The organism is uncultured Albimonas sp. (assembly GCF_963977235.1).
In the GTDB taxonomy this organism is placed as follows: domain Bacteria; phylum Pseudomonadota; class Alphaproteobacteria; order Rhodobacterales; family Rhodobacteraceae; genus Albimonas.
Genome location: NZ_CAXBOD010000012.1, coordinates 55,881 through 98,661 on the forward strand (window position 1 = coordinate 55,881; position 42,781 = coordinate 98,661).

At 73.0% G+C, this 42,781-nt stretch carries 40 protein-coding genes; 19 read left to right on the plus strand and 21 right to left on the minus strand.

Annotated elements, in window-relative coordinates; genetic code table 11:
- Positions 1–215: 215 nt before the first annotated feature.
- From proS to AAC134_RS08715, 3 genes are all read left to right on the plus strand, one after another.
- Positions 216–1,553, plus strand: a complete 1,338-nt coding sequence (proS, locus tag AAC134_RS08705) for a proline--tRNA ligase (RefSeq protein ID WP_339948689.1) — start codon at positions 216–218, stop codon at positions 1,551–1,553.
- A 103-nt stretch (positions 1,554–1,656) separates the two neighbouring features.
- Positions 1,657–2,991, plus strand: coding sequence for an FtsX-like permease family protein (locus tag AAC134_RS08710; protein ID WP_339948690.1), 1,335 nt, complete (start codon positions 1,657–1,659; stop codon positions 2,989–2,991).
- On the plus strand, positions 2,984–3,667 hold the full coding sequence (locus AAC134_RS08715; RefSeq protein WP_339948691.1) for an ABC transporter ATP-binding protein: 684 nt from the start codon (positions 2,984–2,986) through the stop codon (positions 3,665–3,667). Before AAC134_RS08710 ends, AAC134_RS08715 begins: the two co-directional genes overlap by 8 nt.
- A 94-nt stretch (positions 3,668–3,761) precedes the next feature.
- Here AAC134_RS08715 and AAC134_RS08720 read toward each other — a convergent pair whose 3' ends face one another.
- Complete coding sequence (locus tag AAC134_RS08720) at positions 3,762–4,364, minus strand: DUF177 domain-containing protein (RefSeq protein WP_339948692.1); 603 nt, start codon at positions 4,362–4,364, stop codon at positions 3,762–3,764.
- A 356-nt stretch (positions 4,365–4,720) separates the two neighbouring features.
- Here AAC134_RS08720 and bamE point away from each other — a divergent pair, with 356 nt between their 5' ends.
- Positions 4,721–5,308 (plus strand): outer membrane protein assembly factor BamE, encoded by a 588-nt coding sequence (bamE, locus tag AAC134_RS08725; RefSeq protein ID WP_339948693.1) that lies wholly within the window; start codon positions 4,721–4,723, stop codon positions 5,306–5,308.
- A gap of 107 nt (positions 5,309–5,415) precedes the next feature.
- Here the strand turns inward: bamE and AAC134_RS08730 are convergent, their stop codons facing one another.
- From AAC134_RS08730 to AAC134_RS08755, 6 genes are all read right to left on the minus strand, one after another.
- The gene (locus AAC134_RS08730) at positions 5,416–6,648 is read right to left on the minus strand and encodes an MFS transporter (RefSeq protein ID WP_339948694.1); all 1,233 of its coding nucleotides are present in this window, start codon (positions 6,646–6,648) and stop codon (positions 5,416–5,418) included.
- 61 nt (positions 6,649–6,709) lie between these two features.
- Complete coding sequence (locus tag AAC134_RS08735) at positions 6,710–7,108, minus strand: DUF2147 domain-containing protein (RefSeq protein ID WP_339948695.1); 399 nt, start codon at positions 7,106–7,108, stop codon at positions 6,710–6,712.
- A 90-nt stretch (positions 7,109–7,198) separates the two neighbouring features.
- Complete coding sequence (locus tag AAC134_RS08740) at positions 7,199–8,509, minus strand: hypothetical protein (protein WP_339948696.1); 1,311 nt, start codon at positions 8,507–8,509, stop codon at positions 7,199–7,201.
- 127 nt (positions 8,510–8,636) lie between these two features.
- Positions 8,637–9,590 (minus strand): methyltetrahydrofolate cobalamin methyltransferase, encoded by a 954-nt coding sequence (locus tag AAC134_RS08745; protein ID WP_339948697.1) that lies wholly within the window; start codon positions 9,588–9,590, stop codon positions 8,637–8,639.
- A 132-nt stretch (positions 9,591–9,722) separates the two neighbouring features.
- Entirely contained in the window at positions 9,723–10,664 is a 942-nt protein-coding gene (locus AAC134_RS08750; protein ID WP_339948698.1) for a methylenetetrahydrofolate reductase, read from the minus strand.
- 94 nt (positions 10,665–10,758) lie between these two features.
- Positions 10,759–11,070 (minus strand): virulence factor, encoded by a 312-nt coding sequence (locus AAC134_RS08755; RefSeq protein WP_339948699.1) that lies wholly within the window; start codon positions 11,068–11,070, stop codon positions 10,759–10,761.
- Between the two features lie 468 nt (positions 11,071–11,538).
- Here AAC134_RS08755 and metF point away from each other — a divergent pair, with 468 nt between their 5' ends.
- Positions 11,539–12,429 carry a methylenetetrahydrofolate reductase [NAD(P)H] gene (metF, locus tag AAC134_RS08760; protein ID WP_339948700.1) on the plus strand — a complete coding sequence of 297 codons (891 nt, stop codon included), beginning with the start codon at positions 11,539–11,541 and terminating at the stop codon, positions 12,427–12,429.
- A 125-nt stretch (positions 12,430–12,554) separates the two neighbouring features.
- Here the strand turns inward: metF and AAC134_RS08765 are convergent, their stop codons facing one another.
- Entirely contained in the window at positions 12,555–13,262 is a 708-nt protein-coding gene (locus tag AAC134_RS08765) for a TetR/AcrR family transcriptional regulator (protein WP_339948701.1), read from the minus strand.
- 160 nt (positions 13,263–13,422) lie between these two features.
- Here AAC134_RS08765 and AAC134_RS08770 point away from each other — a divergent pair, with 160 nt between their 5' ends.
- From AAC134_RS08770 to AAC134_RS08795, 6 genes are all read left to right on the plus strand, one after another.
- Entirely contained in the window at positions 13,423–14,343 is a 921-nt protein-coding gene (locus tag AAC134_RS08770) for a shikimate dehydrogenase (protein WP_339948702.1), read from the plus strand.
- Between the two features lie 11 nt (positions 14,344–14,354).
- Positions 14,355–16,298 carry a TIM barrel protein gene (locus AAC134_RS08775; protein WP_339948728.1) on the plus strand — a complete coding sequence of 648 codons (1,944 nt, stop codon included), beginning with the start codon at positions 14,355–14,357 and terminating at the stop codon, positions 16,296–16,298.
- A complete protein-coding gene (gene dctP, locus AAC134_RS08780; RefSeq protein ID WP_339948703.1) occupies positions 16,295–17,278 on the plus strand; it encodes a TRAP transporter substrate-binding protein DctP in 984 nt (327 codons plus the stop codon). The genes AAC134_RS08775 and dctP overlap by 4 nt, the downstream gene beginning before the upstream one ends.
- Positions 17,279–17,341: 63 nt before the next feature.
- Positions 17,342–17,854, plus strand: a complete 513-nt coding sequence (locus tag AAC134_RS08785) for a TRAP transporter small permease subunit (protein ID WP_339948704.1) — start codon at positions 17,342–17,344, stop codon at positions 17,852–17,854.
- Positions 17,851–19,155, plus strand: a complete 1,305-nt coding sequence (locus AAC134_RS08790) for a TRAP transporter large permease (RefSeq protein WP_339948705.1) — start codon at positions 17,851–17,853, stop codon at positions 19,153–19,155. Before AAC134_RS08785 ends, AAC134_RS08790 begins: the two co-directional genes overlap by 4 nt.
- Before the next feature lie 2 nt (positions 19,156–19,157).
- Complete coding sequence (locus AAC134_RS08795) at positions 19,158–19,595, plus strand: type II 3-dehydroquinate dehydratase (RefSeq protein WP_339948706.1); 438 nt, start codon at positions 19,158–19,160, stop codon at positions 19,593–19,595.
- A 33-nt stretch (positions 19,596–19,628) separates the two neighbouring features.
- Here the strand turns inward: AAC134_RS08795 and AAC134_RS08800 are convergent, their stop codons facing one another.
- The 7 genes from AAC134_RS08800 to lptF form a co-directional block, all read right to left on the minus strand.
- On the minus strand, positions 19,629–20,552 hold the full coding sequence (locus AAC134_RS08800; protein WP_339948707.1) for an aminotransferase class IV: 924 nt from the start codon (positions 20,550–20,552) through the stop codon (positions 19,629–19,631).
- A 252-nt stretch (positions 20,553–20,804) separates the two neighbouring features.
- Positions 20,805–21,659, minus strand: a complete 855-nt coding sequence (gene rsmA, locus AAC134_RS08805) for a 16S rRNA (adenine(1518)-N(6)/adenine(1519)-N(6))-dimethyltransferase RsmA (RefSeq protein WP_339948708.1) — start codon at positions 21,657–21,659, stop codon at positions 20,805–20,807.
- Positions 21,656–22,666 carry a 4-hydroxythreonine-4-phosphate dehydrogenase PdxA gene (pdxA, locus tag AAC134_RS08810; RefSeq protein WP_339948709.1) on the minus strand — a complete coding sequence of 337 codons (1,011 nt, stop codon included), beginning with the start codon at positions 22,664–22,666 and terminating at the stop codon, positions 21,656–21,658. Before pdxA ends, rsmA begins: the two co-directional genes overlap by 4 nt.
- The gene (locus AAC134_RS08815) at positions 22,650–23,681 is read right to left on the minus strand and encodes a peptidylprolyl isomerase (RefSeq protein ID WP_339948710.1); all 1,032 of its coding nucleotides are present in this window, start codon (positions 23,679–23,681) and stop codon (positions 22,650–22,652) included. Before AAC134_RS08815 ends, pdxA begins: the two co-directional genes overlap by 17 nt.
- A gap of 203 nt (positions 23,682–23,884) precedes the next feature.
- Positions 23,885–26,143: an LPS assembly protein LptD gene (gene lptD, locus AAC134_RS08820; protein ID WP_339948711.1), complete on the minus strand. Its 2,259-nt coding sequence runs from the start codon at positions 26,141–26,143 to the stop codon at positions 23,885–23,887.
- 51 nt (positions 26,144–26,194) lie between these two features.
- A complete protein-coding gene (locus AAC134_RS08825) occupies positions 26,195–27,385 on the minus strand; it encodes an LptF/LptG family permease (RefSeq protein WP_339948712.1) in 1,191 nt (396 codons plus the stop codon).
- Positions 27,382–28,539 carry an LPS export ABC transporter permease LptF gene (lptF, locus tag AAC134_RS08830; RefSeq protein WP_339948713.1) on the minus strand — a complete coding sequence of 386 codons (1,158 nt, stop codon included), beginning with the start codon at positions 28,537–28,539 and terminating at the stop codon, positions 27,382–27,384. The genes AAC134_RS08825 and lptF overlap by 4 nt, the downstream gene beginning before the upstream one ends.
- Positions 28,540–28,960: 421 nt before the next feature.
- On the opposite strand from lptF, the gene AAC134_RS08835 reads away from it, so the two are divergent.
- The 4 genes from AAC134_RS08835 to AAC134_RS08850 all read left to right on the plus strand — a co-directional run bounded on the left by AAC134_RS08835 (position 28,961) and on the right by AAC134_RS08850 (position 33,877).
- Complete coding sequence (locus tag AAC134_RS08835; protein WP_339948714.1) at positions 28,961–30,451, plus strand: leucyl aminopeptidase; 1,491 nt, start codon at positions 28,961–28,963, stop codon at positions 30,449–30,451.
- A 247-nt stretch (positions 30,452–30,698) separates the two neighbouring features.
- On the plus strand, positions 30,699–31,166 hold the full coding sequence (locus tag AAC134_RS08840) for a DNA polymerase III subunit chi (protein ID WP_339948715.1): 468 nt from the start codon (positions 30,699–30,701) through the stop codon (positions 31,164–31,166).
- Between the two features lie 329 nt (positions 31,167–31,495).
- Positions 31,496–32,305, plus strand: a complete 810-nt coding sequence (locus AAC134_RS08845) for a sugar phosphate isomerase/epimerase family protein (RefSeq protein WP_339948716.1) — start codon at positions 31,496–31,498, stop codon at positions 32,303–32,305.
- A gap of 357 nt (positions 32,306–32,662) precedes the next feature.
- Complete coding sequence (locus AAC134_RS08850; RefSeq protein ID WP_339948717.1) at positions 32,663–33,877, plus strand: amidohydrolase family protein; 1,215 nt, start codon at positions 32,663–32,665, stop codon at positions 33,875–33,877.
- Between the two features lie 6 nt (positions 33,878–33,883).
- Here the strand turns inward: AAC134_RS08850 and AAC134_RS08855 are convergent, their stop codons facing one another.
- Entirely contained in the window at positions 33,884–34,474 is a 591-nt protein-coding gene (locus AAC134_RS08855) for a TIGR02281 family clan AA aspartic protease (protein ID WP_339948718.1), read from the minus strand.
- A gap of 250 nt (positions 34,475–34,724) precedes the next feature.
- Here AAC134_RS08855 and AAC134_RS08860 point away from each other — a divergent pair, with 250 nt between their 5' ends.
- Positions 34,725–35,081, plus strand: coding sequence for a cupin domain-containing protein (locus AAC134_RS08860; protein WP_339948719.1), 357 nt, complete (start codon positions 34,725–34,727; stop codon positions 35,079–35,081).
- Positions 35,082–35,372: 291 nt separating this feature from the next.
- On the opposite strand, the gene AAC134_RS08865 is transcribed toward AAC134_RS08860, so the two are convergent.
- A complete protein-coding gene (locus AAC134_RS08865) occupies positions 35,373–35,624 on the minus strand; it encodes a Rho termination factor N-terminal domain-containing protein (RefSeq protein WP_339948720.1) in 252 nt (83 codons plus the stop codon).
- Positions 35,625–35,659: 35 nt separating this feature from the next.
- On the minus strand, positions 35,660–37,582 hold the full coding sequence (locus tag AAC134_RS08870) for an ABC-F family ATP-binding cassette domain-containing protein (protein WP_339948721.1): 1,923 nt from the start codon (positions 37,580–37,582) through the stop codon (positions 35,660–35,662).
- A gap of 339 nt (positions 37,583–37,921) precedes the next feature.
- Here AAC134_RS08870 and AAC134_RS08875 point away from each other — a divergent pair, with 339 nt between their 5' ends.
- Positions 37,922–38,398, plus strand: a complete 477-nt coding sequence (locus AAC134_RS08875; RefSeq protein ID WP_339948722.1) for a hypothetical protein — start codon at positions 37,922–37,924, stop codon at positions 38,396–38,398.
- Here the strand turns inward: AAC134_RS08875 and AAC134_RS08880 are convergent.
- Positions 38,356–38,838: a MaoC family dehydratase gene (locus AAC134_RS08880; protein WP_339948723.1), complete on the minus strand. Its 483-nt coding sequence runs from the start codon at positions 38,836–38,838 to the stop codon at positions 38,356–38,358. The genes AAC134_RS08875 and AAC134_RS08880 overlap by 43 nt on opposite strands.
- Entirely contained in the window at positions 38,835–39,344 is a 510-nt protein-coding gene (locus tag AAC134_RS08885) for a DinB family protein (RefSeq protein WP_339948724.1), read from the minus strand. Before AAC134_RS08885 ends, AAC134_RS08880 begins: the two co-directional genes overlap by 4 nt.
- 98 nt (positions 39,345–39,442) lie before the next feature.
- Between AAC134_RS08885 and ndk the strand changes: the two genes are divergently transcribed.
- Together ndk and AAC134_RS08895 are read left to right on the plus strand one after the other, a co-directional pair.
- Entirely contained in the window at positions 39,443–39,865 is a 423-nt protein-coding gene (gene ndk / locus AAC134_RS08890) for a nucleoside-diphosphate kinase (RefSeq protein WP_339948725.1), read from the plus strand.
- A 147-nt stretch (positions 39,866–40,012) separates the two neighbouring features.
- Entirely contained in the window at positions 40,013–41,161 is a 1,149-nt protein-coding gene (locus AAC134_RS08895) for a hypothetical protein (protein ID WP_339948726.1), read from the plus strand.
- 181 nt (positions 41,162–41,342) lie between these two features.
- Here the strand turns inward: AAC134_RS08895 and bmt are convergent, their stop codons facing one another.
- Complete coding sequence (gene bmt / locus AAC134_RS08900; protein ID WP_339948727.1) at positions 41,343–42,377, minus strand: betaine--homocysteine S-methyltransferase; 1,035 nt, start codon at positions 42,375–42,377, stop codon at positions 41,343–41,345.
- Positions 42,378–42,781: the final 404 nt, after the last annotated feature.

Genomic DNA, 42,781 nt, shown 5'->3' on the forward strand with positions numbered 1-42,781 from the left:
GGCCGCCGGTTCTGCGAGTCGGGATCGCGAACCGCACAGCCGGCGCGACCGATTCGCTCGGGTCCCTGTCTGGCGACGTCGCGCGCGGCGCTTTCCGCGGCGCGGCATTGCGCGGATCGCGCGCATCCCCTAGTCATCCGCCCTGCGCGCCTGCGCGCGCAAACTCGCCCCCGCGCGCCCGCGATGCGCGCGCCGCCGCCGCCGAAGGGACCCCGATGCGCCTGAGCCGCTACTTCCTGCCCGTTCTCAAGGAAACGCCTGCCGACGCGCAGATCGCCTCGCACCGGCTGATGCTGCGCGCGGGCATGATCCGCCAGCAGGCGGCCGGCATCTACTCGTGGCTGCCGATGGGCTTCAAGGTGCTGCGCCGCCTCGAGCAGATCGTGCATGAGGAGCAGAGCCGCGCCGGGCACATCCCGATGCTGATGCCGACCCTGCAGCCCGCCGACCTGTGGCGCGAGTCCGGCCGCTATGACGCCTACGGCCCCGAGATGCTGCGCATCCGCGACCGCCACGACCGCGACATGCTCTACGGACCCACCAACGAGGAGATGATCACCGACATCTTCCGCGGCTCGGTCGGGTCCTACAAGCAGCTGCCGATGACGCTCTACCACATCCAGTGGAAGTTCCGCGACGAGGTGCGCCCCCGCTTCGGCGTGATGCGCGGGCGCGAGTTCCTGATGAAGGACGGCTACACCTTCGATCTCACCCATGAGGACGCCATGCATGCCTACAACCGGCATCTGGTCTCCTACCTGCGCACCTACGAGCGCATGGGGCTGAAGGCGATCCCGATGCGCGCCGACAGCGGCCCGATCGGCGGCGACGACACCCACGAGTTCCTGGTGCTGGCCGAAACGGGCGAGTCCGAGGTCTTCTACGACCGCGCCGTCACCGAGCTGACGCTGGGCGACCGCGAGATCGACTGGCAGGACCGCGCCCAGCTCGAGGCCATCAAGGCCGAGTGGACCACGCCCTACGCCCGCACCGACGAGACCCACGACGAGGCGCTCTACGCCCAGATCCCCGAGGATCGCCGGGTGAAGGGCCGGGGCATCGAGGTCGGCCAGATCTTCTACTTCGGCGCCAAATACTCCGAGCCGATGGGCGCCATGGTCACCGACGAGACCGGCGCCCGCGTGCCCGTGCACATGGGCTCCCACGGGATCGGGGTCAGCCGGCTGGTGGGCGCGCTGATCGAGGCGAACCACGACGACAAGGGCATCATCTGGCCCGAGGGCGTCGCCCCGTTCGGCGCGGGCATCGTCAACATGAAGCCCGGCGACGCGGCCGTGGACGCGGCCTGCGGCGAGCTCTACGCGGCCCTGACCGCGGCCGGCGTCGACCCGCTGCTCGACGACCGGGACGAGCGGGCGGGGGCCAAGTTCGCCACCATGGAGCTGATCGGCCTGCCCTGGCGGATCACGGTCGGGCCGCGGGGGCTGGCTGAGGGCAAGGTCGAGTTGACCTGCCGCCGCACCGGCGAGACCGAGGCGCTTTCGCCGCAGGCGGCCGCCTCGAAACTGGCGGAAATCTGGCGCGGTCTCTGACCCGCCCGCCCGCACCCGGGCGGCCGGCCGAGAGGGGGGAACCCCCCTCGGCCGGGCCGGGCCTTCGCCCGGCGGCGCCCCGAGACGCAGACCGGAGATCCCGATGAGCGACGCCGCATCCGCCGACCGCGGCCGGCCGAGGGGCGCGCCCCCGTTCGCCGCCCACGAATGGATGATCGCCTGGCGCTACATGCGCGCCCGCCGCCGCGAGGGCGGCATTTCGGTCATCGTCTGGTATGCGCTGGTCGGCGTGGCGCTGGCCGTGGGCACGCTGATCGTGGTGATGGCGGTGATGGTCGGCTTCCGGGCCGAGTTCACCGACCGCATCCTGGGCGCCGAGGGCCACGTGAAGTTCTACGCCGTCGCGGTGCGCGACGAGCGGGGCGCCATGGTCCGCAGCATCGCCGACTACGACGCCATGACCGAGCGGGTCGCCGGCGTCCCCGGCGTGATCCGCGCGGCCCCCATGGTCGAGGCGCAGGCGCTGGTCTCGAAGGGTTCGGCCAACGCCGGCGCGCTGGTGCGGGGCGAGCGGCTCGAGGATCTGCGCGACTTGCCCTATGTCGCCAACCCCGAGGAGGCGCGCGGCTCGCTCGACGATCTGCCCAGAGGCCTCGCCATCGGCTGGGGCGTGGCCCAGGAGCTGGGCGTGGACGTGGGCGACCGCATCTCGATGATCCTGCCGGGCGGCCAGACCACACCCTTTGGCACCGCGCCTAAGGTGAAGGGGTTCGAGGTCGTCTACATCTTCCGCATCGGGCGGGCCGACGTGGACAAGACCCGCGTCTACATGACCTTCGAGGCGGCGCAGGAGTTCTTCAATCGCGGCGACACGGCCGACCAGGTCGAGGCGATCGTCGAGGATCCCCAGGCGCTGGGCTCTCGCGCCTCGCGCACCGAGTTCGATCAGCAACTGGCCGCCGCCGCCGGCCCGCGGTCCGTCGTGTGGACCTGGAAGGACGCCAACGGCGCTTTCCTCTCGGCGCTGGATACCGAGCGGGCGGTGATGTTCATGATCCTCAGCCTGGTGGTGCTGATCGCGGCGCTGAACATCATCTCTGGCCTGGTGATGCTGGTGAAGAACAAGGGCCGCGACATCGGCATCCTGCGCACCGTGGGGCTGACGCAGGGCGCCATCCTGCGGGTGTTCTTCCTGTGCGGGGCGGGCATCGGCACGCTGGGCACGCTGATCGGCGTCGGCCTCGGCATCCTGTTCGTGATCTACATCGACCCGATCTTCGACGTGGTGAACTTCTTCGCCGGCGGCGGCATCTGGGACCCCGAGATCCGCATGCTGACCAAGTTCCCCGCCGTGCTGCGGTGGGAGGACGTGGCCTCGGCCGCCGGCCTTGCGCTCGCGCTGAGCTGGTTCATCACCTTCTTCCCCGCGCGCAAGGCTGCGCGTCTGCACCCGGTGGAGGCCCTGCGCTATGAGTGAGGCCGCCCTCGAACTCGACGCTGTCGAGCGGGTGTATTCCCAGGGCCTCGCCGAGGAGGTCCGCGTGCTGTCGGGCGCCTCGCTGCGGGTGGCCGCGGGCGAGGTGGTGGCGCTGGTCGCGCCCTCGGGCTCGGGCAAGTCGACGCTTTTGCACATCGCGGGGCTGCTGGACCGGGCCGACGCGGGCGCGGTGCGCATCGCAGGCGTCGAGACGGGCGGCCTTTCGGACGGGCGGCGCACGGCGATCCGGCGGCGAGACGTGGGGTTCGTCTACCAGTTCCACCACCTGCTGCGCGAGTTCTCGGCCGAGGAGAACGTGGCCCTGCCGCTGCGCGCGGCCGGCGTCTCGCGCTCCAGGGCCTCGGCGCGGGCGGCCGAGCTGCTGGCCTCGGTCGGCCTCAGCCCCCGCGCCACCCACCGCCCGGCCGAGCTGTCGGGCGGCGAGCAGCAGCGCGTGGCGATCTGCCGGGCGCTGGTCAACCGCCCCCGCCTGCTGCTGGCCGACGAGCCGACGGGCAACCTCGATCCGGGAACCTCGGAAATGGTGTTCGAGCTGCTCGCCGGTCTTGCCCGGACCGAGGGGCTGGGCGCGCTGGTCGCGACCCACAACCTGCAGCTTGCCGCCCGCATGGACCGGGTGCTGCGGCTCGACGGCGGCCGGGTGGTGGAGGGCTAGGGCTCGGGCAGGGCGCGCCGGGCGGGACTCGCCCGCCGGCGCGGCCCGCGCGTCCTGATCAAGCGGCCCGTCCCCGGTCCCGCGTGGCGCGGCCTCAGCTGTCCTCGTCGCGCTCCATCCGCTCGCGCAGGGCGGCGAGGGCCGAGAACGGGCGGCGGGTTGCGCCGGCCTCCTCTTCCTCATCCGGCTCGGGCCTCGCCTCGCCCACGCCCTGGAAGCTGGCGCCGGGCGCGCGCGGGTAGGGGTCGATGGCCAGCGCCACCACCTCCGAGGCCATCTCGGCCGGATCAAGGCGCGTGCCCAGCGGCTCGGGCGGGTCCTCGGCCTCGTCGGGGGCGATGTCGCCGATGCCCGCAGGCTCGACGCCGGGCAGGAAGGTGCGGGCGAACGGCTCCTCGATCTCCTGGGCGATCTCTTCGAGCGTCACCACGCAGGGCTGCGTCACCCGCGCGCGCGCGAGGCCCGTGACCCGCCAGCCGTCGCCCGAGGGCCGGATCTGCGCCTCATAGGACATGCGCCCGACGGCGGCGACGCCAAAGCGGCGGGCCAGCGCCGCGCGCTCGGTCGAGTCGGCTTTCTGGGACACGGTCGTCCCCTCGCCGCCGAGGTCGGTGATCCGCACGGGACGGGAGAACTCGGGCGCCGGGCCGGCGCCGGCAGCGGTCTGGGAGACGGGCGGAGAGGCGGGGGGTCGCATGGTCGGAAGTGATCCTTCGCACTCGCACATCGGGGCGCGCCGGGCCCGTGGGCGGCAGGGTCCTGCGGCGGTCTCCGGCAGGCGGCCCGATCAAACGGAGCCGGTCGGAGCGGAGCCTTCGCAGGGCCTGGCGCGCGGCCGGACAGGGCGCGTCGCGGCGGGGCCGCTTGAACTGCAAACATGCGCGCGCTAGGCAGTGGCTGCAAGCGGCGAGCGCGCCGATTTCCCGGGCCCGTCCGCCGGCCGGTTCCGGGGGGCGGGGCGTCGGCCCACGCCGCGGCGGCCGTGCGCGGCCGGGGCGGGCGCCGCCTTGCGAAGTCTGGCCCCTCGCCGGGTCGTCGAGAGAGCTGTCGAGCATGCGCCGCGCAAGTCTGAACCGCCTTGAAGCCGACGACCTGGGCGCGACGCCCGCCGCCCGCCGGGGGCCTGCGTCCGTGAACGCGCAGGCGACCGGGCCCACGGCGACCCCGGGATCGAGACCCGCCGCGATCCGTCGCGCCCGCGCCGTTCTGGCCGGCGCCGCGCTGCTGAGCGCGCTCGCCGCCTGCGAGCCGATCGTGCGGGTTCACGGCTACGCCCCGCAGGACGCCCAGCTCGACCAGTTGCAGGTCGGCGTCGACGGACCGGGGACGGTGGCCCAGAAGATCGGCCGCCCCTCGACCGGCGGCGTGGTGCGCGACAACACCTGGTACTACGTTTCCTCGCGCACCGAGTCTCTGGCCTACCAGGCCCCCGAGATCGTCGAGCGGCGCGTCGTCGCGGTTCACTACAACGACGACGCCCTGGTCTCGGGCGTGGATGTCTACGGGCTCGAGGATGGGCGGATCATCAACCTCGCCACCCGCACCACCCCCACCTTCGGGCGCGAGCTGACGGTGCTTCAGCAGCTGTTCGGCAACATCTCGAACGTGGGCGCGAGCCTGGCCGAGGGCTTCAACGAGTAGTCCCGCGCGCCCGAAAGGGCGCAGGGCGGCGCCGACAGGGCGCGCCTCCCGCCGGGAGGCGCGCCCTTCGTGTCTCCGGATGGGCGTCTCTTGGGGAGGAAGGGCGCTCAGTCCGCCTCGGGCCGGCGCAGGGCGAACCAGATCAGCGCGCCGCCGGCCAGCGTCAGGAACGGGATCATCGCCATGTTCACCGCCGCCCAGCCGGTCTGGGGATCGCCGCCCAGGCAGTTCATCAGCCCGCCCGAGCTGAGCGAGGCCAGCGTCACCAGGCCGAACACGCAGAAGTCGTTCATGCCCTGCACGCGCGCCCGCTCCTCGATCGTGTGGGCGCCGGCCAGCATCGCGGTCGCGCCGATGTAGCCGAAGTTCCAGCCGATCCCCAGCAGGAACAGGGCGACATAGAAGTTCGAGAGCTGCACCCCCGCCAGCCCCGCCAGGCCCGCGGCGGCCAGGATCACGAGGCCCGCGGCGATCACCTTCTCGACCCCGAAGCGGTTGATGATGTGACCGGTGAAGAAGCTGGGCAGGAACATCGCCAGCACGTGCACCATCACCACGTCGGCCGCGTCGCCCTGGCCAAAGCCGCAGCCCACGACCGCCAGCGGGGTCGAGGTCATCACCAGGTTCATCAGCGCATAGCTGACCATGCCGCAGATCATCGCCACCAGGATCCGGGGCGTCGCCAGCAGCTGGCCCACCGTCCGCCCGCGCGGCGCGTCCGCGGCCCGCGGCGCCGGACGGCCCGCGTCGAGCGCGAGAAACAGCAGCGAGCCCACGACGTTCAGCGCGATCACGCACACATAGGCGCCCGCGAAGGGCACCGGCGCCAGCATGTCCGCGGTCGCCTTGACCAGCTGCGGCCCGATCACCGCCGCCAGCAGCCCCCCCGCCATCACCCACGAGATCGCCTTGGGCCGGAAGCTGTCCGAGGCCTGGTCGGCCGCCGCAAACCGGTAGAACCCCTGCGCCGACATGTAGACGCCGGTGCACAGCGCGCCGACGAGGAACAGCGCGAAACTGTCGAGGAACAGCGCCGCCACGCACAGGGTCGAGCCCAGCGCCCCCCCCGCCGCGCCGACGAAGAACCCCGCCCGCCGACCATACCGCCCCATCAGGTTCGAGACGTTGGGCGCCGAGATCATCGAGCCGAGCACGATCAGCGAGATCGGCAGCGTCGCAAGGCAGGGGATCGGCGTCAGCATCTGCCCGGCGAGCCCGCCGAGCACGAAGTTCACCGGCATCTGCGCCCCCAGCACCGCCTGGGCGAGGAACAGCACCGCCACGTTGCGCTTGGCGCGGGCGTCGTCGGGCACGGGTTGGGGAGAAGCTGAGGCGACCATGGTCGAAGGTCTTAGAGCGCGCCGCGCCGCGAGGCAAAGCGCCAGCGCGCCGCGGCCGGCCTCACTCGACAGGCGTCCAGACCTGGCTGCGGCAGAAGACCAGCACGCAACCCTCGACCTTCAGGCCCTCGGCGACCAGCTCCATCGACGAATCGTAGGTCTTGTCGTCGTCGGGGGCCCAGATCTCGCCGTCGTCCCAGGCCTGCGCGCCGTCGGGGGCCATGTCGCGGATGATCAGCCGGCCGATGTGGGGATACTCGGGCGCCTCGCCTTCGGGCGTCATCGCGCGCCGGATCACGCCGCAGGTCCGCGCGGCGTCGGCCTCGCAGGGGCCGACCTCGACCTCGAGATAGGCGCCCTCGCCGTTGGCCTCGGTCTTCCAGGTCCCGTCGGCGGCCCCGGCGAGCGCGGCAGGCGCGGCCAGCAGCGTCAGCGCGGTCGCGATGGATCGAATGCGCATGGGGGTCCTCCCGTTAGGCGCCATGGCCGCGCAGGCTCGGCCGGGCGGCGGCGCAGGTCAACCGTCTCTCGCCCGCGCGTCAGTCGCGCGTCAGCCGCGCGGGCGAGGGGCTCGCGGGATCGTCGAGGCGTCGAGCGCGGCGTCGCTTGCGCGGGGCAGGGCCTCCGAGCCGGTCTCGTCGCCGGGAGTCGCGGGGGCGTCGGCGGCGCGTGGCGGCGTCGGGCGCCGCGGGGCGGGATCTTCGTCCGTGCGGGCCTCGCGGGCGGGGTCGGGGGCGTCCGGCGTCGGCGGGGCCGAGGGCGCGCGCGGGGGCGGCGAGGGCAGCGGCCCCTGCGAGGGCGGCCCGCCGCTCGCGGTCTCGACCCGCGTCAGCATCTGGGGGACCAGCGACTCCGAGAAGCCGGCCAGGAAGCTCCAGATCATCAGCAGCGACACGTCCTTGTTGGGCACGTAGATGCCGAACTTCTGCGCGGGGTCCGGCGCGGGGCCCGCGTCCACACCCAGGCTCACCTTGGCGAAGGCCAGCGTGTCGAGGTTGGGGATCGCGACGCCGGTGATCAGCCCGGTCTCGAAGAAGAAGTACAGGATCGAGGCCCCGCCGCCCCCCACCAGCAGCCGCATCAGGATCTGCACCTTCGAGGAGATCGCCTGCATCTCCTCGATGCTGCGCGCCGCGATGGTCTTGGAGAACACCAGCGTCGAGAAGCTGCCCCCCATCAGCCCCGCCAGGATCGCCGTAAGCAGTCCCGAGTAGCCGCCCCCCGAATCCCGGGTCACCGCCAGCAGGTCCAGGCCGACCTGGTCGGCGACCGAGTCCGGGCGGATGAACAGCACCGAGAGGAACAGGAACAGCGTCAGCAGGAACGCCTGGTTCAGCCGCAGGCGATAGCGCCCGGCGAGCCGGTCGATCTCGACCCGCACCGAGCGGCGCCACTGGTCGGCCACCACCGCCTGGCGCAGCAGCGCCCGCGCCCGCCCCAGGTCGGGCGCGGGCGGATCGAGCGCCTCTCGGCATTGCAGACACAGCGCCATCCCGGCCGCGTCCGCCTGGACCCGGCGATCCTCGAGCCGCTCGGCGACCTCGGCGCGGATCTCCTCGTCGCGCATCAGCGCGGTCATCAGCGTCTCGGCGATATAGGCCGCGCGCCAGGAGAATTCGGCGGCCTCGGCCCGGGGATCGTCGATCGGGGCGAGGATGTCGGCGATCCGCCGCTCGGCCTCCGCCGCCGAGCCCGCGTCGTGGCGCCCGCTCATCAGCTGGAAGCGGGCCGAGAGCGAGCTGTAGAACTGCAGCAGCATGGCGAGGTTCGCGCCCTCGGCCTGGCGGGCGGCGAAGACCGGGGCGCCGCGGGACGCGGAGGGCGCCCGGAGACGGTCGAAGAAGTCGCTCAGCGCGGCCATCGGGGTCCTCCGCAAACAATTGCGCCGGGGGACGGAACCGTCCTCCGGCGCAACCGATGCTAGAGCAGACGCGGCGTCGCGATCAATCGCGGATCGCCCTCCCGGCCCGGGAGCCGGGGAGGGCCGGTCAGGCGCGGCGGCGGCGACGCCCTTCGCGGCCGCCGCGGGCGCCGGCGGGGGCCTCGCCCTCGGGGGTGGGCGCGCGGTTGGCCATGATCCAGGCGGCGCCGTGGGGATCGTGGTTCATCAGCAGGTTGGCGGCGCGGATCGCCTCCATCTCCTGCGGGCGGACGGGGTTCATGATCGCCGAGGTCATGCCCGCCCCGATCGCCATCGGCAGGAAGGCCGCGTTGATCCCGTGGCGGTTGGGCAGGCCGAAGGAGACGTTGGAGGCGCCGCAGGTGGTGTTCACCCCCAGCTCGTCGCGCAGGCGGCGCACGAGGGCGAAGACCTGCTGCCCGGCCGAGGCCATGGCCCCGATCGGCATCACCAGCGGATCCACCACGATGTCATGGGCGGGAATGCCGAAATCCGCCGCCCGCTCGACGATCTTCTTGGCCACCGCGAAGCGCACCTCGGGGTCCTCGGAGATGCCGGTGTCGTCGTTGGAGATCGCCACCACCGGCACGTTGTATTTCTTGACCAGCGGCAGCACGAGCTCGAGCCGCTCCTCCTCGCCGGTGACCGAGTTCAGGAGCGGGCGGCCGTTCGCGGCCTCGAGCCCGTTCTCCAGCGCGCCGGGGACCGAGCTGTCGATGCACAGCGGCACGTCGACGACGGCCTGCACCTTCTCGATCAGCGCCTTCATCAGCATCGGCTCGACGAAGTTGTTGTCGGCGTAGCGGGGGTCGGCCTCCATCTTGTTGGAGAACACCGCGCCCGAGTTGATGTCGAGCACCATCGCCCCGCAGGCCACCTGCTCGAGCGCGTCCTTCTCGACGGTGGTGAAGTCGTCCATCTCCAGCTCGGCCGCCAGCTTCTTGCGGCCCGTCGGGTTGATCCGCTCGCCGATCACGCAGAAGGGCTCGTCAAAGCCGATCACGACGGTCTTCGACTTGGACTCGACGACGGTGCGGGTCATGGAGGGTCCTCGGACAGGCCCGGGTCGGGCGCGTTGCGTCTGGGCAGGGGAAAACGTCCCCCCGCGCGGCGGAGGGGGACGGTTAGCACGCGCCGCGGGAAGCGTCAGCCCCCCGCCCCGGTTCGCGCCGCATCAGGCGTAGGCGGCGGCCCGCCCGGTGGCGCCGGCCTCGGCGACGTATTCGGCGGTCTTGCCGATGCCGCCCAGCGGGAAGAAGTGCACCTGTTCGATCTGCAGGGCCGGATCGGCGAGCTTCGCCGCGGCGATGTCGGCCAGCACCCGGTCGGGCGTGAACGGCAGCATCAGCTTGGTCACGTCGGCCGCGCGCTTCTGCAGCACCTGGACCGAGGGGCCCACGCCGCAGGTCAGCGCGTACTTGATCAGGGTCTGCAGCTTGGCCGGACCCGCGACGCCCACGTGGATCGGCAGGTCGACGTCCGCCTCGCGCAGGCGCGCGGCCCAGGCGACGACGGGACCCGGCTCGAACACGAACTGGGTGGCGATGGCCATCTTCGCGTCGGTCCGCTCGGAGAAGGCCTGCTTCCACTTCAGCGCGGCCATCACATTGGCCTCGGACCCGTCGGCGTCGATGTCCTTGTTGCCCTCGGGGTGGCCGGCGACATGCAGGCGGGCGAAGCCGGCCGCGTCGAAGAGGCCGCTCTCCATCAGCTGCATCGAGCAGTGGAACTCGCCCCGCGGCTGGGTCACGCCGCCGCCCAGCAGCAGCGCCGAGCTCACCCCCGCCTCGCCCTGGTAGCGCGCGATCCAGTCGGCCAGCGCCGCCTTCGAGGGGATCGAGCGGGCCGGGAAGTGCGGCATCGCCTCGAAGCCCTCGTCGGTGATGCGGCGCGCGGTCTCGACCATCTCCTCGATCGGGGTGCCGTCGATATGCGCGATATAGATCCGCGAGCCGGCGGGCAGGATCTCGGCGAAGCTGTCGATCTTGGCGGCGGTGCGGGGCATCACCTCGATCGAGAAGCCCTGGATCGTTTCGGCGATCCGGGCGGCGGGAGACAGCGAGGCCGGCGCCGCCTGGCGCGTGCGCCGCGCGAAGAAATCGATCACCTTCGACATGCCCGTCTCCCTTTCCTCGACCTCCCGACGCGCCCTGCGCCGGTTCCGATGATGCCCGCGGGAGGTTTCCCTCCGGTTTCCGCAGCGCCTGCCGCTAGCCCTTCGGCTCCCAGCCGTCGTTGGCGATCAGCGCCTTGATCCGTTCGGCGTCGTATTCGGCGTCGAGGCGCATGGCCTCGGCGTCCGCCGCCGCCGCGTCGGTTTCCGCCTCGACCTCGTAGGGCGCCGCGCGCCGCCACTCGGCCAGGTAGGCGTCGGAGTCCCTGGCCCCGACCTTCATCGCGCAGCGGTCGATCGCCTGCTCGAAGCGCTCGGGCAGGGGGCGCTTGGCCCCGCCGCGCCGGCCCTTGCCCGCGACCACCTGTGCGGGGATGTCCCGCCACCAGACCACTGTCACCTGGGTCAAATCCGTCTCCTTGCGGCGGGGCGTTTCGATCCGGAACCGCCCGCCTTCAGGCCCCGGATACGCCCTCGGCGGGCGCGGGCGCATCTTGGGAGCGACTGGGCGAAGCTGAAACGCGACATCGGTTCGCGTCGCAAACGCGCCGCGCGCTCAACGGCTTGCCGCGACGGCGGGCCGATGTCGCGAACGGCGCGCGGGACGTCGGGAAATCCGGCCGCGCCGCAGGGGCCCCGGAAAGCGCGAGGGCGCATGAGGGCCGGGCGGGGTCAGGGGTGAGGCAGGAGATTCGGGGCGCCGCGGCGGCCTCGCGCTCCCCCGAAGGATCCGTGGAGCGGCGCCGCGGAGTTTGCGGCGGCGCCGCAAACGAACGTTGAAGCGTCGCCTCCCAGACCGTAAGAAGGTCCGATGACCTGCGCCCATCCGGGGCGCGGGGCCCGCGCTTCGCCGCGCCCCTGTCAAAGGAGCTGCATCGTGACGGATACGACCGGCCGACGCCTGTCCATTTCCTTCGAGTTCTTCCCGCCGGCCACGCCGGAAGGGGCGATGCGCCTGTGGCGGTCGGTCGAGCGTCTGGCGCCGCTGGGCCCGGATTACGTCTCGGTGACCTACGGCGCCGGGGGCACCACGCGCGACCGCACCCGCAACGCGATCAAGGCGATCCTGGATCGCGCGCGCCTGCAGGTCGCGGGCCACCTGACCTGCGTGGGCGCCACGCGCGAGGAGACGCTGGCCGAGGCCGACGGCTACCGCAAGCTGGGCGCCCGGCGCATCGTGGCGCTGCGCGGCGACCCGCCCAAGGGCTCCGAGCGGTTCGAGGCCCATCCCGAGGGCTTCCGCAACGCCGCCGAGCTGACCCGCGCCCTGCGCGAGGCCGGGCATGACCGGATCTCGGTCGCGGCCTACCCCGAGTTCCATCCCGAGAGCGGCAGCCCCGACGCCGACCTCGACAACCTCAAGCGCAAGCTGGACGCGGGCGCCGAAAGCGCCATCACCCAGTTCTTCTTCGACAACGCGCATTTCCTGCGCTTCCGCGATCTCGCCGCAAAGGCGGGGATCACCGCGCCGATCCACCCCGGGATCCTGCCGATCGAGAACTTTGCCAAGATGAAGCGGTTTGCGGCCGGCTGCGGCGCCTCGGTCCCCGATTTCCTCGAGACCGCCTACGCCAACGCCGACGAGCAGGGCATGACCGAGACCCTCAGCCGCGCCATCTGCGCCGAGCAGTGCGACGCGCTCCGCTCTGAGGGGGTGGAGCACATCCACTTCTACACGCTCAACAACCCCGATCTGCCCTACGACGTCTGCCGCGCGCTGGGCGTCGAGCCCCAGCCGCTCGGCGCAGCCGCCGGCGGCGCGGCCTGAGGGCAGGCGCCGCGTTGCGCCGGGGGCCTCCCCCGGCGGGACTCGCCTGAGAACCGCCGCCCCGGCGGCGGGATCGTCGCGGACCCTCCCGATCGTGCGCCCCCCCCGGCCCCCCCGGGGCCGCCTCAGCCGTCGAGCTCGCGAGCCGCCGCCTCCGGCCTCAGCACGAAGCGCAGCAGCGCCTCGCCGACCTGGCGCTTCAGGCGGGCCTGGCCGTCGGGGGTGAACAACGCCTCGCCGAAGATCCGCGAGAAGGTCGCCTGGTTGGCGACGTTGAAATACGACAGCGCCGAGATCTGCCAGTGCAGCTCGAGCGGCGTCAGCCCCGGGCGGAAGATCCCCGCCGCGAGGCCGCGGTCGTAGATGTCCCCCAGCAGCCGCAGGATCGAGACGTTCTGACCCGCCATCTCGTCGGCCTGGGGCATGTGCGCGCCCTCGTGCACGTTCTCGATCATCACCAGGCGGATGAAGTCGCGGCGCGCGGCGTGATTCTCGAAGGTGAACTCGGCCAGCCGGCGCAGGGCCTCGGCCGGGGGCAGACCCTGGAGGTCGAGCGCCTCCTCCGCCTCGCGGGTCCGGCGGTAGGCCTCGGCCAGCACCGCGCGCCACAGCCCCTCCTTGTCGCCGAAGTAGTAGTAGATCATCCGCTTCGAGCAGGCGGTGCGGGCGGCGATCTCCTCGATCCGGGCGCCGGAATAGCCCTTCTGCGCGAACAGCGCCCGCGCCGCGCCCAGAATGTCGGCGCGCACCGCCTCGGGATCCTGCTTCCAGCGTCGCCGCGCGCCGTCGCCCTCGGCGGGCTCCGCCTCGAAGCTCTGATCGGGTTCGTCCATGGCGTTTCCTCCCCGAGCCAGTTCAGCGCCCCGCGCGCCCCTTCGCCAGTCCCCGCGTCGTCGCGCCATTTTAACCGATGCGAACATTCTTGACATATTTAACCGCGGCGAACATTGTCGAGCCAGGCCGAAGGGAGATCGGCGCAGGGAGGGACACGGCTTGGCGGACCATTCGGCGCCCGGCATCGATGCGCGCGGCACGGGCGGGAGCCCCGCGCCGCGCGTCGGCGACAGGCCGGTTCTGGTCGGTCTCGTCGGGCAGGGCATCGGCCCCTCCCGCACGCCGCGCATGCACATGGACGAAGGGCGCGCGCAGGGCGTGTCGCTCGACTACCGCCTGATCGACATGGCCGGGCGGGAGGAGCCGCTGGGCGACCTGCTCTCGCGTCTCGAGGGCGAGGGCTTCGACGGGCTCAACGTCACCTATCCCTACAAGCGCGCCGTGGCGGCCCACCTGCACGAGCTGTCGGACAACGCCCGCGCGGTGGGGGCGGTCAACACCGTGGTCTTCGCCGAGGGCCGTCGCCGCGGGCACAACACCGATCACTTCGGCTTTGCGCAGAGCTTCGCGCAGGGCCTGCCCGACGCGCGGCGCGAGGCGGTTCTGCTGCTGGGCGCCGGCGGGGCGGGGGGCGCGGTGGCCCATGCGCTGGCCGACGCGGGGGTGGAGCGGCTGATGATCCTGGACGTGGACGGGGATCTCGCCCGCGATCTCGCCGCGGCCGTCGTCGCGCGCCATGGCGCGGGGCGGGCCGAGGCCGCGTCCGACCCGTCCTGCGCCGCGCAGGCCGACGGCATCGTCAACGCCACCCCGGTGGGCATGGAGAAGCTGCCCGGCCTGCCGATCCCGCCCGAGGCCCTCGCCCCCCGCCACTGGGTCGCCGACGTGGTCTACTTCCCGCTCGAGACCGCGCTGCTGCGCGCGGCCCGCGCAAAGGGCTGCCGGGTGCTGCCCGGCTCGGGCATGGCGATCTTCCAGGCGGTGCGCGCCTTCGGTCTGTTCACCGGCCTGACCGCCGACCCCGCGCGCATGCGCGCCACCTTCGAGGCGTTCGACGCCCCCGCGGAGGGGTCGGCATGACCCGCGCGCCCCTGAAGACCTCGATCGCCACGGTCTGCCTTGCCGGCGACCTGCGCGAGAAGCTCTCGGCGATCTCGGCGGCCGGCTTCGACGGGATCGAGATCTTCGAGCAGGACTTCATCGCCTTCGAACACGGCGCCCGCGAGGTCGCCCGCATGGCCGAGGGCCACGGCCTCGAGATCACCCTTTTCCAGCCCTTCCGCGACTTCGAGGGCCTGCCCGAGCCGCTGCGCGCCCGCGCCTTCGACCGGGCCGAGCGCAAGTTCGACCTGATGGAGCGGATGGGCTGCGATCTCGTGCTGGTGTGCTCCTCGGTCCACCCCGAGGCGCTGGGCGGCATCGACCGCATGGCCGACGATTTCGCCGCGCTCGGCGAGCGGGCGGCCGCCCGCGGCCTGCGGGTGGGGTTCGAGGCGCTGGCCTGGGGCCGTCACGTCAACGACCATCGCGACGCCTGGGAAGTGGTGCGCCGGGCCGACCACCCCTCGGTCGGGCTGATCGTGGACAGCTTCCACACGCTGGGGCGGGGGATCGACCCCGACACGATCCGGCGGATCCCCGGCGACAAGATCTTCTTCGTGCAGCTCGCCGACGCGCCGAAGATCGACATGGATCTGCTCTACTGGTCGCGGCACTTCCGCTGCATGCCCGGCGAGGGCGACCTCGACGTCACCGGCTTCATGCGCGCGGTGGCGGCCACCGGCTACGCGGGGCCGCTGAGCCTCGAGGTGTTCAACGACCAGTTCCGGGGCGGCAGCCCGCGGACCATCGCGGTGGACGGGCGACGCTCGCTCCTGCACCTGATGGACCAGGTGGCGCGGCTGGAGCCCGAGATCGCGATCTCCGCGCCCCCGATGCCGCCCCGCATCCACGCCCGCGGCGTCAGCTTCGTCGAGTTCGCCGCCGACGAGGGCGAGGCCGAGAACCTGGGCGCCCTGCTGCGCGCCATGGGCTTCCGGCGCGAGGGGCGCCATGTCTCCAAGGCCGTGGACCTGTGGCGCCAGGGCGAGGCGCGGGTGGCGGTGAACACCGACCGCGACAGTTTCGCGGGCGCCGCGCACATCGCCCACGGGCTCAACGTCTGCGACCTGGGGCTCGCGGTCGACGACGCGCAGGCGACCGTGGCCCGGGCGCGGGCGCTGGGGGCCGCGACCTTCGCCCAGGCGGCGGGGCCGGGGGAGCTCGACATCCCCGCCATCCGCGGCGTCGGCGGAGGGGTGCTGCACTTCATCGACGGCTCGAGCGGCCTCGCCCAGGTCTGGGAGACCGAGTTCAGGCCGGTCGAGGACGACGGCCCCGCGAGGCCCGCGGGCCTGACCGGCGTCGACCACGTCGCGCAGACGATGAACTACGAGGAGATGCTGACCTGGTCGCTGTTCTACCTCTCGCTGTTCGAGGTGGAGAAGCAGCCGATGGTCGACGTCGTGGACCCCGGCGGGCTGGTGCGCAGCCAGGCGATCGAGGCGCCCGACGGCGCGCTCCGCCTGACGCTGAACGGGGCCGACACCCACCGCACCTTCGCCGGCCGCTTCATCGCCGACAGTTTCGGAAGCTCGGTCCAGCATGTGGCCTTTGCCTCCCCGGACCTGCTGGCCACGGCCGAGGCGCTGGCCGAGAACGGCTTCGCGCCCCTGCCGATGCCCGACAACTACTACGAGGACCTCTCCGCCCGCTTCGGGCTGGACGACGCCTATGTGGCGCGTCTGCGGGCGGCGAGCATCCTCTACGACCAGGACGCCGGCGGGCGGTTCCTGCAGCTCTACTCACGGCCCTTCGGGGACGGGATCTTCTTCGAGATCGTGGAGCGGCAGGGCGCCTATGCGGGCTATGGCGGACCCAACGCCCCCTTCCGGGTGGCGGCGCAGGCCCGCCTGATGGGGCCGCCGGGGCTGCCCCGGGACGCACGGTCGTCGATGGACGATCAGACAAGAACCAGAAAGGGAGGAAGACCATGATCAGATTCGCGCGCAGAACCGCGCTGGGGCTGCTGGCGGGGGCGTCGCTGCTCGCCGCCGGGCCCGCGCTCGCCCAGGACAAGCCGACGCTGAAATTCTCGGCCGTGTTCTCCGAGCAGGACATCCGCGCCGAGATGATGAAGCGCCTGAAGGAGGGCGTCTCGGACGTCGCGACGATCGAGCCCTACTACGGCGGGACCCTGTTCAAGCAGGGCACCGAGATCATCGCCATCCAGCGCGGCAACCTCGAAATGGGCAACATCGCCCCCCAGGACATCGCCAACCAGATCCCGGCGTTCTCGATCCTGACCTCGGCCTACCTGTTCCGCGACGCGGAGCACCTGAAGACCTTCTTCGAGAGCGAGGCCGGCGCCGAGATGAAGAAGCTGGCCGAGGACCAGCTGGGCATCCACATCCTCGGGCCCACCTACTTCGGCACCCGCCAGGTGAACCTGCGCACCGACCAGAAGATCGAGACCCCCGCCGACATGGCCGGCGTGAAGCTGCGCATGCCCGGCGGCGAGGCCTGGCAGTTCCTGGGCGAGGCGCTGGGCGCCAACCCCACGCCGATGGCCTACGCCGAGGTCTACACGGGCCTGCAGACCGGCGCCATCGACGGCCAGGACAACCCGCTGCCCAACGTCGAGAACATGAAGTTCTACGAGGTCACCAAGCAGATCGTGCTGACCTCGCACCTGGTGGGCTACGACCTGCTGGTGATCTCCAAGGACGCCTACGAGGGCATGTCCGACGAAGCCCGCGCCGAATTCGACAAGGCCGCCGACGAGGCCATCGCCTGGTCGACCGAGCAGCACCTCGCGCGCGAGGAGGCCCTGGCCGAAAGCTTCAAGGAGAAGGGGCTCGAGATCTACACCCCCGACGTGGACGCGTTCCGCGAGCACGCGCAGAAGATGTATCTTGAGTCCGAGATCTCGGCCTCCTGGCCCGAGGGGATGCTCGACAAGATCAACGCGCTCTGAGCCTGGGGCGGACGCGCGCCGCGCCCGGGCGGGGACCCGGGCGCGGCTGAAAGGACTTCTGTCATGACCGATCGCCTGATCTCGCTGGGCGGCTGGCTGCACCGCCGGGCCGAGAATGTCGCCGTGGCCATGCTGGCGGTGATGTTCGCGGCCTTCATCGTGCAGGTGGTCTGCCGCTATCTGCTGAACCTGCCGGTGGGCTGGGCCTCGGAGCTGACGCTGGTGATGTGGCTGTGGCTGGTGCTGTGGGGCGCGGGCCTGGTGCTGCCCGAGCGCGAGGAGATCCGCTTCGACGTGATCTGGGGCGCGGCGGGGCCGAAGGCGCGGCGCTGGATGCAGGGGATCGCGGCCACGGCGCTGCTGATCCTCTACGGCGCCTCGCTGCCCGCGGCCTGGGACTTCGTGAGCTTCATGAAGATCCAGAAGACCGCCTATCTGCGGATCCGCTACGACCACCTGTTCATGGTCTTCATGATCTTCGCCGTGGCGGTGCTGCTGCGGTATGTCTGGCTGCTGATCCAGGTCCTGCGCGGACGGGTCGAGGCGGGCGGGCGCACCCTCGAGGACCTGCCGTGAGCCTGCCGATCGATCCGTTTGCGGCCTCGGTGATCTCGATCGTGGCGCTGGCCCTGCTGGGGCTGCCGATCGGGCACGCGATGATCGCCTCCTCGATCCTCTACCTGATGATGGAGGGGCTCGACCTGGGGACCGCGGCCGAGCAGATGCTCAACGGCCTGTTCTCGTCGTATATTCTTCTGGCGGTGCCGCTGTTCATCCTGGCGGCCGAGCTGATGAACGCCGGCGCCATGACGATGCGCCTGCTGGCCTTCTGCAACGCCTTCGTGGGGCGGTTCCGCGGCGGTCTGGCGCTGGTCAACGTGGTGCAGTCGGTGATCTTCGCGGGCATGTCGGGCTCGGCCATCGCGGACGCGGCGGGCACCGGCAAGCTGATGCAGAAGATGATGACCGAGGGGGGCAAGTATCCGCCCGCCTTCGCCGCGGCGCTGACCGCATCCTCGGCGGTGATCGGGCCGATCATCCCGCCCTCGATCCCGGTGGTGATCTACGCTTTGGTCTCCGACGCCTCCATCGGCTACCTGTTCCTCGCTGGCGTCGTGCCGGGGCTGGTGATGGGGCTGATGCAGGCGGGGCTGATCGTGGGCGTCTCCCGCCGCCGCCGCTTCCCGGTCGAGCCGCCCGTCCCTGCGCGCGATCTGCCCCGCGCGACGCTGACCGCGCTGCCGGCCCTGCTGATGCCCGCGGTGCTGCTGGGGGGCATCTACGGCGGCGCCACCACGCCGACCGAGGCGGCTGCGGTCGCGGCGCTCTATGCGCTGCTGGTCTCGGCGCTGCTCTATCGCTCGATCACGCCGGCCTCGCTCTACGCCTCGCTGTCGGGGGCGGCGCGGACCACGATCTCGATCGGGATGCTGATCGCGGGGGCCATCGTCTACAACTACGTCGTCACGCTCGAGAACATCCCCACCGCGCTCTCGGCGTGGCTGGCGGCGTTCGATCTCTCGCCGCTGGGCTTCCTGTTGATGGTCAACGTGATCCTGCTGGCGCTGGGCTGCCTGCTCGAGGGGACCACGATCCTGCTGGTGATCGTGCCGGTGTTCATCCCCACCGCCAACGCGCTGGGCATCGACCTGGTGCATTTCGGGATCGTGTGCGTGGTCAACATCATGCTGGGTCTGATCACGCCGCCCTACGGGCTGCTGCTGTTCGTGATGGCCTCGATCTCGGGCCAGAAGCTGAACGCCATCGTGCGCGAGGTGCTGCCGTTCCTGTTTGCGATGCTGGCGGCGCTGGCGCTGATAACCTTCTTCCCGGGGCTGTCGCTGTGGCTGCCCCGTCTCTTCGGCTACCAGGGGTGAGCATGGACGGCGCGATCTGGGTCCTGAACGGACCGAACCTGAACCGGCTGGGCAAGCGAGAGCCGGAGATCTACGGCAGGACCACGCTGGCCGAGGTCGAGGCGATGTGCCGGGCCGAGGCCGGGGACCTGCCGCTGGAGTTCCGCCAGACCAACTCCGAGTCGCAGCTGATCGACTGGATCCACGAGGCCATCGACGCCGGCGCCGCGGGCGTGGCGATCAATCCGGCCGCCTTCACCTTCTACTCGATGGCGGTGATGGACGCGCTGAAGATGCTCCCGTGTCCGCTGATCGAGCTGCACATTTCCAACGTCCACAAGCGCGAGAAGATCTACCACCAGTCGCTGGTCTCGCCGGTCGCGACCGCGGTGATGGCGGGCCTGGGCGCGCGCGGCTACCCGCTGGCGGTGCGCGCGCTGATCGAGATGGCCGGCGACTGAGCGGGGCGGCTCGGGCCGCCCCCCCCCCGCCGCTCAGGCCATCTCGGTCGCCGCGGCGTAGTCGACGGGCGTGGCGCGCCAGCCCTCGGCCCGCTTCTCCCAGAACCGGTCGTGCAGCCGCATCGAGATCGGCCCCGGGCGATCGTTGTTCATCCGCCGCCCGTCGATGCGCGAGGCGGGCATGATCCCGCCCGCGGTGGTGCAGGCGAAGATCTCGTCGGCCGCCTGCAGCTCCGCCACCGGGATCGCGCGCACCTCCAGCGGCAGGCCCAGCTCCTCGCAGAGCTCCATCACCGACTGGCGGGTGATCCCGTCGAGCCCGCCGCGGATCGGCGTCGAGACCACCCCGCCCGTGATCGAGAACACGTTGAACCCCGGCCCCTCGGTGACGTTGCCCTCGCGGTCGGGCAGGATCGCGTAGTCGGCCTCGGCCTCCAGCGCCTCGAACTGGGCGCGGGTCATGTCGCCCCAGTGAAAGTTCTTGGCCCGCGGCTCGACGCTCTCGGGCGGGATGCGCAGGGTCTGAGAGGTCATCAGGTGCATCCCCCGCGCCATCATCTCGGGCGGGGCCAGCCAGATCCAGGGGATGGCGAAGGCCACGACATAGGGGCGCACGAAGGCCGGGTGGCGCGGCTGGCCAGGCGCGGGCGCCCCCCGCACGCATTCCATCGACACGTAGGCCGAGCGCAGCCCCGACAGCGCCACCACCCGGTTGAGGATCGCGCGCAGGTCCGCCTCGCTCTCGTCCGGGGTCATGCGCAGCTTGGCGCGCGAGGCCGCGAAGCGCGTCAGATGGTCGTCGAGGCGGAAGAAGCTCCCCTCCCACACCCCCACCACGTCGTAGGTGACGTCCGAGCGCCGCCAGCCGAAATGGGTGACGGGGATGGCGGCCTCGGCGACGGGCATGTAGCGGCCGTCCACATAGGCCGCGCCGGCGGCATAGGCGTCGAGGGGCATGGGCGGAACCTTCTGGCAGGAGACGAGGCGCCCATTCGCGCCCCGATCCGCTCGCCGGTCAAGTCCGCCGCCGATCCCTCCCGCCGAAGGCGGGCCCCGGCCCGTCACGCCGGAGGCGGGCTTCGGCCCCGTCGCGCCGAAGGCGGGCCCCGGCCCCGTGGCGCCGAAGGCGGGCCCCGGCCCGCCGTCCCGAGGCCCGCGCGGCTGCGCGGGTCGAGACAGGGGAATGCCCGCGAAGCGGGCGCCGCATGGCTACCCGGCCGGGATCTCGCCCAACGCCCGGGCCAGGGCGCAGAACTGCTCCAGCGAGACGTCGTCGGCCCGCAGCGTCTCGGTCACCCCCGCCGCCTCGCACAGGGCCGCGGCGGCGGGCGTCGCGGTCTTCAGCGACTGGCGCAGCATCTTGCGGCGCTGGCCGAAGGCGGCGCCGACCACCCGGTCGAGCAGCCGCGGCTCGGCCGGAAAGCGAGGCTCGGGCAGGGGCGTCAGCACCACCACCGCCGATTCCACCTTCGGCGGCGGGGTGAAGGCCCGCGCCGGCAGATCGAAGGCGATCCGCGCGTCGCAGCGCCACTGCGCCAGCACCGACAGCCGCCCCCAGGTCTTGGAGCCGGGCCCGGCCACGATCCGCTCGGCCACCTCCTTCTGGAACATCAGCGTCAGACTCTGCCACGCCGGAGGCCAGGAGGGCGGGGTCAGCCAGCGCACCAGCAGTTCGGTGCCCACGTAGTAGGGCAGGTTGGCGACCACCCGCCAGGGCGCGGTCATGATCTCGTCGGCCGGGACCTTCAGCGCGTCGCCCTCGATCACCTCCAGACGGCCGTCGTGGGCCGCCGTCACCTCGGCGAGCGCCGGCAGGCAGCGCGAGTCGCGTTCGACGGCGACCACGCGGGCCGCGCCCTCGATCAGCAGGGCGCGGGTCAGGCCGCCGGGACCGGGGCCGACCTCGAACACCTCGACCCCCTCCAGCGGGCCGGCGGCGCGCGCGATGCGGCGGGTCAGGTTCAGGTCCAGCAGGAAGTTCTGCCCCAGCCCCTTCCTCGCCGAAAGCCCGTGGGTCGCGATCACCTCGCGCAGCGGGGGCAGCCCGTCGGGAGAACCGCTCACCCCCTCGCCCTCATCCGCGCCGCGGCCATCGAGGCCGCCAGCCGGATCGCCTCGACCAGCGAGGTCGGGTCGGCCAGCCCCTGTCCGGCGATGTCATAGGCGGTGCCGTGGTCGGGCGAGGTGCGTACGAACGGCAGCCCCAGCGTGACGTTCACCCCGCGGTCGAAGTCCAGCGCCTTGATCGGGATCAGCGCCTGGTCGTGATACATGCATACCGCGGCGTCGTAGCGCGCGCGGGCCCGCTCATGGAACATCGTGTCGGCGGGCAGGGGGCCTGCGAGGTCGAAGCCCTCGGCGCGCAGCCGCTCGAGCGCCGGGGCGATGACCTCGATCTCCTCGCGGCCCATGGCGCCGCCCTCGCCGGCGTGCGGGTTCAGGCCGGTCACCGCGATGCGGGGGCTGGGCAGGGCGAAATCCTCGATCAGGCCCGCGCGGGTGACGCGGATCGTCTCTTCCAGCAGCGCGGGCGTCAGGGCCGCGGGCACGGCGGACAAGGCGATGTGGATGGTCACGGGGACCACCCGAAGCTGCGGCCCGGCGAGCATCATCACCGGGCGCGCGACCCCCGCGAGCGCGGCCAGGAACTCGGTATGGCCCGGGAAGGCGAAGCCGGCGCCGTCATAGAGCGCCTTCTTGTTGATCGGGCAAGTCACCACCCCGCCCGCGCGGCCGGCGCGCGAGAGGGCGACGGCCTCCTCGATCGCGGCGACGACCATGGGCGCGTTCTCCGGCGCGGGGCGGCCCGGCAGGGGCGGCACGGCCAGCGGGCGGTGCAGCACCGGCAGGGCGTGCGCGCAGAGCTCGGCGGTCGCCTCCCCGGGCGCCTCGATGCGGTGGACGGGCCCGTGGGCGGCGGCGTGGTCGGCGTCGCCGATCAGGAACATCGGCGACGCGCCGCGCAGGCGCGACCAGGCGCCAACGGCGATCTCGGCGCAGATCCCGGCGGGGTCGCCGCAGGTCAGCGCCAGCGGCGGCGGCGCGCCGGCGCGCTCAGCGTCGCTCGACATAGGCCCGGGCGCGCAGCTGCTGCAGGCGCCCCTCGGCCTGCCGGGCCAGGCGCTGCTCGAGCATCTGGGCGCGCACCCGCTCGCGATCCTCGGGGGTCATCTCGCGGGGCTCCTCGCGCCGCTCGAAGACCTTCAGGATCACCACCGCGCCCTGGGCGGTCAGCGCGTCGGTGACGCCGCCCGCGGGCAGCTGGCTCAGGATCGCGGACAGCGCGCCGGGCAGCTCCGAGGCCGGCACCCAGCCGATCCGCCCGCCCTGCGCCGCGGAGCGCGAGCGGCTGCGCGCGCGCGCCATCGCCTCGAAGTCGGCGCCCGCGCGCAGCTCCTCGACCCATTGCTGGACCTCGTCGCGCTTGCCCACGGGATCGCCCTGGTCAGGCACCGCGATCTCGCCCATCGAGTAGCTGACCCGCTTGTCGAGACCCATCGCCTCGATCTGGGCGTCGATTTCCTGCTCCGAGACCTGGACGCCGGGCAGGAAGTCGCGGCGCACGAGGGCCGACCAGAGCAGCTCGGTCTCGATGAACTCGCGCGCCACGGGCAGCGAGACGCCGGCCTGGCGCAGGCGGGATTCCAGCGCGGCGGGCCCGCTGACCCCCATCGAGCCGGCGAAGCGGCCCAGCGCGGCCTCGATCTCCTCGGGGGGGACCTGGACGCCGGCGGCGGAGGCCGCGCCGCGCTTGAGCCGGTCGTCGATCACCGACTGCAGCGCGGTCTCGCGGTCGTCGGCGCCGGCGCCGACCAGGCCGATCAGCTTCTGGCGCTGGGCGACGTCGAAATTGGTCACGGCCTTGCCGTTGACGAAGGCCGCCGCCGCGAAGGCGTCAGGGGCCGATTGCGCCTTCGCCGTGGGCGCGCCCGCGACCAGCAGCGCCAGCGCGGCGAGACAGCCGGCCAGCAGCGCGCGTGCGCGCGACCGGACCAGCGGGCCGCGTGCGCGCGACCGGACCAGCGGCGCGCGCGCGCGCGCCAGGGCGCCGGAAGAGATCATCGCGCCGGAATAGATCATCGTCATTCTGGGTTCCTCAGCCATGCGCCACCCATGCCGCAGCGAGGCGCGCCAGTCCAGCCCGGACGGCCCGGCGACCCGGCCCGCGCCTGTTTGCCCCGCACCTGCTCGACGCGCCCCCGTCTGCTCCGCGCCCGTCTGCTCGGCGCCCGTTGAAGCCGAGCCTCCCCGAGCCGAGCCTCCCCGAACCGGCCCCGCTCGACGCCCGCCTAGTCGAACCGCGGCGCGCAGGCGCCCGCGCCCGGACCCGGCGCGCCCGCTCCGCCCAGCGCCCACAGGTTCACCCGGGCGCCGAAGTAGGTCGAGGCCGGCACGTCCACCGTCGAGGTGAAATGCCGCCCCACGTAGAAGGCCACGTCCACGCATTCGTTGGCATAGCCCACCAGCGCCTCGGTCTCGACCCAGCGCTCGCTCTCGAGGTCCCGCTGCAGCTCGCCGCCCACATACCAGTTGCGGGTCAGGGCGTAGCGCGCCTCGGCGGTGACCTCGTGGCGGTCGATGGTGGTGATCTCGTCGCGCGCCAGCCACACGTAGGAGCCCGCGAGCTCCAGCCCCCCGAAGGTCGTGGCCCCGTAGACCTCGTTCCGGTTCAGGTCCAGGTCGTCGCCGACCCGCACCCGGTGAGCGAGCTTCACGAGGTCCGGGATCTCCAGCGACCAGGCCCCGACCCAGTCGGATTCGCGCTTGTTGAGCCCCACGCCCCGGGGGAAGGATCCGACCTCCTTGGGCCGGAACACCCGCCCCGCCGCCGCGGCCAGCCGCGCGCCGTCGTCGGCGATGCGCGCATAGCGCATCCCGAGGTTCAGCCGCGGCCCTTCCTCGAACCCGTCGTAGCCCGCATGCCGGCGCACGTCGAACAGCGAGGTCTCGTCGAACTCGACCACCAGGCTGTCCTCGTTGGGGAACGGCGGCGCGTCGGAGAAATAGGGCGCCGCGACCGCCTGGGCGATCGGCTCGATCAGGTGGGTGACCGCTCCGGCCCCGAGCAGGGGCGAGAGCAGGTCTCCCCCCTCGTCCCGGCGCAGCAGGGGATAGCGCGCGTCGAAGGCCGCGATCGGGGCGACGCGCTGCTCCTCGTCAGGCACGCCCGCGGTCTCGTCGTTCAGCCGCCAGACGTCGCCGCGCACGGCGCCCAGCGCGGTCAGCTGCACCCCGCCCTCGGTCAGCCACTGTTTCTCGACGTCGACCCGGCCGAATCCGTGGACCGTGTCCTGCCCCGCCGTGCGCTTGAGCGCATAGCCCGAGAGGGTGGCCCCGAACTGCGTGCCCATCGGCCCGTCCCAGACCCGCCGCCCCTCGAACACCGGCAGGGCCATGGGGATCTGGCCGAAGGGCTCGTCGTCGCGCAGCGACTGGAAGCGCACGAGGCTGACCTCGCCCCAGCCCTTGGCGTCCGAGCCGCGCAGGAACAGCTCGGATTCCAGCCGGTCGTCGTTGGTGAACTCGTAGCGGCGCAGGTAGCCGTCGTCGGAAGCCTGCTCGAGCGAGAACCCCGCCTCGATCCCCCCGCCCTCGACCTCGGCGAGGCGATACAGCCCCTCGCCGAACAGGTGGCCGCGCACCTCTTCCGAGCCGTCGTAGTCCTGCTGGGTGATCGAGCCCTGCAGCGCCAGCGAGCCGCGGCGGAAGGCGCGGCGGAACTCGCCCTCGACGATCAGTCCGTCGTCGGTGGTGACGTAGGGGGTGAAGGTGGCGTCGGTCTGCTCGTCGATGACCCAGTAGTAGGGGACCTTCAGCGCGTAGCCGAAGTTGGAGTTCTGCAGGTACTCGGGCGGCAGCAGGCCCGAGGCGCGCTCGAGCGTCGGGTCGGGGTGGCGGAAATAGGGGGTCCAGGCCACCGGCACGCCCAGCACGTCGAACGTCGCATCCTCGTAGTGGACGGTGCGGGCCTGCTCGTCGTGGACGATGCGGTCGGCCCGGATCCGCCACAGGGGGGTCGGGTCCTCGGGGCACACGAGGCAGGGCGAGAACACCGCCCGGCTCATCACGTTCCAGCGCCCGTCGATGCGCCGGCCCTCGGTGGCGGCGAACTTGAGGTTCTGCTCCATCACCGCCTGGGCGCCCTGGATGATGCCGTTGCGCAGCTGGGTGTCGAGCTCGGCGGCCGAGGCCAGCACGGTGGCCCCTTCCGGGCCGCGCAGCACGATCGGGCCCTCGGCGGTCAGGCGGTCGAACTCGCGCATGTAGACGATGCGCGAGGCGGTCAGCGTGCGCTCGCCGTAATAGACCTCGACATTGCCCTCGGCGGTCAGGGTGCTGTTGGCGTTGTCGTATTCGACCCGGTCGGCGACCAGCGAAACAGGGCCCTGGTCGGGCTGGGCCGCGACCATGTCCGAGAGCGAGTTCTGCGCCCACGCCGCGGGGGGCGGCGCCAGCGCCAGGACTGCGGGCCCCAGCAGCGCGGCGGCGGCACGGCGGCGCAAGGCGCGCAGGACGGGACGGACGGCGGAGGGGGCGCGGGACTGCACGGGGTCGGGAGCTCCGGATCGGTCGCCGGGTTTCGCCGGCCGCCCCCTCCTTTAGCCGTCCTCAAGATGCAGGAGCAAGCCGAGGGCGAGCAGCGTCATCGCCACGGGGGGAATCCAGGCCGCCAGCGGGGCCGCGATGGCCCCCGATCCGCCAAAGGCCTGGGTGACGTTGGCGAGGAAGAAATACGCCAGCCCCGTCCCGATCGCCCCCAGCGCCATCAGCCCCAGCCCGCCGAATCGCACGTGGCGCATCGAGAAGGCCGCCCCGATCAGCACCATCGCGGGCAGCAGCAGCGGCAGGGCCAGCTGCGCCTGCCAGTGCATCCGGTGGCGCGCGGCCGAGATGCCCGCCGCCTCGAGCCCGTCGATGAAGCCCGGCAGCGCCCAGAACGAGATCGTGCCGGGGGAGGCGAAGCTCTCGAGGATCTGGGCGCGGGTCAGCTCGGTGGGCAGGGTCAGCTGCTCGAGGTCGGTCCACTGCATCGCCGGCGCCACGCCGAGCGCAGCCTCGGCCTGGGCGCCCGTCGCCTCGCCGCCCGCCCCGCCGCCGGCGCCGCCCCCCTCTGGCGAAGCGCGCGAGGTCGGTTGCGCGAGATCCCACTCGCGCACGTCGTAGAGGACCCAGCGCCCGGGCTCGAGCACGGCGCGCGCCGCCTCGACCCGCGCGGTCAGCCGGTCGCCCTGGGCGAAGCGGAACAGGGTCACGCGCCACAGCTGGGTGCCGTCGCCGTTGGCGCGCTGGGCGTGGACCACGGTCTGGCCCTCGCCGCCCGCCTGGCGCAGCCACAGGCCGTTGCCGGATACCGAGAGCAGGCTGGCGCGATCCTTGATCCAGCGGGCCTCCTGCCGCTCGAACCGTTGCAGCAGGCCGGCCGAGAGCGGATCGAGCACCGCGAAGGCCAGCACCCCGCCCAGCGCCGCCGCCGCCACCGCCGGCGCGATCAGCCGCCAGACCGAGACGCCGGCGGCGCGCGTGACCACCAGCTCGGAGGAGCGCGCGAGGCGCGCAAAGCAGGTCAGCGCGGCGATCAGGGTCAGGAAGGGCAGGATCTCCATCATCAGCGAGGGCGCGTGGAGGAGCGCCAGTTCCAGGACCTGATCGAAGCTGGTGGGCGTGCCGGCAGAGCGGCGCATCTGCTCGACCAGGTCGACCAGCACCACCAGCAGCAGCACCGCGGCGAAGGCGGCCGTGAACGCCCCCACGAAGCGGCGCATGACATAGAGCGAGAGCGTGCCGATCATGTGGCCTCCGCGGGCGGGTCCGTGTCGGACGCCCGAGCCTCGATCGGGGCCGGCGCGGGGTGGCGGCGCTGGGGCATGCCGCGCCACAGCACCGCCAGCGCCAGCGCGGCGCCCAGGATCGGAACCAAGTACATCACCGGCCAGGCCAGCGCGAAGGAGGCGGTCGTGGACTTCGCCGCCACCCCCAGCAGCCGGCACAGGGCCGCCAGCGCCACCGCCGCGGCCAGCCGCTTGCCGTAGCCGCGCCGCCGGAAGCCCGGACCCAGCAGGGCCGCCATGGCGATCAGCGGCAGGGCGAGGGCGTAGAGCGGGGCCGAGATCTGCTCATGCCCCTCGGCCACGAACTCGTCGGGCTCGCGGCCGTCGAGCACCGCTTCGCTGGGGGCCACGAGATCCCAGAAATAGTATTCCGAGGGACGCAGCCGCCGCTCGTCCCCGGTGCGCATCAGCGGCGCGAGATCGTAGACGAGCTTGTCGAAGGCCAGCACCGAGAGCGTGCGCTCGGCCCGGTCGAAGCGCTGGGCGGCGCCTTCGAACATCACCAGGCGCGGGCCGGCCTCGGTGCGCACCAGGGCGGCGCGCTGGGCGGTGTAGGTGACGCGGGCGTCATCGTCGCGGTCGTCCTGCACGAACAGGCCCGCCATCTGCCCGTCGCGGCCGGCGCGGCGGACATAGACGGTGACGTCGTCGGCGGGGTTGAGGAACTCGCCCTCGCGCAGCAGGGCGCCGGCGACATCGGCGCCGGCCTCGGCCATGCGGTCGCGCAGCTCGCGGCTGGCGGTGGGCATCAGGTAGAGGGTGACCACGGCCATCGCCAGCATCACCCCAAAGCCGAAGATCAGGACCGGGCGGGCGAGGCGCAGGCGCGACATGCCCGCGGCCATCAGCACCACGACCTCCGAATCCATGAACATCCGGTTCAGGGAGTAGAGGGCCGCGGCGAAGGCCGCGACCGGCAGGATCATCGAGATCACCACCGGCAGAAGCAGCGCCGCGAACTGCAGGAACACGGTCGCCGACTGGCCCGAGGCGACGACCGTCTCGATCACCCGCAGCGATTGGGTCAGCCACACCAGCCCCAGCAGGACCAGCGAGAACAGCCCGAACGGGCCGAGGATCTGGGAGATCACGTATCGGGAGGCGACGCCGCGCATGGGGCGGAAGATGCGCCGCCCGGGGGGCGGAGGCAAGCCGGGCGCGATCACGCCGCGGAGCGCGGCGTCGCCGGCCGCGAAGGCGCCGCGACGACGCGCCCGCGCCTGGCCGACCCTCCGCCCGCGGCGCGTCCCGGCGGCGGCGCTGGTTGCGGACCGCTCCCCGCCGGCGACGTGGGCCACAGGCGGCCCGGGTCCCGTGCGCCGCGGGCCGAGGACCGGCAACCGGCGCGCGCGGGGTCGCGGCGCCTCCTCGCGCCCTGCGCCGATGTCGGACTCCGGGGGCGGGCGCGCCGGGCGCTCTTTCCCCCAGCCTCCGGCAGCGACTCCGCGCCGCGACCCCGCGGCGCTGGCAAGGCGCCCGTTGCGCCGCTAGGTCTTGGGGCGACGTCATCGCAAGAAGCGCCGGGGAGGGCCGTAGATGAGCGCGCCGATCGAGATCGAGTTCGAGACCGAGGAAGAGGGCGCGCTGGCCGCGGCCGCGGGAACCGTCGTGGTGCTCGCTCTGGGCCCCGAGGGGCTGACCCCAGCCGCGCTCGCCGCCGACGCCGCCATGGGCGGCGGCCTGACCCGCGCCATCGCCGCGGCCGAGTGGAAGGGCAAGCCCGGCGACCTGATCCGCTTCCCCGCGCCCGCGGGCCTGAGCGCCGACGCGCTGCTGCTGGTCTCTCTGGGGGCCGAGCCCGGCGTCGAGGACGCGCGCAAGGCCGGCGGCGCGGTGAGCGCCGCGGTGACCGGAAAGGCCGCCAAGAAGGGCGTCAGCGTCTTCGCCGGCGGGACCGGCGCGCCCGAGACCGCCGCCGCGCTCGCCTTCGGCATGGCGCTGCGCGCCTATGGCTTCGACGTCTACAAGACCGGCGAGGACGACCGGGTCGAGCGTGGCGAGGTCCGCCTCTATGCCGACGCGCCCGAGAAGGTCTCTCGCGCCGCGCGCGACGACATGGCGGTGGCCGAGGGCGTGTTCTTCGCCCGCGATCTGGTCAACGAGCCCGCCAACGTGCTGGGCACCGAGGAATTCGCCGCCCGCCTCGCGGCCATGGGCGAACTGGGGCTCGAGATCGAGATCCTGGAGGAGGCCGACCTCAGGAGCCTCGGGATGCGGGCCCTGCTGGGCGTGGGCGAGGGCTCGGTCCAGCCCACCAAGGTGGTGGTCATGCACTGGCGGGGCGGCGGCGACGAGGCGCCGGTGGCGCTCGTGGGCAAGGGCGTGGTCTTCGACACCGGCGGCATCTCGCTCAAACCCGCGGGCGGCATGGAAGAGATGACCATGGACATGGGCGGCGCGGGCCTCGTGGCCGGCGTGATGCGCGCGCTGGCCCTGCGCGGCGCCAAGGCCAACGTGGTGGGGCTGGTCGGACTCGTCGAGAACATGCCCGACGGCAAGGCCCAGCGTCCCGGCGACATCGTGAAGTCGATGAAGGGCGACACGATCGAGGTGATCAACACCGACGCCGAGGGCCGGCTGCTGCTGGCCGACGTGCTGTGGTACGCGCAGGAGCGGTTCAAGCCCGCCGCGATGATGAACTTCGCCACCCTGACGGGCGCGATGATCATCGCGCTGGGCCACCAGTACGCGGGCTATTTCGCCAACGACGACGCCTTCGCCGACGAGTTCGGCGCGGCGGCGAAGGCGGCGGGCGAGAAGGCCTGGCGCCTGCCGATGGACCCGGCCTTCGACAAGCAGATCAAGTCGCGCCTGGCCGACATCAAGAACACCGGCGGGCGGCCTGCGGGCTCGATCACCGCGGCGCAGTTCCTCAAGCGCTTCGTCAAGGACGAGGTGCCCTGGATCCACGTCGACATCGCCGGCGTGGCGCTGGTCTCGGAGGCGACCGACCTCGCCCCCCGCGGCGCCACCGGCTGGGGCGTGCGGGCGGTGGACGCCCTGGTGAAGGGGCGCGAGACGCGCTGAGCGAGACCCGGAAGCGCCGCCCGGGGCCGGGTGGCGGTCTCGGGGGGCATCGAGCCCCCCTCGACCGCGCCGGGCCGCGGGCCCGGCCGGCGCCTCGCCGGCGAGCGGCGGCGCGGAGGCGGCGAAGGGCGCAAACGCGAGGCGCCGCCGCGAGTCGCGGACGGCGCGGCGCCCCGCGCGGCGCGACAGCGAACCCGAGCCGGAGCGATCGGCGCCGGGCCGACAGGGCGGAGAAGGCGCGAACGGGATGGCCGAGGCCTGGTTCTACCACCTGACCGACACGGCGCTGGAGGCGGCGGCGCCGGAGATCCTCGAGAAATGCCTCGCCCGCGGCTGGCGGGTCTGCCTGCGGGCGGGCTCGACGGCGCGGGTCTCGGCGCTCAACCTCCACCTGTGGACCTACCGCGAGGAGGGCTTCCTCCCCCACGGCGCGCCCGAGGACGGTTTTGCCCAGGCGCAGCCGATCTACCTCACCGCGGGGCGCGAGACCCCCAACGCCCCCCACGTTCTGATGCTGGTCGACGGCGCCGCGCCCGACGTGCCCGAGTTCGGGAGCTTCGAGCGCGTGGTGCTGATGTTCGACGACGCCGACGCGCCCGCCAAGGAGCGCGCCCGCGCCGCCTGGCGCGAGGTGGCCTCGGGCGGCATGAAGGCCGTCTACTGGGCCCAGGACGGCGGCCGCTGGGTGAAACGGGCCGAGAGCGGCGGCGGCTGAGCGAGGCGCGCAGGACCCCGAGGCCCCGCCGCCGCGCGCCGGCCGGGGATCCCAGCGGCGGGCCGGACGGCGAGACAGGGCGTCGTCGCGAAATCAGCCCGCAAAGCGGCGCCCTCACGCCGCGCGCCATCAGCAGGGCGCGCGACCGCCCCGGCGCCGGCCTCCGCCCCCCCCCGGCACCGGCGCAACGCCTGCGCCTGGCGACCGCTTGGGCAAGGCGAGGGTCCGTGCCCCGCGGCCAGGCGCGCGACACGCAACGTTCGCCGTCCCGTCATGCCCTCGTCGCCCTCGAGGGGTGCAAGGGGCGCCACGCCTGACAGGAGCCTGCCATGACCCTCGTCCTCGGGGCCGCAATGATGACGGCCGAGATCCCCGACCACATCGACTGGCTGCGCGAACGCGACCGGGACCTGGAGATCCAGGACTGGTTCCTCCCCGCCGCGTTGGACGATCCCGCGCCGCGGGTCGAGGCCGCGCGGCGGGCGCTCGGCGGTTGGACGGGCAGGCTGGGCATCCACGGGCCGTTCCTGGACCTGAACCTCGCCGCCTTCGACCCGCAGGCGCAGGCTTTCGTGCGCGCGCGCCTGTTGCAGGGGCTGGAGGCGGCGGGCCGGCTGGGAGCGAGCCAGATGGTCGCCCATTCGCCCTTCTCGACCTGGAGCCACGACAATCTCGCCCTGATGCCGGGCGGGCGCGAGGGCCTGATCGCGCGCTGCGCCGAGGTGCTGGCGCCGGTGCTGGCGCGGGCGAGGGAGCTGGGCGTGGAGCTCGTGATCGAGAACGTCGAGGACAAGGATCCCGCCGACCGCGTGGCGCTGGTCGACGCGCTGGCGCCGGCGCCGGTCTTCGTGTCGCTCGACACCGGGCACGCGGAATACGCCCATGTGGCGCGCGGCGGCCGGCCGACGGATTTCCACGTGCGCGCCGCGGGGGCGAGGCTGCGCCACGTTCACCTGCAGGACGTGGACGGGATCGCCGATCGCCACTGGGCGCCGGGGCAGGGCCGCATCGCCTGGAAACCGCTGTTCGACGCGATCGCCGAGCATGCCCCCGAGGCGCGCCTGATCCTCGAGCTGAAGGACCGCGCCGACCTGCCCGAGGGCGCGCGGCATCTCACGGCGCTTGGCGTCGCGGTCTGAACGGCGACCAAGAGCGCCGCCGGCTCGGACGCGGCGCCTGCAATCGGGCGCCGCATGTGCGCCCGGCGTCGCAGGCGCCGCGTCGGCTGTTCCGCGACTTTCGGCGCTCCGCCCGCGGCGCGTTGGCCGGCGCCGCGCCCGGGCGCGCCGTTTCCCACCCGCGGCCGGGGGGGCCAGGCGGCCCCGCCCGCCATGCGCCGCGAGCGCGAGCGGCGGCCCGGGCGCCCGGCCCGACGCGGCGCCTCCTCCCCCCGCTCCCCGCGCCTCCTCCGGGGTGTCGCATTCCAACCGGCGCCCGCTTTGGCCTAGCCTGTCCCCCGACCGCACCCCCCGATCCAGCCGCCGGAGCCGCGCCCCGTGACCGACCTGATCTTCGAGAACGCCCTGCTCCCCGAGGGGACCCGCGCCGCCATCGCCGTCACGGCCGGCCGCATCGAGGCGATCCTGCCCCCAGACGCCCCGCGCCCCGCGGCCGGCGGCACGGTGGACTTCGCCGGCCGCCTCGTCGCGCCGGGCTTCGTGGAGGGGCACATCCACCTCGACACCTCGTTCTGGGGCGACGCCTGGTTCCCCTACAAGCCCTGCACCGACGGCTTCGACGTGCATGAACGGGTGGCCTTCCAGCACGAGAACCTCGCGCAGGCCGCCCCGCTCGCGGTGCGGGCGCGCAACCAGCTCGAGCTCTGCCTCGCCCAGGGCTCCACCCGCATGCGCAGCCACGTGATGATCGACCTGAAGGTCGGCCTCTCCCATGTCGAGACGTTGCTGGAGGTGCGCGAGGAGTACGCGGGCCTGATCGACCTGCAGCTCTGCGCCTTCCCCCAGAACGGGATCCTGCACTCGCCCGGCGTGGCCGGGATGATGGACGCGGCGATGGGTCTGGGCTGCGAGGTTGTCGGCGGTCTCGACCCCGCCACCTTCGACCGCGACGTCGAGGGTCACCTGAATGCCGTCTTCGACATCGCCGAGCGCCGCGGCGCTCCGGTCGACATCCACCTGCACGACCACGGCACGCTGGGCGTCTTCGAGATCGAGCGGATCTGCGAGCGGACCGTGGCGCTGGGCATGCAGGGCAAGGTCGGCGTCTCGCACGCCTACGGGCTGGGCGACGTGGACGAGGGCGCGCAGCGCAAGGCGGCGGCGCGGCTCGCCGAGGCCGGCGTGGCGATCATGACGACCGCGCCCGGCGCGCACGCCTTCCCGCCGGTCGCGATCCTTCGCGAGGCGGGCGCGGCCGTCTGGTCGGGCTGCGACAACATCCGCGATTCCTGGTCGCCGTTCGGCGACGGCGACATGCTGGGGCGGGCGCGGATGATCGGCTATCGCTCGGGCTTCAACACCGACGCGCAGCTCGCCATGGCCTTCGACATCGTCACGCAGGCGGGCGCCACGGTCCTGGGCCTGACCGACTACGGCTTCGTCCCCGGCGCGGCGGCCGATTTCGTGACGATCCCCGCCGCCCACGTCCCCCAGGCCGTCGCCGGCGCGCCGGGCGGGCGCGAGGTGTGGAAGAACGGCCGCCTGATCGCCACGGACGGCCGGCTGTTGGCGGAGTTCACGCGGATCGGCTGAGGGGCCTCAGGGCTCGAGGACCATCCGGTCGCCCTCGACCGTGACGCGGGAGAAGCGCTGCAGGAAGTCCATGCCGAGCAGGGAGGAGAACAGCTCCCCCTCCGAGACCGAGGCGCGGAAGCGCTCGGCCTCGACCTCGCCCAGCTTCAGGCGCGCGAGGCGGATCGGCGCGAGGCGCACCTCGCCGTTGGCGGTGCGCGCGCGGCCGGTGTAGGCGAGATCCTCGGGCTCGAACCCCGCGCGCCGGGCGTCCTCGGCGGTCAGCACCACGCCCGAGGCGCCGGTGTCGACCAGGAAGATCACCTCGGTCTGGTCGACCTGCGCGCTGACCCGGAAATGGCCGTCGGGGCTGCGCGGGATCAGCACCTCGCCCGCCGAGGTGACGCGGTCCTGGGTGGGGGAGAAGGAGGCGGCCAGGTCCTCGCGCATGCCGTAGACGGCGACGAAGCCGATGAAGATCAGGCCCCAGAGCAGCGCGTCGCGCAGCCCCGTGCCCAGCCGGCCCCGGTAGACCGTGACCACGCCCGAGAGCACCACGCCCAGCAGCAGGACCAGGTAGACCAGGCGCTCCAGCGCGATGCCGTCGAGTGCGTCCATGCCGGTCAACATCGGGTGCGCCGGCCCGGAAGGCAAGCGCCCAGGCCGCGCCGCGGGCGCGCGGGGCTTGACCCGCCGCGGGCCCTGTGGCCGCTGCGGCGCTTCGCGACCGCGTCGTCTCTCGCGCAGCCGAGCCTCAGGCGCGGGCGGAGCGGACAGGCGCCGCGCCGCGGGCGAGGCTTTCGCGCGGGAGCGGCGCGGCCTAGGCTCTCCCCCGGCGCCGGGAGGGCGCGTCAGGGAGGCCGGACAGATGCAGGGTTTGAAAACCGTGTTTGCGGAGATGCCGGGGCAGGCGCCCGTGCCCGGCGCGATCCTGCGGCGGGTGACGGGCGAGCAGGCGATGATCCAGCACGCGATCGTGGCCAAGGGCCTGTCGCTGCCGCCCCACAGCCACCCCAACGAGCAGTTCACCCTCGTGATCCTCGGCCGCCTGCGCCTGAGCGTGGGCGAGCCGGGCGAGACGACGGTCTACGAGGTGGGCCCCGGCGACCTGCTGCGCCTGCCGGGCGGCGTGCCCCACGCCATCGAGGCGCTGGAGGACTCGGTCGCGGTCGACGTGTTCGCGCCGCCCTCGCAGACCACCGGCCTCGACGCGCCCGGCGGCTGAGCAGGGCGCCGCGTCGACCGCGCGCCCGGCCTGACCGGTCCGCCCGCGGCGCGCGGCGAGCGGGGCGCCTGGCGCAGACGTCTCCGGGGCGGAGCGCGGCGCGGGCCGGTGGGGGAGCGCCCGGGATGAGCGGCGTCGGGCGCCAGGCGGCTCGCGGCGGGCGACGCGGCCCTGACGCGCCCCGGTTGCGGGCGGGGGCGCGTCGAGGCCGAGGGGCGCCGCCCAGGGGCGCGTCCGGCAGGCGCCCCGGTCGACCTGGATCGCAGGCGACGCCCGGCGGACCCTCGGCGCTCAGCGGTCGCGCAGGGCCTCGATCAACTCGGCCTTGCGCATCGAGGCGCAGCCCGAGACGTCGAGCTCGCGCGCCCGGTCCCGCAGCTCGGCCACCGTCCATTCCTCGTAGGGGGGCGCCTTGCCGCCCTTGCGGGAGGGATGGTCGCCGGCGGCCTTGGCGTTGGCGATGCGGGCCGCCTTCTCCTTGCTCGCGCCCTGCTCGCGCAGGGCCTGGTAGGTGTCTTCGTCCTTGATGCTCGGGTTCGGCATCGGGGCCTCCATCTCCAGCCCCCCCGCCGCAAGAGCTAGGCCGCCTTCTCCTCGGCGTCGAGCCGCTCCTGCGCCCGCGTCCACAGGTCCTCGGCCTTGAGCACGGCGGCCTCGATCTCGGCGCGCTTGCGCTGCAGGGCCTGGGCCTCGTCGGCGGGGGCGTTCATGTAGAAGTCGGGCGCCATCAGCCGGGCGTCGATCTTGCGGCGCATCGCCTCGAGCTTGGCGATGCGCTCCTCGCACTTCACCACCTCGGCCTTCAGCGGGGCCAGCGCCCGGCGCAGCTCGGCGGCGGTGCGGCGGGGCCTGGCGGCCTCCTTCGCGCTTTCCTTGGCGGCGGCCTTCGCCTCGCGGGCCTCGCGCTTCTCTGCCTGGGAGGCGAGACGGCCGCCGCCGCCGCGCTCGGACAGCAGCAGGCGGCGGTAATCCTCCATGTCGCCGTCGTAGGCGCGCACGCGGCCGTCCTTGACCAGCCACAGCCGGTCGGCCACCGCCTCCACCAGATGCGGGTCATGCGAGATCAGGATCACCGCGCCCTCGTATTCGGCCAGCGCCTGGGCCAGCGCCTCGCGGCTTTCGATGTCGAGGTGGTTGGTCGGCTCGTCGAGCACCAGCACATGGGGCGCGTCCCAGGCGGCGAGCAGCATCAGCAGCCGCGCCTTCTGCCCGCCCGAGAGCTTGTCGACCGGGTTCGCGGCGATGTCCGCGCCGATGCCGCCCTTGGCCAGGACCGCGCGCAGCTTGCCCTGCGGCGCGTCGGGCATCAGGCGGTGGACGTGCTGGATCGGGGTCTCGCCGGGGACCAGCTCGTCGAGCTGGTGCTGGGCGAAGAAGCCGACCTTCATCCCGCGCGAGGTGCGCCAGCTTCCCGCCATCGGCGGCAGCCGGCCCGAGACCAGTTTGGCGAGCGTCGACTTGCCCTGGCCGTTGGCGCCCAGCAGGGCGATGCGGTCGTCCTGGTCGATGCGGAAACTGAGGTCGCGCAGCACCGCGCGCCCGTCGTAGCCCAGCGCCGCGCCCTCGGCCTGCATCAGCGGAGGCGCGAGCTCGGCCGGCGAGGGAAAGTCGAAGGGCTTCACGTCCGAGTCGGCCTGGAACTCGATCGGCTGCATCTTCTCGAGCATCTTGATCCGGCTCTGCGCCTGCTTGGCCTTCGAGGCCTTGGCGCGGAAGCGGTCCACGAAGCTCTGCATATGCGCGCGCGCCTTGTCGCGCTTTTCGGCGGCGGCCTGTGTCTGCTCCATCTTCAGGCGGCGCACTTCCTCGAACTGGTCGTAGCCGCCGCCGTAGAGGGTCAGCTTCTTCCGGTCGAGATGCAGGATGTGGTTCACCGCACGGTTCAGCAGCCCGCGGTCGTGCGAGATCACCAGCACCGTCGCGGGGCAGGTGGCCAGGAAGTTCTCCAGCCAGATCGATCCCTCGAGGTCGAGGTAGTTGGTCGGCTCGTCGAGCAGCAGCACATCGGGGCGCGAGAACAGCACCGCCGCCAGCGCCACCCGCATCCGCCAGCCGCCCGAGAACTCCGAACAGGGGCGCGCCTGCGCCTCGGAATCGAAGCCCAGGCCCCGCAGGATCGCCGAGGCGCGGGCCTCGGCGGTGTGGCTGTCGATCACCACCAGCCGCTCCTGCGCCTCGGCGATGCGCATCGGGTCGGTCGAGGTCTCGGACTCGGCCAGCAGGGCGGCGCGCTCCTCGTCGGCGTCGAGCACGGTCTGGAGCAGCGACAGCTCGCTGGCCGGGGCCTCCTGCGCGACGCCGCCCAGGCGCAGGCCGCGGCCGACCTCGGTCTCGCCGCCATCGGGAGAGAGCTCTCCGCGGATCAGGCGGAACAGCGTGGTCTTGCCCGTGCCGTTGCGGCCCACCACGCCCACCTTGTGGCCGAGCGGAATGGTGGCCGAGGCCCCTTCGAACAGGGGACGGCCGGCGATGGAGAAGTCGATGTTGCGGATCGCGATCATGGGCCCGCCGATAGCGCAGGCGGGGCCCCGGGGGAAGGCCCCTCGCCGCGCGGGGGCCCGCCTGCGCGCAAAGGCGGCGGCAGGCGCCTCGGGCCCGGCGGCGGCCGGCCGTGGCCGGCGCTCCGGCGACCGGGGGCCGCTTCTTCGAAACGAAGAAATAATTCGAACGTATGCCCTCGAGTTTGGCTGGCCGCGAGCGGCCCCGTCGGCCGATTTATAGCGCTGGTTGCAAGGTCAAACTAAAAAATTATATTGCAGCAAACGAATTTGACTTGTCGAATAGGATAGCGCCGCTACACTTCGCCGCAGACGCTGTCGCAAGCCAAGGGGGCCAGGGCCATGCGTGTCGAAGACGATCTGGATCAGGACGGCCGAAGAACGGAGCTGGAAGACGCGGTTTTCGTTGCTTTGGGGGAGGTCTATGACCTCCCGCCCGAGCAGGCCGTCGAGGCCGCGGGTTTCGTTGCGGGCCAGATCGCCGCCTTCCTTGCAGACGTCGCCTGGCTGAACGAGGACAGCGAGCAGGCGAGACAGGCGCGCGCCGCGCTCGCCGACCTGTCCCACACCTGCCGGGAGCTTCTCGCCGAGACCGACGAGGCCTCCCAGACCGCGGCCCGCGCGCTGCTGCGGATCGAGGCGATCGGCGCGGCGACCGCCCGGCGTCCGCGGATTTCCCCCCTTGCCCTGAGCGTCCGGCCGGACCTGCCCGAGGCCCCGGCTGGCGCGGGCGTCGCGCCAGCCGGGGCGTTCGGCGCACAGACGTCCCGGCGCAGTCAGGCCTCCGCCGGCGGCCGGTTCTCGGGCCGGCGCAGGTAGAAGGCGGAGGCCTTCCAGTCCATCACCAGCACGTCGCGCTGGTTGAAGACATGATAGTGGAAGCCGCACACCCCCATGTGCGGCTTCGACGTCAGCACCCGCGCGTCGGTGACCTCGCACTCCATGCGGATGGTGTCGCCGGGACGGACCGGAACCAGCCAGCGCAGGCTCTCCATCCCGCCCGAGCCCTGGCCGGCGGGATACATGAAGTTGGTCGCGTGCAGCAGCCGGAACGCGGTCAGCATGGTGTGGAAGCCCGAGGCCGCCAGCCCGCCGAACATGCTGTCCTTCGCCGCCTCGACGTCGATGTGGAAGGGCTGCGGGTCCCAGCGCATCGCGAACTCGATGATCTGGGCCTCGGTCAGGGTGGCGCCGGCGGTCCGGATGACCGTGCCGGGGGTCAGGTCCTCGAACCAGATGGGGGGGCGGATCTCGCTCATGCGCCCGCCCGCGCCTCGCGGTGGAAGAACAGCAGGTCGAGCGCGGGCGCGGCGCCCGTCAGACGGGTCAGGATCATGTGGCATTGCCCCCTGTGGTGGGTCTGGTGGTTGAACAGATGCGCCAGCGCCTCGGCCAGCGGCTGCACGATCGGCTCGGGGCTCGAGACGCGGGTGTAGGCGATCTCGGAGGCGAGGATGTCGGACTCGCGAAGCGCGTCCACCCCCTCCACGATATCCGCGTCCAGCGCCTCGCGCGCCGCGCGCAGGTCGTCGAAGTCGTCGTGGGCGATGTGGTCCAGCCCCCAGGCCGGACCCTTCACCCCCCGGATCCGGGCCATCCAGATCACGTCGGTGACCAGCAGGTGGTTGAGCGTGGCGTGGAGCGAGCCGAACGCCGCCCCCTGGTCCGAGCGCCGCTCGGCGTCCGTCAGGGCCGCCGCGGCCTCGTAGAGGCGACGATTCGCCCATGCGTTATACCGGGCGAAGCCCGCGAAATGCGCTTTCATGGCTGAACCTCCCATGCTACCGAGCGCGCGCCATTCCGGGGCCCGCGCGGGTTGCGCGGCCCTTCCGACACCCCGATATCCTGACGAGAGGACCACCCATGGCCGTCGAGCGCACGCTGTCCATCATCAAGCCGGACGCGACCGCCCGCAACCTCACGGGCGCGATCAACAAGATGTTCGAGGACGCCGGCCTCCGCATCGTCGCCCAGAAGCGGATCCAGCTGACCCCGGCCCAGGCCGGCCAGTTCTACGCCGTGCACGCCGAGCGTCCGTTCTACGGCGAGCTGTGCGACTTCATGGCCTCGGCCCCCGTCGTCGTGCAGGTCCTCGAGGGCGAGAGCGCCGTGTCGCGCAACCGCGAAGTGATGGGCGCCACCAACCCCGCCGAGGCGGCCGAGGGCACCGTGCGCAAGGCGCACGCCCTGTCGATCGGCGAGAACTCGGTCCACGGCTCCGACTCGGCCGAGAACGCGGCCATCGAGATCGCCTTCTTCTTCTCGGGCCTCGAGCTGGTCGGCTGAGACCGGCGCGCCCCCGCGGGGGCGGCCTGAAGGACACAGGACGGCCCGCGCTTCGGCGCGGGCCGTTTTCTTTTCCCAGCCCTGCGTTGACCTTGCGCCGCCCGGCCTGAAAAGTGCGCGCCGCACGCTGTCGGAGGGGGAAAGGCGATGACTCACATGATCTTGACGCGGCGGCGCCGGGGGCTGCGCGTCGCCGCGGCGCTGGCGCTGGCGGCGCTTGCGGCCGGCTGCGCGGACCCCGCGCCCTCGATCCTGGGCCAGGCGTCGCCGCCGATGGGCGCGGCCTCGCTGCCGCCCGCGACCGTCGGGCTGAGCCTGGGGCAGGAGGCGATGCCCGGCGTCTCGGCCCCCGCCACCCAGCGCGGCATGACCGACTATTTCGCCCGCCACATCCCGCAGTGGACCGGCGGCGCGCCCTCGGCCGAGGACGACCTGCGGCTGGTCTGCGACATCGACCAGGAGGGGACGACCAACTGCTCGGACACGCTGGCGAGCTGCGAGCTGATGCACGCGGGCGCCGTTGTGGAAAGCTTCCAGACGCGGCGGGAGTCCGAGACCTGCATGATGGGCGGCGACGGGGACGCCTATCAGGCGCAGGCCTACAACGACGGCGTGGCGCTCGCCGGCGAGATCGCGCGCCGCGTGCGCCAGGATCCCGACCTGCTGGCCGATCTGACCGAGGCCGCCCAGGCCGAGGAGCTCGCCGAGGCCAGCCGGACCGGCGACCGCGACACGCTCGAGCGGATCCGCGACGAGCGCCCCGGAACCCAGGACGCGCTCGTCGCCGAGGCCGCGCTGGCCCGCCTCGACCGCGAGGCGGAGGCCGCCCGCCTCGAGGCCGAGCGCCTGGCCGAGGAACAGGCCCTGGCCGACGCCGCCGAGGCCGAGGCCGCGCAGGAGGCCGCCGCCGCCCAGCCCTCCGCCCAGCCCTCCGCCCAGTCCGCCGCCCCGCAGGCCGCGGCGCAGGCCCCCGCGGCGGCGGTCGAGGAGGCCAATCCCCTCCCGGGCGAGGACTACGACCCCGGCGCGGACCTGCGTCTGTCGTGCTACAGCGCCGCCAACAACATCTGCGGCGACTACGAGTTCCCCAGCAAGGCGGAGCGGGACGACTTCGCCGCGCGCTGCCGCTCGATGGGCAGCCAGGTGCTCGAGGGCGGGCGGATGTGCGACCGCCGCAACGCCGCCTGCCTCCATCGCAACGGCGGGACGACGGTGTTCACCTGGGTCTACGGCCTGCCCGCGTCCCAGGTGAATGCGCAGTGCGCCTCCTCTGGCGGCCGCTCCGTGGCGCCCTGATCCGCCGTCCGGGCCACGCGCCGTGACGATCCCGCCCGCCCCGGCCGACGCGCCGGGGCGGGCGTTTTCGTGGGGAAGGCTGGCGGGGCCTCGGCCCCCCCCCGAACATGAGAAAGGCGCGCCCGGTCGGGCGCGCCTTTCTCATCCCGGGTCTGTGTCGGCTGAGGCGCCGCCTCCCGCCTCAGCCCGCGCGCCGGCGGCGGTTGCCGCGCTTGGGCGAGGCCGCGGGGCCTGCGTCGCTCAGAAGGTCCATGGTCGAGCCGGTGACCGCGCCCAGCTTGGCGATCACGTCCTCGACCGAGGGCCGGGGTCCGGGGGCCACCGTCTCGAGCGCTTCGCGCATCGCCGCGACGTGGCCCGGCTGGGTGCCGCAGCAGCCGCCGATGATCCGCACGCCCAGATCGCGGGCGAGGCAGGCGTAGTCGGCCATCAGCTCCGGCGTGCCCGAATAGCGGATCGCGCCGTCCACATACTCGGGGATGCCGCAGTTGGCCTTGGTGACGATCACGTCGTCCTCGCGGATCTCGTCGGCGGCCGAGATGATCCCGATCAGCAGGTCCGGCGCGCCGGTCCCGCAGTTGCCCCCGAAGGCCCTGGGCGCGTGGTCGTGGTCGCACTCATGGGCCAGGCTCGCCAGCCGCTTGGGGGTGACGCCCATCATCGTGCGCCCGTTGGTGTCGAAGGACATGGTGCCCACGACCGGCATGCCGACGCGGAAGGCGGCCTCGAGCGCGGCCTTGTACTCGTCCTCCGAGGACATCGTCTCGACCCAGAGCACGTCGGCGCCACCGTCCTTGAGCCCCTGCATCTGCGCCTCGAAGGCGGCCACGCCGTCCTCGAAGCTCAGCGGGCCGACGGGCTGGAACAGGTCGCCGGTGGGCCCGACGTCGCCCGCGCAGATCACGTCGCGGCCGGACTCGGCGATCGACTCCCTGAGCAGGCGCGCGGCGGCCGCGTTGATCTCGTGCACCTGGTCCTGCATGTCGTGCAGCTTCAGGCGGTTGGCGGTGCCTCCGAAGGTGTTGGTCAGCACCAGGTCGGAGCCCGCGTCGATGAAGCTGCGGTAGTGGGCCTTGACCTTCGCGGTCTCCTCCAGGTTCCACCGCTCGGGCGCGTCGCCATGCTCGAGCCCCAGCGCGAACAGGTTGGTCCCCGTCGCGCCGTCGGCGAGGATCCAGGGGCGGGTCGCGAGGAACTGGCTGAGCTTGTCGGTCATGGACGGTCCTGCAGCTTGGGTCTCGGGGCGGGCGCGCGACGGGGCGCGACGCGCGGCTGGCGCGCCCCGAAGGACGCGCGCGGCGGTTCCTGTCAGCTATAGCGGCCGGCGGGCGGGCTCACAACCGCGTGCGGCGTCGCGAGGCGCGGGCGCGGGGCCGGGTCGGGAAGCCGCCGCGCGGGGCCGGGCAGGGCGCTGCCGGGGCGCCGCACGGTTTGCATCCCGGCGCGGCTGGGGTAACGCTTCGACCCCGGATCCGCCGCGTGGAGGCCCCCGCCCCCTCCGCGCCGGCGCCGCGCGCGCCCCGCGCGCCGCGCCCCGGAGAGCGAGAGGCGCGGGGGAGGAGAGCGCCATGACCGCGCAGCTGAAGCCCAAGGATCGTCCGTCGCTGGGGTCTTTCGTTT

Coding starts and splice junctions, on each gene's coding strand:
- proS (WP_339948689.1), top strand. CDS start 216: ATGCGCCTGAGCCGCTACTTCCTGCCCGTTCTCAAGGAAACGCCTGCC.
- AAC134_RS08710 (WP_339948690.1), top strand. CDS start 1,657: ATGAGCGACGCCGCATCCGCCGACCGCGGCCGGCCGAGGGGCGCGCCC.
- AAC134_RS08715 (WP_339948691.1), top strand. CDS start 2,984: ATGAGTGAGGCCGCCCTCGAACTCGACGCTGTCGAGCGGGTGTATTCC.
- AAC134_RS08720 (WP_339948692.1), bottom strand. CDS start 4,364: ATGCGACCCCCCGCCTCTCCGCCCGTCTCCCAGACCGCTGCCGGCGCC.
- bamE (WP_339948693.1), top strand. CDS start 4,721: ATGCGCCGCGCAAGTCTGAACCGCCTTGAAGCCGACGACCTGGGCGCG.
- AAC134_RS08730 (WP_339948694.1), bottom strand. CDS start 6,648: ATGGTCGCCTCAGCTTCTCCCCAACCCGTGCCCGACGACGCCCGCGCC.
- AAC134_RS08735 (WP_339948695.1), bottom strand. CDS start 7,108: ATGCGCATTCGATCCATCGCGACCGCGCTGACGCTGCTGGCCGCGCCT.
- AAC134_RS08740 (WP_339948696.1), bottom strand. CDS start 8,509: ATGGCCGCGCTGAGCGACTTCTTCGACCGTCTCCGGGCGCCCTCCGCG.
- AAC134_RS08745 (WP_339948697.1), bottom strand. CDS start 9,590: ATGACCCGCACCGTCGTCGAGTCCAAGTCGAAGACCGTCGTGATCGGC.
- AAC134_RS08750 (WP_339948698.1), bottom strand. CDS start 10,664: ATGTCGAAGGTGATCGATTTCTTCGCGCGGCGCACGCGCCAGGCGGCG.
- AAC134_RS08765 (WP_339948701.1), bottom strand. CDS start 13,262: ATGGACGAACCCGATCAGAGCTTCGAGGCGGAGCCCGCCGAGGGCGAC.
- dctP (WP_339948703.1), top strand. CDS start 16,295: ATGATCAGATTCGCGCGCAGAACCGCGCTGGGGCTGCTGGCGGGGGCG.
- AAC134_RS08785 (WP_339948704.1), top strand. CDS start 17,342: ATGACCGATCGCCTGATCTCGCTGGGCGGCTGGCTGCACCGCCGGGCC.
- AAC134_RS08795 (WP_339948706.1), top strand. CDS start 19,158: ATGGACGGCGCGATCTGGGTCCTGAACGGACCGAACCTGAACCGGCTG.
- AAC134_RS08800 (WP_339948707.1), bottom strand. CDS start 20,552: ATGCCCCTCGACGCCTATGCCGCCGGCGCGGCCTATGTGGACGGCCGC.
- pdxA (WP_339948709.1), bottom strand. CDS start 22,666: ATGTCGAGCGACGCTGAGCGCGCCGGCGCGCCGCCGCCGCTGGCGCTG.
- AAC134_RS08815 (WP_339948710.1), bottom strand. CDS start 23,681: ATGACGATGATCTATTCCGGCGCGATGATCTCTTCCGGCGCCCTGGCG.
- AAC134_RS08825 (WP_339948712.1), bottom strand. CDS start 27,385: ATGATCGGCACGCTCTCGCTCTATGTCATGCGCCGCTTCGTGGGGGCG.
- lptF (WP_339948713.1), bottom strand. CDS start 28,539: ATGCGCGGCGTCGCCTCCCGATACGTGATCTCCCAGATCCTCGGCCCG.
- AAC134_RS08835 (WP_339948714.1), top strand. CDS start 28,961: ATGAGCGCGCCGATCGAGATCGAGTTCGAGACCGAGGAAGAGGGCGCG.
- AAC134_RS08840 (WP_339948715.1), top strand. CDS start 30,699: ATGGCCGAGGCCTGGTTCTACCACCTGACCGACACGGCGCTGGAGGCG.
- AAC134_RS08845 (WP_339948716.1), top strand. CDS start 31,496: ATGACCCTCGTCCTCGGGGCCGCAATGATGACGGCCGAGATCCCCGAC.
- AAC134_RS08855 (WP_339948718.1), bottom strand. CDS start 34,474: ATGGACGCACTCGACGGCATCGCGCTGGAGCGCCTGGTCTACCTGGTC.
- AAC134_RS08860 (WP_339948719.1), top strand. CDS start 34,725: ATGCAGGGTTTGAAAACCGTGTTTGCGGAGATGCCGGGGCAGGCGCCC.
- AAC134_RS08865 (WP_339948720.1), bottom strand. CDS start 35,624: ATGCCGAACCCGAGCATCAAGGACGAAGACACCTACCAGGCCCTGCGC.
- AAC134_RS08870 (WP_339948721.1), bottom strand. CDS start 37,582: ATGATCGCGATCCGCAACATCGACTTCTCCATCGCCGGCCGTCCCCTG.
- AAC134_RS08875 (WP_339948722.1), top strand. CDS start 37,922: ATGCGTGTCGAAGACGATCTGGATCAGGACGGCCGAAGAACGGAGCTG.
- AAC134_RS08880 (WP_339948723.1), bottom strand. CDS start 38,838: ATGAGCGAGATCCGCCCCCCCATCTGGTTCGAGGACCTGACCCCCGGC.
- AAC134_RS08885 (WP_339948724.1), bottom strand. CDS start 39,344: ATGAAAGCGCATTTCGCGGGCTTCGCCCGGTATAACGCATGGGCGAAT.
- ndk (WP_339948725.1), top strand. CDS start 39,443: ATGGCCGTCGAGCGCACGCTGTCCATCATCAAGCCGGACGCGACCGCC.
- AAC134_RS08895 (WP_339948726.1), top strand. CDS start 40,013: ATGACTCACATGATCTTGACGCGGCGGCGCCGGGGGCTGCGCGTCGCC.
- bmt (WP_339948727.1), bottom strand. CDS start 42,377: ATGACCGACAAGCTCAGCCAGTTCCTCGCGACCCGCCCCTGGATCCTC.